53 protein-coding genes, 1 other RNA gene and 2 pseudogenes (2 of these 56 cut by a window edge) are annotated in these 56516 nt (G+C 70.5%); 41 read left to right on the forward strand and 15 right to left on the reverse strand.

The annotated features are described in order from the left end of the window. The 4 genes in view from C470_RS05075 to C470_RS05090 are tightly spaced (each overlapping or abutting the next) and all read left to right on the forward strand, a layout consistent with a single transcriptional unit that may run on beyond the window. Positions 1-523: the 3' portion of a 2,3,4,5-tetrahydropyridine-2,6-dicarboxylate N-succinyltransferase gene (locus tag C470_RS05075; RefSeq protein WP_008365719.1), read on the forward strand. The gene continues 317 nt to the left of window position 1, outside the view; the window shows 523 of its 840 coding nt (coding positions 318-840); its start codon lies off the left edge, out of view; its stop codon occupies positions 521-523. Further along, positions 520-1896 (forward strand): diaminopimelate decarboxylase, encoded by a 1377-nt coding sequence (lysA, locus tag C470_RS05080; protein ID WP_008365721.1) that lies wholly within the window; start codon positions 520-522, stop codon positions 1894-1896. The genes C470_RS05075 and lysA overlap by 4 nt, the downstream gene beginning before the upstream one ends. Beyond that, a complete protein-coding gene (gene dapF, locus C470_RS05085; protein WP_008365723.1) occupies positions 1893-2852 on the forward strand; it encodes a diaminopimelate epimerase in 960 nt (319 codons plus the stop codon). The genes lysA and dapF overlap by 4 nt, the downstream gene beginning before the upstream one ends. After that, complete coding sequence (locus tag C470_RS05090; protein WP_008365724.1) at positions 2849-4117, forward strand: M20/M25/M40 family metallo-hydrolase; 1269 nt, start codon at positions 2849-2851, stop codon at positions 4115-4117. The genes dapF and C470_RS05090 overlap by 4 nt, the downstream gene beginning before the upstream one ends. Before the next feature lie 25 nt (positions 4118-4142). Here C470_RS05090 and C470_RS05095 read toward each other — a convergent pair whose 3' ends face one another. Then, entirely contained in the window at positions 4143-4640 is a 498-nt protein-coding gene (locus tag C470_RS05095) for a LabA-like NYN domain-containing protein (RefSeq protein ID WP_008365727.1), read from the reverse strand. A 127-nt stretch (positions 4641-4767) separates the two neighbouring features. Here C470_RS05095 and C470_RS05100 point away from each other — a divergent pair, with 127 nt between their 5' ends. From C470_RS05100 to C470_RS05120, 5 genes are all read left to right on the forward strand, one after another. Next, positions 4768-5871 carry an AI-2E family transporter gene (locus C470_RS05100; RefSeq protein WP_004598418.1) on the forward strand — a complete coding sequence of 368 codons (1104 nt, stop codon included), beginning with the start codon at positions 4768-4770 and terminating at the stop codon, positions 5869-5871. A 163-nt stretch (positions 5872-6034) separates the two neighbouring features. After that, positions 6035-7240, forward strand: coding sequence for a cell division protein FtsZ (locus C470_RS05105; protein WP_008365730.1), 1206 nt, complete (start codon positions 6035-6037; stop codon positions 7238-7240). An 84-nt stretch (positions 7241-7324) separates the two neighbouring features. Then, positions 7325-8059 (forward strand): hypothetical protein, encoded by a 735-nt coding sequence (locus C470_RS05110; RefSeq protein WP_007346126.1) that lies wholly within the window; start codon positions 7325-7327, stop codon positions 8057-8059. Positions 8060-8158: 99 nt separating this feature from the next. Further along, a complete protein-coding gene (gene purK / locus C470_RS05115; RefSeq protein ID WP_008365732.1) occupies positions 8159-9340 on the forward strand; it encodes a 5-(carboxyamino)imidazole ribonucleotide synthase in 1182 nt (393 codons plus the stop codon). Between the two features lie 10 nt (positions 9341-9350). Further along, positions 9351-9869, forward strand: a complete 519-nt coding sequence (locus C470_RS05120) for an NUDIX hydrolase (RefSeq protein ID WP_008365734.1) — start codon at positions 9351-9353, stop codon at positions 9867-9869. Here C470_RS05120 and C470_RS05125 read toward each other — a convergent pair. Continuing rightward, positions 9852-11075 carry a PQQ-binding-like beta-propeller repeat protein gene (locus C470_RS05125; protein ID WP_008365736.1) on the reverse strand — a complete coding sequence of 408 codons (1224 nt, stop codon included), beginning with the start codon at positions 11073-11075 and terminating at the stop codon, positions 9852-9854. The two genes, C470_RS05120 and C470_RS05125, sit on opposite strands and share 18 nt — an antisense overlap. A gap of 123 nt (positions 11076-11198) precedes the next feature. On the opposite strand from C470_RS05125, the gene purE reads away from it, so the two are divergent. The 13 genes from purE (at position 11199) to C470_RS05190 (ending at position 23390) form a co-directional block, all read left to right on the forward strand. Then, the gene (purE, locus tag C470_RS05130) at positions 11199-11807 is read left to right on the forward strand and encodes a 5-(carboxyamino)imidazole ribonucleotide mutase (protein ID WP_008365738.1); all 609 of its coding nucleotides are present in this window, start codon (positions 11199-11201) and stop codon (positions 11805-11807) included. Positions 11808-12572: 765 nt separating this feature from the next. Beyond that, the gene (locus C470_RS05135) at positions 12573-12989 is read left to right on the forward strand and encodes an NADH-quinone oxidoreductase subunit A (protein ID WP_004596397.1); all 417 of its coding nucleotides are present in this window, start codon (positions 12573-12575) and stop codon (positions 12987-12989) included. Then, positions 12989-13687 (forward strand): NADH-quinone oxidoreductase subunit B, encoded by a 699-nt coding sequence (locus C470_RS05140; protein WP_007346121.1) that lies wholly within the window; start codon positions 12989-12991, stop codon positions 13685-13687. Before C470_RS05135 ends, C470_RS05140 begins: the two co-directional genes overlap by 1 nt. Beyond that, positions 13684-15348 (forward strand): NADH-quinone oxidoreductase subunit D, encoded by a 1665-nt coding sequence (locus C470_RS05145; RefSeq protein ID WP_008365741.1) that lies wholly within the window; start codon positions 13684-13686, stop codon positions 15346-15348. Before C470_RS05140 ends, C470_RS05145 begins: the two co-directional genes overlap by 4 nt. Next, a complete protein-coding gene (locus C470_RS05150; RefSeq protein ID WP_004596400.1) occupies positions 15348-16421 on the forward strand; it encodes a complex I subunit 1/NuoH family protein in 1074 nt (357 codons plus the stop codon). Before C470_RS05145 ends, C470_RS05150 begins: the two co-directional genes overlap by 1 nt. Before the next feature lies 1 nt (position 16422). Then, positions 16423-16884 carry a NuoI/complex I 23 kDa subunit family protein gene (locus C470_RS05155; RefSeq protein ID WP_004596401.1) on the forward strand — a complete coding sequence of 154 codons (462 nt, stop codon included), beginning with the start codon at positions 16423-16425 and terminating at the stop codon, positions 16882-16884. A gap of 49 nt (positions 16885-16933) precedes the next feature. Continuing rightward, complete coding sequence (locus tag C470_RS05160) at positions 16934-17200, forward strand: NADH-quinone oxidoreductase subunit J (RefSeq protein WP_004596402.1); 267 nt, start codon at positions 16934-16936, stop codon at positions 17198-17200. After that, positions 17197-17556, forward strand: a complete 360-nt coding sequence (locus tag C470_RS05165; protein ID WP_004596403.1) for a hypothetical protein — start codon at positions 17197-17199, stop codon at positions 17554-17556. The genes C470_RS05160 and C470_RS05165 overlap by 4 nt, the downstream gene beginning before the upstream one ends. Next, positions 17553-17873: an NADH-quinone oxidoreductase subunit NuoK gene (nuoK, locus tag C470_RS05170; protein ID WP_004596404.1), complete on the forward strand. Its 321-nt coding sequence runs from the start codon at positions 17553-17555 to the stop codon at positions 17871-17873. The genes C470_RS05165 and nuoK overlap by 4 nt, the downstream gene beginning before the upstream one ends. Position 17874: 1 nt before the next feature. Continuing rightward, on the forward strand, positions 17875-19923 hold the full coding sequence (gene nuoL / locus C470_RS05175; RefSeq protein ID WP_008365744.1) for an NADH-quinone oxidoreductase subunit L: 2049 nt from the start codon (positions 17875-17877) through the stop codon (positions 19921-19923). Positions 19924-19937: 14 nt separating this feature from the next. After that, positions 19938-21452: a complex I subunit 4 family protein gene (locus C470_RS05180; RefSeq protein WP_008365746.1), complete on the forward strand. Its 1515-nt coding sequence runs from the start codon at positions 19938-19940 to the stop codon at positions 21450-21452. Continuing rightward, positions 21445-22947, forward strand: coding sequence for an NADH-quinone oxidoreductase subunit N (locus C470_RS05185; protein ID WP_049908599.1), 1503 nt, complete (start codon positions 21445-21447; stop codon positions 22945-22947). The genes C470_RS05180 and C470_RS05185 overlap by 8 nt, the downstream gene beginning before the upstream one ends. 146 nt (positions 22948-23093) lie before the next feature. After that, positions 23094-23390 (forward strand): hypothetical protein, encoded by a 297-nt coding sequence (locus tag C470_RS05190; RefSeq protein ID WP_004596408.1) that lies wholly within the window; start codon positions 23094-23096, stop codon positions 23388-23390. Between the two features lie 12 nt (positions 23391-23402). Here C470_RS05190 and C470_RS05195 read toward each other — a convergent pair whose 3' ends face one another. Genes C470_RS05195 through C470_RS05205 form a run of 3 tightly spaced genes read right to left on the reverse strand, consistent with a single transcriptional unit; the run spans position 23403 to position 25849 of the window. Continuing rightward, complete coding sequence (locus C470_RS05195) at positions 23403-23633, reverse strand: H/ACA ribonucleoprotein complex subunit GAR1 (protein ID WP_004596409.1); 231 nt, start codon at positions 23631-23633, stop codon at positions 23403-23405. A gap of 2 nt (positions 23634-23635) precedes the next feature. Beyond that, positions 23636-23914, reverse strand: a complete 279-nt coding sequence (gene srp19 / locus C470_RS05200; protein ID WP_004596410.1) for a signal recognition particle subunit SRP19 — start codon at positions 23912-23914, stop codon at positions 23636-23638. 60 nt (positions 23915-23974) lie between these two features. Beyond that, the gene (locus C470_RS05205; protein ID WP_008365750.1) at positions 23975-25849 is read right to left on the reverse strand and encodes a PAS domain S-box protein; all 1875 of its coding nucleotides are present in this window, start codon (positions 25847-25849) and stop codon (positions 23975-23977) included. Between the two features lie 255 nt (positions 25850-26104). Here C470_RS05205 and alaS point away from each other — a divergent pair, with 255 nt between their 5' ends. The 5 genes from alaS to citZ all read left to right on the forward strand — a co-directional run bounded on the left by alaS (position 26105) and on the right by citZ (position 33833). Next, positions 26105-28885 (forward strand): alanine--tRNA ligase, encoded by a 2781-nt coding sequence (gene alaS, locus C470_RS05210; protein WP_008365751.1) that lies wholly within the window; start codon positions 26105-26107, stop codon positions 28883-28885. Positions 28886-28906: 21 nt separating this feature from the next. Further along, the gene (locus C470_RS05215; protein ID WP_007994420.1) at positions 28907-29710 is read left to right on the forward strand and encodes an alpha/beta fold hydrolase; all 804 of its coding nucleotides are present in this window, start codon (positions 28907-28909) and stop codon (positions 29708-29710) included. A gap of 118 nt (positions 29711-29828) precedes the next feature. After that, a complete protein-coding gene (locus C470_RS05220; RefSeq protein ID WP_004596414.1) occupies positions 29829-30545 on the forward strand; it encodes a type 1 glutamine amidotransferase in 717 nt (238 codons plus the stop codon). A 76-nt stretch (positions 30546-30621) separates the two neighbouring features. Next, the gene (locus C470_RS05225; RefSeq protein ID WP_008365753.1) at positions 30622-32511 is read left to right on the forward strand and encodes a PINc/VapC family ATPase; all 1890 of its coding nucleotides are present in this window, start codon (positions 30622-30624) and stop codon (positions 32509-32511) included. Between the two features lie 179 nt (positions 32512-32690). After that, the gene (citZ, locus tag C470_RS05230) at positions 32691-33833 is read left to right on the forward strand and encodes a citrate synthase (RefSeq protein ID WP_008365755.1); all 1143 of its coding nucleotides are present in this window, start codon (positions 32691-32693) and stop codon (positions 33831-33833) included. A gap of 55 nt (positions 33834-33888) precedes the next feature. On the opposite strand, the pseudogene C470_RS05235 reads toward citZ, so the two are convergent. The 4 genes and pseudogenes from C470_RS05235 to C470_RS05250 all read right to left on the reverse strand — a co-directional run. Beyond that, positions 33889-34017 (reverse strand): annotated as a pseudogene (locus tag C470_RS05235) (acyl-CoA dehydrogenase); the annotation flags it as partial. Between the two features lie 211 nt (positions 34018-34228). Then, a complete protein-coding gene (locus C470_RS05240) occupies positions 34229-35464 on the reverse strand; it encodes a digeranylgeranylglycerophospholipid reductase (RefSeq protein WP_004596418.1) in 1236 nt (411 codons plus the stop codon). A gap of 128 nt (positions 35465-35592) precedes the next feature. After that, entirely contained in the window at positions 35593-36456 is an 864-nt protein-coding gene (locus C470_RS05245; RefSeq protein ID WP_004596419.1) for a 2-oxoacid:ferredoxin oxidoreductase subunit beta, read from the reverse strand. Positions 36457-36459: 3 nt separating this feature from the next. After that, positions 36460-38217: a 2-oxoacid:acceptor oxidoreductase subunit alpha gene (locus tag C470_RS05250; RefSeq protein WP_004596420.1), complete on the reverse strand. Its 1758-nt coding sequence runs from the start codon at positions 38215-38217 to the stop codon at positions 36460-36462. 435 nt (positions 38218-38652) lie between these two features. Between C470_RS05250 and C470_RS05255 the strand changes: the two genes are divergently transcribed. Together C470_RS05255 and C470_RS05260 are read left to right on the forward strand one after the other, a co-directional pair. Further along, complete coding sequence (locus C470_RS05255) at positions 38653-39297, forward strand: FAD-dependent oxidoreductase (protein ID WP_007994429.1); 645 nt, start codon at positions 38653-38655, stop codon at positions 39295-39297. Between the two features lie 85 nt (positions 39298-39382). Next, positions 39383-40408, forward strand: a complete 1026-nt coding sequence (locus tag C470_RS05260) for an aldo/keto reductase (RefSeq protein ID WP_007346112.1) — start codon at positions 39383-39385, stop codon at positions 40406-40408. 28 nt (positions 40409-40436) lie between these two features. On the opposite strand, the gene C470_RS05265 is transcribed toward C470_RS05260, so the two are convergent. Beyond that, positions 40437-40895: a hypothetical protein gene (locus C470_RS05265; protein WP_004596423.1), complete on the reverse strand. Its 459-nt coding sequence runs from the start codon at positions 40893-40895 to the stop codon at positions 40437-40439. Between the two features lie 126 nt (positions 40896-41021). Between C470_RS05265 and C470_RS05270 the strand changes: the two genes are divergently transcribed. Further along, entirely contained in the window at positions 41022-41435 is a 414-nt protein-coding gene (locus C470_RS05270; RefSeq protein ID WP_004596424.1) for a DUF7548 family protein, read from the forward strand. Positions 41436-41483: 48 nt separating this feature from the next. Continuing rightward, an RNA gene (gene ffs / locus C470_RS15245) (signal recognition particle sRNA) lies at positions 41484-41795 on the forward strand. Positions 41796-42284: 489 nt separating this feature from the next. Here the strand turns inward: ffs and C470_RS05275 are convergent. Continuing rightward, positions 42285-42869 (reverse strand): GNAT family N-acetyltransferase, encoded by a 585-nt coding sequence (locus tag C470_RS05275; protein WP_004596425.1) that lies wholly within the window; start codon positions 42867-42869, stop codon positions 42285-42287. 138 nt (positions 42870-43007) lie between these two features. On the opposite strand from C470_RS05275, the gene ligA reads away from it, so the two are divergent. The 7 genes and pseudogenes from ligA (at position 43008) to C470_RS05310 (ending at position 51026) form a co-directional block, all read left to right on the forward strand. Beyond that, positions 43008-44861 (forward strand): ATP-dependent DNA ligase LigA, encoded by a 1854-nt coding sequence (gene ligA, locus C470_RS05280; RefSeq protein ID WP_008365759.1) that lies wholly within the window; start codon positions 43008-43010, stop codon positions 44859-44861. Between the two features lie 48 nt (positions 44862-44909). Continuing rightward, entirely contained in the window at positions 44910-45842 is a 933-nt protein-coding gene (locus C470_RS05285) for a hypothetical protein (protein WP_008365761.1), read from the forward strand. A gap of 35 nt (positions 45843-45877) precedes the next feature. After that, a complete protein-coding gene (locus C470_RS05290; RefSeq protein WP_008365763.1) occupies positions 45878-46612 on the forward strand; it encodes an MBL fold metallo-hydrolase in 735 nt (244 codons plus the stop codon). A 114-nt stretch (positions 46613-46726) separates the two neighbouring features. Then, positions 46727-48343 carry a hypothetical protein gene (locus tag C470_RS05295; protein WP_007994441.1) on the forward strand — a complete coding sequence of 539 codons (1617 nt, stop codon included), beginning with the start codon at positions 46727-46729 and terminating at the stop codon, positions 48341-48343. A gap of 87 nt (positions 48344-48430) precedes the next feature. Then, a pseudogene (gene cdd, locus C470_RS05300) lies at positions 48431-48838 on the forward strand (cytidine deaminase); the annotation flags it as partial. An 84-nt stretch (positions 48839-48922) separates the two neighbouring features. After that, the gene (locus tag C470_RS05305; RefSeq protein WP_004596432.1) at positions 48923-49741 is read left to right on the forward strand and encodes a nucleoside phosphorylase; all 819 of its coding nucleotides are present in this window, start codon (positions 48923-48925) and stop codon (positions 49739-49741) included. A gap of 103 nt (positions 49742-49844) precedes the next feature. Further along, a complete protein-coding gene (locus C470_RS05310) occupies positions 49845-51026 on the forward strand; it encodes an NAD(P)/FAD-dependent oxidoreductase (protein WP_008365766.1) in 1182 nt (393 codons plus the stop codon). A gap of 129 nt (positions 51027-51155) precedes the next feature. On the opposite strand, the gene C470_RS05315 is transcribed toward C470_RS05310, so the two are convergent. Both C470_RS05315 and C470_RS05320 read right to left on the reverse strand, forming a co-directional pair. Further along, positions 51156-51689 (reverse strand): Rrf2 family transcriptional regulator, encoded by a 534-nt coding sequence (locus tag C470_RS05315; protein WP_004596434.1) that lies wholly within the window; start codon positions 51687-51689, stop codon positions 51156-51158. 107 nt (positions 51690-51796) lie between these two features. Next, entirely contained in the window at positions 51797-52015 is a 219-nt protein-coding gene (locus C470_RS05320; protein WP_008365768.1) for a hypothetical protein, read from the reverse strand. 152 nt (positions 52016-52167) lie between these two features. On the opposite strand from C470_RS05320, the gene rocF reads away from it, so the two are divergent. Then, positions 52168-53073: an arginase gene (rocF, locus tag C470_RS05325; protein WP_007346103.1), complete on the forward strand. Its 906-nt coding sequence runs from the start codon at positions 52168-52170 to the stop codon at positions 53071-53073. 166 nt (positions 53074-53239) lie between these two features. On the opposite strand, the gene C470_RS05330 is transcribed toward rocF, so the two are convergent. Next, positions 53240-53539 carry a DUF7565 family protein gene (locus tag C470_RS05330; RefSeq protein ID WP_004596437.1) on the reverse strand — a complete coding sequence of 100 codons (300 nt, stop codon included), beginning with the start codon at positions 53537-53539 and terminating at the stop codon, positions 53240-53242. A gap of 134 nt (positions 53540-53673) precedes the next feature. Here C470_RS05330 and C470_RS05335 point away from each other — a divergent pair, with 134 nt between their 5' ends. Then, complete coding sequence (locus C470_RS05335; protein WP_008365771.1) at positions 53674-54465, forward strand: PHP-associated domain-containing protein; 792 nt, start codon at positions 53674-53676, stop codon at positions 54463-54465. Positions 54466-54558: 93 nt separating this feature from the next. Continuing rightward, on the forward strand, positions 54559-55590 hold the full coding sequence (locus tag C470_RS05340) for a glutathione S-transferase family protein (protein ID WP_008365773.1): 1032 nt from the start codon (positions 54559-54561) through the stop codon (positions 55588-55590). Between the two features lie 285 nt (positions 55591-55875). Here the strand turns inward: C470_RS05340 and C470_RS05345 are convergent, their stop codons facing one another. Next, a protein-coding gene (locus C470_RS05345) for a sugar ABC transporter permease (protein ID WP_008365775.1) crosses the window boundary here: on the reverse strand, positions 55876-56516 show its 3' portion. It continues 463 nt past the right edge of the window; only the last 641 of its 1104 coding nucleotides appear in the window; its start codon lies off the right edge, out of view — the gene reads right to left on this strand; it ends in the stop codon at positions 55876-55878.

Here is a 56516-nt window from a genome sequence, read left to right on the forward strand (position 1 = left end):
CGACGGCACCGCGATCCGCCGCGGCGCCTACCTCGGGAGCGACTGCATCATGATGAGCCCCTCGTTCGTCAACATGGGCGCGTACGTCGGCGACGGCACGCTCGTCGACTCCTGTGACACCGTCGGCTCCTGCGCCCAGCTCGGCGAGAACGTCAAGCTCGGCGCCAACACGCTGATCGGGGGCGTCCTCGAACCCGTGGAGGACGCGCCCGTCATCGTCGAGGACGGCGTCTCGCTGGGCGCGGGCTGCCGGGTCACCTCGGGGTTCCGCGTCGGCGAGAACTCGATCGTCGGCGAGAACACCCTCCTGACGCCGCGGATTCCGGTCTACGATCTCGTCGAGGAGGAAGTCATCTACGGCCACCTCCCGGCCGACCGCCGCGCGTTCACCCGGATGGTGGAGTCGTCCGTCGGCGACCACGAACTGTTCGAGGGCGGCGCGTACAAGCCCGCCGTCGTGGCGACGCACGTCGAGGAGGAGACGCTGGAGGCGACGCGGCGGGAGGACGCGCTCCGGGAATGAGCGACGCAGACGCGGACGCGACGGCCGACGCCGTCGGCGACGGCAACCCGCCGGTCCGCCGCGTGAGCGACTGGGACGCCGAGCGTCTCCGCGGGCTCGCGGGCGAGCACGAGACGCCCCTCTACGTCCAGGACCTCGACCGCGTCCGCGAGAACTGCGAGCGCCTGCTCGCGGCGTTCCCCGACGCCGACGTGCGGTACGCCGTCAAGGCGCACACCGGGCGAGCCGTCCTCGAAGCGGTGCGCGACGCCGGGCTCGACGCCGAGTGCGCCTCGGCGGGCGAGGTCGACCGCGCGCTCGCGGCCGGCTTCGACGGCTCGCGGCTCCACTACACCGCGGTCAACCCGCCCGCCCGCGACCTCGACTACGTCGCCGGCGTCGCCGAGGCGGAGCCGGAGCTCACGGTCACCGTCGGCGCGGTCGACACGCTCGACCGCCTCGCGGAGCGCGGCTACGACGGCCGGGTCTGCGTCCGCGTGAACCCCGGCGTCGGCGCGGGGCACCACGAGAAGGTCACCACCGGCGGCGCCGCGAAGTTCGGGATCCCCTACGACCGGGCCGCAAAGGCGACCCGGGACGCGGCCGGGCGCTTCGACGTGGTCGGACTCCACGCCCACGCCGGGTCCGGTATCGACCCCGACCAGCTGGACAGCCACCGCGAGCTGGTCGCGCGGATGGGCGAGCTGGCGCGCGACCTCTCCGAACCGAGCGACCGGGACGGCGACGACCCCCGCGACGCGGACCCGATCGACCTCGAATACGTCGACGTCGGCGGCGGGTTCGGCGTCCCCTACGAGGAGGACGCCCCGGCCCTCGACCTGCCGGCCGTCGCGGAGGCCACCCGCGAGGCGGTCGCGCCGCTCCCCGCGGGCGTCGACCTCGCGATAGAGCCGGGGCGCTACGTCGTCGCCGACGCGGGCGTCCTCCTCACGCGCGTGAACACCGTGAAGCCGACGCCGGACGAGACGGTCGTCGGCGTCGACGCGGGGATGACGGACCTCCTCCGCCCGGCGATGTACGACGCGTACCACCCGATCCGCAACCTCGGCGGGGCGTCGGGAGAACCACCGGTCGCCGAGCGGGAGGCAACCCCTGTCACGGTCGCCGGACCTATCTGTGAGACCGGTGATACGCTGGGTAGGAACCGAGCGCTCGCCGACCCGAGCCGCGGGGACCTCCTCGCGGTCGGCGTCGCGGGCGCGTACGGATACGAGATGGCGAGCCAATACAACTCACGACCGCGGCCCGCGGAGGTCGCGCTCGACGACGGACGCGCGGCGGTCGCCCGGCGCAGAGAGACGCTCGGCGACCTGACGACGGTCGAGCGCGAGGCCGACCGCGACCGAACCGACCGACCGGAGGGCGACCGATGAGCACCCACGCCGTCCCGGTCGAGAAGTACCACGGCACGGGCAACGACTTCCTCGTCGTCGACGCGGCCGCCGAGAACGTCGGCGACCGCGCGGCGTTCGCGCGCGCCCACTGCGACCGCGAGACGGGCGTCGACGGTCGCGACTTCGGCGCCGAGCGCGGCGCGCCTGCGGACCGGCGCGGCGCCGGCGGGCGGCGCGGCGCCGACGGCGTCCTCTTCCTCAGCGTCGAGGAGCGGTTCGACCCGACGCGCGTCGTGATGACGCTGGTCCAGCCGGACGGCTCGACGGCGACGATGTGCGGTAACGGCGCCCGCGTCGTCGCGCGGTGGGCCCACGACCGGACGGGCGATCACGAGTTCATGATCGACACGCAGGCCGGCACCCGGCGCGCCACCGTGACCGCGGACGCGACCGCGGCCACCATCGAGATGGGCGAGCCGACGTTCGACCCCCGCCGCATTCCGGTCGCCCGCGACGGCGCGCTCGCTGACGAGCCGCTGATCGACGAACCGGTCGAGGGACTGACCGTCACCGCGGTCAACACCGGCGTCCCGCACGCGGTCGCGTTCGTCGACGGCGGGCGCGACGACCCCGACGGCATCGACGCGGTCGACCTCGACGCGGTCGCGCCGCCGGTTCGCTACGCCGACGTCTTCCCCGAGGGCGCGAACGTGAACCTCGCCGCGGTCGTCGACGACGGCGCCGGCGACGGTCCCGCGGTCCTCGACCAGCGCACCTTCGAGCGCGGCGTCGAGGGCGAGACGCGCTCCTGCGGCACCGGCGCGGTCGCGGTCGTCGCGGCCGCCCGCCGACTCGACCTGATCGACGGCGACGCCGCAGTGAGCCGCCCGCCGGGCGGCGAACTGGAGATCGAGGTCCCCGACGCCGGCCACGCCACCCTCACCGGCCCCGTCGCTCACGAGTTCTCGGGGACGCTCCCCGCCGACCCGCGATGAGCCCCGGGAGCGACGCCGACCCGGACCGCAGCGCCGAGTTCGACCCGGTCTCGTTCCTCGAGGACGCGGTCCGGATTCCCTCCCACGAGTCGCCCGACGAGATGCGCGAGTTCGTCGTCGACCTGCTGGGCGACCGGGGGGCCGACCCCGCGGTCGTCGCCGACGGCTGCGTCGTCGCGGAGAAGCGCTCGCCGGCGCCCGACGCCGGTCCGCACCTCGTGTTGAACACCCACCTCGACACGGTGACGCCACACGTCCCGTTTGAGCGGGGCGAGGCGGCAGCGGACGAGCGCGGCGGTTCCGAGTCGGACGCGGCGGCCGACGAAGCGGTGATCCGCGGACGCGGCGCCTGCGACGCGAAGGGGCCGCTCGCGGCGCTTTTACACGCCTTCCTCGCCGCCGACCCCGACCGCGGGCGGCTCACGCTCGCGCTCACGCCCGACGAGGAAGCGCTCTCGCTCGGGGCAGCAGCCCTGACGGGGCGGCTCCCGGGGACGGACGACCGGCTCGACGGCGACCTGTACCTCGTCGGGGAGCCGACCGGCCTCGACGCGTGCACCGCTGCGAAGGGTCGGTTTCAGGCGACCGTCGAACTGTCCGGGACGGCGGCGCACGCCGCGGAGTTCGCCGGGGCGAACGCGGTCGCGGCCGCGGAGGACGCGCTCGCGGCGATCCGGACGTTCGACGACGGGGTCGACGCGCACCCGCAGCTCGGCCCGCCAAAGCTCACTCCGACGGTCATCGAGGGCGGCGCGGCGACGAACCAGGTCCCGGCGGACTGCGCGATCACCGTCGACCGGCGGAGCGTCCCCCCGGAGACGGCCGAGGGGTTCCGGTCGTCGCTCGCGGCCGCAGTGCGGGAGTCGCTGGCGTCCGGCGCGGAGGGTGGCGACGCCGGCGCTCGCGCGACCGACCGCGACGTCGACGCCGCGGTGGCGCTGACCGACCGCGAGTCGCCGTTCCTGGAGGCGTTCGCAACGGATCCCGACCACGAACTCGTTCGAGCGGTCGCGGGAGCGGCGCGCGAGGCGGGCGACGCGGTCGGTCTCCCGAGCGAGCGCGGCGGCGACGCCCGGCCGTTCGGCGCCGCGACGGAGGCCTCCTACTTCGCGCCGGCGCCGACGGTCGTGTTCGGCCCCGGCGACCTCGCCGACGAGGCCGGCGCCGTCGCCCACGCCGAGCGGGAGTACGTTCGGGTTCGCGAGGTCCGGGCGGCCGCGGCGGCGGTCGAGCGAACCGTCGCCTCGCTGCTCGGCGACGTGTAGCGGAACGCCGCAGACGCGCGACCGACTACAGCAGGAAGGTGTCCTCCTTCTCCGCGAGGTCGACGAAGTCGTCGGCGGCCTCGATCAGCTCGTCGGCGGCGGAGTTGCCGAACCCCATCGCCTCGACGCGGACGCCCTCGTGGCGGAGGTGCGAGCAGAGCCGGGCGAAGTCGCCGTCGCCGGTGCAGAGGACCACGGTGTCGACGTGGCTCGCTAAGGAGACGGCGTCGAGGCTCATCCCGAGATCCCAGTCGGCCTTCTTCGAGCCGTCGGCGAACGTCTTGATCTCCTTGATCTTCGTCTCGAAGCCGATGTCGCGGAGCGCCTCGAAGAAGCTCTCCTCCTCGGGCGAGTCGGCGCGGATCACGTACGCGATGGCGCGGACGAGCGACCGGTCCGCGACGGCCTCGTCGAGCAGGCCGGAGTAGTCGATGTTCCGCGAGTAGACGCTCTGTGCGGAGTGATACAGGTTCTGTGAGTCCGCCAGCACGGCGACGCGCTGGTCCGGGTGAATATCGCTCATGCCTCCCCCTTCACAGCCCGCCGTTAGGGGCTTTGGGATCCGCGCGACCGCGATTACGGGGCCCGTCGCGGCCGCGGTAGCCGCAACGACCACCATGGTTTATGTCAAGCGCTGGCCACCGTGGCCCATGGACGAAAAGCGGTTCGTCGTCGCCCTCTTCGGCCTCGCGGTCGCGCTCGTCGCCGGCTACGTGGCCTATCGGTTCGTCGCCCCGCTCACCGTCGCGGTCTTCCTCTACTACTCGACGCGGCGCTTCTACCATCGGCTCGAGCGCTTCCGGCTCCCTTCCCGGGTGCGCGCGGTGGTGTCGCTGTCGGTCATCGGCGTCCCGCTCATCGGCCTGGTGAGCTACACGCTGGTGTTGCTGATCTTAGAGGCGCGCCGGTTCATCGAGACGTACCCGGTGGCCGACACCATCGGCACGGAGAACTCGGTGATCGGCGACCTCGCGGAGCTGTCCAACCCGACGATGGACGAGCTGCTCGCGGCGTACCGCTCCGGCCAGTTCGACCCGCTCATCGACCTCGTCTCCGAGCAGGCGTCGCTGCTGGCGAGCACGCTGTCGGGGCTCGCCCTGAACCTGCTCATCACCGTGATCGTCACGTACTACCTGCTCATCGACGGCTCCAAGCTCCACGACTGGCTGCTCCGCTTCGACGACGACGCGATCGTCCGCGAGTACCTCGAGACCGCCGACGACGAGCTGGAGGCCGTGCTGTACGGGAACCTGCTCAACGTCATCGCCATCTCGATCATCGCGGTCGTCACGTACCTGGCGTACAACGCGGTCGCCCCCGCCGCGGTCGAGATCCCGTACCCGACGCTCGCGGGCGCGCTCACCGGGGTCGCCAGCCTGATCCCCGTGATCGGGATGAAGATCGTCTACATCCCGATCGCGGCCGCGATGTCGATACCGATCGCGCTCGACGGCGACCTCGCGCTGCTCGCCTACGTCGCCGGGTTCCTCGCCGTCGTGGTCGTAGTCGTCGACACCATCCCCGACATCGTCCTCCGGCCGTACTTCAGCGGCGAGACCACCCACGTCGGCCTGCTCATGCTGGCGTACATCTTCGGTCCGGTCGTGTTCGGTTTCCACGGGCTGTTCCTCGCGCCGATCATCCTCGTGGTGGCGCTGACGTTCGCGGACACCGCGCTGTTGCGCCTGCTCGGCGTCGAGCCGGAGCCGGGGCCGGAGATCCCCGCGGATCAGCGCCGGCTCGAGGAGTTCTGAGCCGTCGCGGGCGCCCGGCGGTCCGGTCCTGGCGGCGGCGTTTGATCGCAGCGGGAGCGCCCGACCACGACGGGGGAACCCGACCGGACATGGCGCCCGACCGCTCGGCCGCAATTCGCGCCGAGCCGAAGTCATATATCCCCGGTCGACGACCGCCCCACGTATGCGACTACACGTCATCGGCCTCGGCGGAGCCGGGGGGCGGATCGCCGACCGCCTCGCCGCCGACCACGGCGACGACCCGTTCCTCGCGGGCGTCCACGCCTTCGACACCGACATGGACGCGCTCGGGACGCTCGACGCGCTCGGCGAGGAGCGCCGGTACCGGTTCGGCGACGCCGCGGGCGGGGACGGGCTCGAGGGGGACCTCCACGCCGGGCGCCGCCTCGGCGACGCGCACGCGAGCGAGCTCGGCCGGGCCATGGACGATCAACAGCCGTCCCTCGCGGAGGCGTTCCTGATCGTCGTCGGCCTCGGCGGCGCGGCCGGCGCGGGCGCGGCACCGGCGCTCGCCGCGGAGCTCTCGCGGCTCTACGACGCCCCGGTCTACGCCTTCGGGTTCCTCCCCACCCGCGACGAGACGGAGGAGCCGGACGACGACGGGCCGCGGAGCGCGTCCTCCGGAGGGGCGGGCGGCGCGGCGTCGGGCGCGGGAGCCGGCGGCGCGCCGTCCTCCGGAGACGAGCCGGCGCCGCCGACGACCCACCGCCCGCTGGCCGAGCGGAACGCGGCGCGGACCCTCGACGCGCTCTCGGACGAGTGCGCGGCGGTCTTCCCGTTCGACAACGCGGCGTGGCTCCGCCCGAGCGAGACGCTCGCCGGGGCCCGCGATCGGCTCAACGAGGTCGCCGCCGAGCGGATCGCGGCGCTGTTCGGCGCCGGCGAGACGCCCGAGGGGACGGCGACCCCCCAACAGGTGCTCGACGCGAGCGACGTCGCCCGTGCGGCGGGGGACGACGGCGAGATCGTGGCGATCGGCCACGCGACGCAGACGGTCGAGTCCCCGGAACAGAAATCGCGGTTCGGGCTCGGGCTCTTCGGCTCCTCGGAGCCGGCCGAAGTCGACACGAGCGCGGCCGTGTCGGCGATCGAGACGGTCATCCGGAAGGCGACCCGCGGCAAGAACACCGTCGAGGTCCCCGAGGGGCGCGCCGACCGCACCCTGCTCGTGGTCGGCGGCCCGCCCGCGTGGCTCAACCGGGAGGCGATCGCCGACGGGCGGCGCTGGCTCGCCGAGGAGACCGGCTCGGACGCCATCCTGAGCGGGGACGCGCCGGTCCCCGACGGCGACGCGGTCTCAGCGGTCGTGGTCCGCTCGGGGGTCGACGAGCCGGACCGGATCCGCGAGATCCGCGAGACGATCGAGTGACTTGCGCGTCCCCGCTGCGAACCGGGGATCGAGCGCCGCCGGCCGACCCGAACCGGTTAACCGGATGGCGCGCTCACTGAGACCGTGACGACGCAGGCAGACCTCGGGATCGACCTCGACGTGCGCGACGCCGCGGCCGTCGCGGAGCGCCGCGACGAGCTCGTCGCCGCGGTGCGCGACCACGCGGGGCAGATCGCCTACCAGCTCGCGCGGCTCCAGGGCGGCGACTACGGCCGCGAGACGCTGTCGACGCCGGGCGGCGAGTGGACGGTGAAACACGAGGCGGGCGAGCTGGAGTTCCTGCTGTTCTCGCCGAACTCGGGCTCGGACACGTACGTCATCTCGACGAAGCAGCCGCCGGAGCCGGCTGCGCTCGCGACCGCGCTCGACGACTACGCCGCGTTCGTGGCGGCGTGGAACGACCACGTCGACTCGCTGTCCGGCGTCCTCGACGGCGTGAGCGCCGAGTTCCCCGAGCCGGCGACCACCGAGGGCGTGGTGGCCGAGCGCGACCGCGTCCTCGATCAGATCCGCGACACCTGCGCGGTCATCGCCGGCGAGATCCACCGGTACGAGAGCGACGACTACGGGACGTTCACCGCGCGCGTCGAGGGCGACCGCTGGGAGCTGAAGTACGACGAGGGGGCGGTCTCGTACCTCCGGGTCGGCGGGTCGGGCGGGCTCTACCTCCTCTCGCAGTACGGCGCGCCCTCCGCGGCCGACGTCCGCGAGTACGCCGACCGGTTCCGCGGGTTCGTCGCGGCGTACAACGAGTTCGTCGAGGAGCTGGAGAGCGACCTCGAACGGATCTCGGTCTGACTCGGCGACGCGCTCGCCTGGCATATCGATCCGTATCTGTGCGTATTCGTCGGCTTGTTTGGCAATACTTATTCACTCTTGTCCAGTACCGACTCGCACATGTCGATCACTCTTCCGGGGCCGACGCTCGGCGTCGTCGGCGGCGGACAGCTGGGCCGAATGCTGGCGGAGGCCGCCGCGCCGCTCGGCGTCGACCTCGTCGTGTTGGACCCGACGCCCGACTGCCCGGCGGCGCCCGTCGCGAGCGACCAGATCGTCGGCGGCTTCGACGACGCGGACGCGATAGACGAGCTCGCGGCCCGCGTCGACGCCCTGACCTTCGAGATCGAGCTCGCGGACCCCGAGGTCCTCGCGGCCGCGAGCGAGGAGCACGGCGTGCCGGTCCACCCCGACCCGGGCACGCTGGAGACGATCCAGGACAAGCTGGTCCAGAAGGAGGCGCTCGCGGACGCCGGGATCCCCGTCCCCGAGTTCGTCGCGGTCGCGACCGCCGAGGGGCTCGAACGCGTCGTCGAGGAGTTCGGCGGCGTCATGCTGAAGGCCCGCGAGGGCGGCTACGACGGCCGCGGAAACGTCCCGGTCGAGGCGCCCGCCGAGGCCGCAGACGCGCTCGACGCGGTCGGCGGCGCCGCGATGGCCGAGGAGTTCCTCGACTTCGAGCGCGAGATCGCCGTGATGGGTCTGAAGGGCGCTGACGGCGAGACGCGGACCTACCCCGTCACGGAGACGGTCCACCGGGAGGAGATCCTCCGCGAGAGCGTCAGTCCCGCCCGCGCCGGCGACGCGGTCGTCGCCGAGGCCGAGTCGGTCGCGCGCGACGTGCTCGACGTCCTCGACGGCCGCGGCGTCTACGGGATCGAGCTGTTCGAGACGAAGGAGGGCGAGGTGCTGGTCAACGAGATCGCGCCGCGCCCGCACAATTCGGGCCACTGGACGATCGAGGGGGCGCGCACCTCGCAGTTCGAGAACCACGTCCGCGCCGTCCTCGGCTGGCCGCTCGGTCCGACCGACCTCGTCGCGCCCGCGGTCACCGCGAATATTCTCGGTGACGTGGACGAGCGAGCGGCCGCCACGCTCCGGAACGTCGAGTCGGTCCTCGACGCGCCCGACGCCGACCTCCACTGGTACGGCAAAGACGACGTGTACCCGCTCCGGAAGATGGGGCACCTGACGGTGACGGAGCGGGACGCGGCGCGGGCCGCGGCCGACGAAGTCGACCGCGACGCGCTGCTCTCGCGGGCTCGAGACCTCCGCGACGGGCTGACGTTTCGGGACGCGTAGCCGCGGGCCGATGTCTGACAACGCTCCCCGCGGCGTCGCGCCGGGCGCCCTTCGCGAGTCGCAGTCGATCCGGCTCCCGGAAGAGCGGATCGAGGCCCTTCGGGAGTGGGCGGAGGCGGGAACCGGCTTGACCGCCGCCGCCCGCGTCCGCGACCCCGACGGTCGGACCGCGTTCGTGAAGACCTCGTGGTCGGACGGCTGGGTCCTCCCGGGCGGAGCGGTCGAACCGAGCGAGTCGCCGGCGACCGCGGCGGCGCGAGAGGTGCGCGAGGAGACCGGACTGACCGCGCGGGTCGCCGACCCGGTCGTCGTCTTCGAGCAGTCGTACGTCGACGCCGAGCGCGACGCGGTCGCGTTCGAGGCCGAGTACGTCGTCTACGCGGCCCGCGCCGCGGGGCGTATTCCCGACGCCGCCGGTCTCGGAGTCGATCCGGACGAGATCCGCGCCGCGCGGTGGTTCGAGGCGGTTCCGGAGAACCTACACGACGGCGACCTCCTCCGCGCGTACCTCTCAGGAGAGGACCACTAACCGCCCGCTTCCGCTTTCCCCCGCCACCGTCGCGAACAGCGTCCCGTCGGCGGCGGTGACGTAGCTGGCACCGCCGTCGACCCCGTGCTCGAACCGTGTCTCGCCGACGCGGACGGATCGGACCCCGACGCCACCACCGACGTCGACCCCGTGGAGTCGTTCCCCGCCGACGTATATCGTGTCGCCCACGAGCGCCGGCGGCGTCGGTCGAGTGGCGTTTCCGATTCCGGTCCGCCACGCGTGATTTCCGCTCTCGGCATTCAGCGCGTACAGCCCTCCGCCGGAGACCGCGAACACTCCGCCGTGACCGGCCGCTATTCCCCCCTCGACGAACCCGCGAAGACCGGTGCGCCACCGGTGACCCCCGGTCGGGTCGAAACAGCGGACCGACCCGTCCCCATCGCCGACCACCACGTCCCCCGACCCCCGTATCGAATTGCCGTTCGGCCCGCGTGACCCGACGACGGTCGGCGCGGTACGGATCCCGGCGTTGACGGTCCGGTTCCAGCGTACGCGGCCGTCGTGGTCGACCGCGTACAGCTCTCCGCCGGTGGTCGCGGCGTAGACGGTGCCGTACACCGACGCCAGTGCGCGGGCGGCGGGTCCCCGGACGATGCCGTCCAACCGGCGCTCCCACCGCAGTTCCCCCGTCGCGCCGTCGAACGCCCGGAGGTACTCGCCGGCGCCGATCACCACTCGGTGGTCGTCCCCGCGGTCGATCACGAGGGGGGTCGTCTCCCTGAAGACGTACTCGAACCCCCGGCTCCACAGCCGCTCGCCGGTGTCGAGGTCGCGCGCGACCAGCGTGTCCCTCTCCGGGACGTACGCCACGCCGTCCGCGACGGCCGGCGCCCCGGTGTAGCTAAACGCGTCGTTGTCGTCGGGAGCGACGGACCAGCGCCGGCTCAGGTCCTCTCGATCGAACGCGATCACGTCCACGCCGGTGTTCAGGAGAACCGTCCCGGCCGTCACCACCGGATCGCCGGCGGGGATCCCGTCGAACTCGTGCGTGCGATCGACGGTCGGGTCGTCGCGCGGCGCAGTCCCGTTCGGAACCGCTCGCGAGTTCCAGTCGTTGCCGCCACCGCTCGGCCAGCCGTACGTCTCGTCGCTGCCGGGATCGGCGTCGAATCCGGCGAGACAGCCGGCGGTAGCCGTCAGTCCGGCCGCTCCGAGGCCGGAGAGAAACGCGCGTCTGGAGGGCATGTTCGTTCCACGGTTCCGCGGCCGAACCTTTCGGCCTTGCGGTCGTCGGGGCGTCTACCGTCGGCGTGCCGATCGGTCGCCGTACCGGCACGATTTACAACCCGCCTCGCGTCACCCACACCTATGACCGCGGTGGACGACCTGATCGACCGGCTGGAATCGGAGGCGGCGACCGACGCGGACCCGGCGACAACCCCCGACGTGGGGATCATCATGGGGTCGGACTCGGACCTCCCCGTCATGGCGGACGCCTACGAGGCGCTCGACGACCTCGGCTTCGCGGAGCAGACTGACTTTCACGACGCGCCGGACGCGCGGTTCACCTACGAGAGCTACGTCGTCTCCGCGCACCGCACCCCCGAGCTCATGTACGCGTACGGGGAGACGGCGACGGAGCGCGGGCTCGACGTCATCATCGCCGGCGCGGGCGGAAAGTCCGCGGACCTCCCGAACATGACCGCCTCGATCGCCTACCCGGTGCCCGTGATCGGCGTGCCGGTTCAGGAGAAGTCGGTCGACTCCGTCATCGGGATGCCGACCGGGGCGCCGATCGTCGCCGTCGACGCGGGGAAGTCGTACAACGCGGCGCTGTCGGCGGCGCAGGTGCTCGCACGCGAACACGACGAGATCGAGGAGCGCCTGGTCGACCTCCACGACGAGCAGAAGGCGGGCGTCGCGGACGTCTCCGCCGCCCTCCACGACCTTGGGATCGACGGGTTCCGAGATCGGTGAGGAGTGACCGGCGTGGTGGCCGCGCCCGAATACCCGCCCGTTTGTTTATAAATAGTGCCGCGGGGATTCGGCAGACTCGTATAAACCCTCAGTCGCTCAGCGCTACGCCGGTGACGGCAGATCGGTCAAGAACCTCTCCAAGGCCTCTGGCGTTTATTTATAAATGGTAAACCGGAGGTCAACGGCGAACACCGCTAAAGCCCCAGTCGCGAGGCGGACGCACGCTCGCTGCGCTCTTCAGTCGCTCGCGTTGCTCGCTCCTTCCAGTGCTTACTTCGCCTGCGTCCGCCTCGCGACTGCCCCGTTGAGTCCCGCCCCGCACCGCACAGCACCACCGGAAGACGGTCCTGCTCGCTCGCTCCGCTCGCTGCGCGGGCTGCGACTTCCGTGCTCCCGCTCGCTCCCTCCGGTCGCTCGCGGGACCGCAGCCTCACGCCTCCCCAGCCTCGTCGGGCGCGTCCTGCGGGCTCCCTCCGGTCGCCCTCGGAGCGCCCGACTCCCTCGCGCGTGCGACATCGCGCCCTGCGGGCGCTCGTCGGCACGCGCCGACCGCACCGGCGCTCATTTATAAATGAACATCGTTCCGCGCGCCCCAAAATCGGTGCGCTTCCGTCGACTCGCCCTCCGATCCGGATCGAGTGTTCTCACTCACTTCGCCGGCGCTTCGACCGCGAACGGGCAATACCGGCCCGCACGCACGCGGACGCACAAGACTCAACGCTTATGAGGGGGCGGTCCAAACGCCAGCACGTTACGGAGACCTATATGAGCGATTGGATAGCGATTGGCGCCTTGGCGGTCGTCGGCCTGCTCATCCCGATAGCGATGATGACAGTGTCGGCGTTGCTCCGTCCGAGCGTGCCTGAGACCGGTAAAAGTACCACCTACGAGTCCGGCGAGACCCCGACGGGCGGGACGCGGATCCGGTTCAACATCCAGTACTACATGGTCGCGTTGTTGTTCGTCGTGTTCGACATCGAGACCGTGTTGCTGTTCCCGTGGGCGGTCATCTATCGCCCGGCCGTTCAGGCCGGCGTGCCGATGGCCGACCTGCTGTGGCCGATGTTGGCGTTCGTCGGAATCCTCGCGGTCGGACTCGTCTGGGCGTGGCGGTCGGGGGCGATCAGCTGGGCTCGCAGCCCCCGCGCGACCAGCAGAAAGACGACGGAGGACATCAACTAATGAGCAGCGATCAACCGTTTATCACCGACGATTCGCAAGTCGTAACCGAGACTCGAGACGCCCGGATGACCGGGCAGGGGGACCGGTTCAACTCCCGCCTGCGTGAGGCGTTCGGCTCCTCGCCGTTCATCCTCACCAAGTTCGACAAGTTCCTGAACTGGTGTCGGGGCTCCTCGATGTTCATGCTGCAGTTCGGCATCGCCTGCTGCAGCATCGAGATGATGCACACCTACGCGGTGAAACACGACCTCGACCGCTTCGGGTCGGGCGTCCCCCGCGCCTCGCCGCGGCAGGCCGACGTGATGATCGTCCCCGGGACGATCGTCTCGAAGTTCGCCCCGCGGATGAAGCGCGTCTACGACCAGATGCCCGAGCCGAAGTTCGTCGTCGGCATGGGCTCGTGTACCATCTCCGGCGGCCCGTTCCAGGAGGGATACAACGTGATCAAGGGCGCCGAGGAGGTCATCCCGATCGACATCCACGTCCCCGGCTGCCCGCCCCGCCCCGAGGCGCTCGTGTACGGCGTCGTGAAGCTCCAGGAGCGCGTCGCCAACGGCGAGGCCGCGCCCGTCACCGTCAAGCCGTACGAGCTGGAGGAGTTCTCGGACCTCGAACGCGACGAACTCGTCGAGAAGCTGACCGACCAGATCGACGACGACGAGCTCGTCATGCGGTACAACTTCGCTGATTCGCCATGAGCCTCGAACGACCGGACACCGTCGACGACGACGCCGTCGAGCGCACGCCCGACGAGCTGGAGGCGCTGCTCGGCGACCTCGTCGTCGACCGCGACGACCACCTGAACGCGCCCGGCTTCGTCATCCGCCCGGACACCGTTCAGGAGACGCTTCGGACCCTGAAAGAGCAGGCGGGGTACGACCACCTCTCGGTCGTCTCCGCACAGGAGTACGAGAACCGCTACGAGTCGATCTACCACCTGAAGAAGTACGACGATCCGACCCAGGAGGTCAGTATCGTCGTCCCCGCGGACAAGGACGACCCCGTCTCCGAGTCCGCCGAGCCCGTCTTCCGCACGGCCGACTGGCACGAGCGGGAGGCGTACGACCTGATCGGGATCGAGTACGACGACCACCCCGACCTGCGCCGGATCCTGCTGCCGGAGACCTGGCAGGGCCACCCCCTGTCGATGGACTACGACAAGGACCGGCCGCAGATCGCCACGCTGCCGGAGCACGCGAACCCGCTCGAGGACCACCACAAGGACGCCGAGTCCGACACGATGTTCCTCAACATCGGGCCGCACCACCCGGCGACCCACGGCGTCCTCCACCTGAAGACGGTCCTCGACGGCGAACAGGTCGCCGACGTCGAGCCCGACATCGGCTACCTCCACCGCAGCGAGGAGCAGATGGCACAGTCCGGCACGTACCGCCACCAGATCATGCCGTACCCGGACCGCTGGGACTACATCTCGGCGGGGCTGCTCAACGAATGGGCGTACGCCCGCGCGGCGGAGGACCTCGCGGACATCGAGGTGCCCGAATACGCGCAGGTCATCCGGACGATGGGCGCGGAGATGTGCCGGATCGCCGCGCACATGCTCGCGCTCGCCACGTTCGCGCTCGACATCAACGGCGACTTCACGGCGACGTTCATGTACGCCATCAACGACCGCGAGCGCGTCCAGAACCTCCTCGAGGATCTGACGGGCCAGCGGCTGATGTTCAACTACTTCCGGCTCGGCGGGGTCGTTTGGGACCTGCCCGAGCCCCGCGAGGAGTTCTTCTCGGACACCCGCGACTTCCTCGACCAGCTCCCGGAGTCGATCGAGGAGTACCACAACCTGATCACCTCGAACGAGATATTCCAGATGCGGACGATCGACACCGGCATCCTCCCGCCGGAGGTCGCGAAGAACTACGGCGCGACGGGGCCCGTCGCCCGCGGCTCCGGGGTCGACTACGACCTGCGCCGCGACGACCCGTACGGCTACTACGACGAGCTCGATTGGGACGTCGTCACCGAGGACGGCTGCGACAACTTCAGCCGCCTTCTCGTCCGGATGCGCGAGGTCGAGGAGTCCGCGAAGATCATCGAGCAGTGCGTCGACCTGCTCGAAGACTGGCCCGAAGACGAGCGGAACATCCAGGCGAACGTGCCGCGCACGCTCCGCCCGGACGACGACACGGAGATCTACCGCGCCGTCGAGGGCGCCAAGGGCGAACTCGGCATCTACATCCGCGCGGACGGGACGGACAAGCCGGCCCGGTTCAAGATCCGATCGCCGTGCTTCTCGAACCTCCAGACGCTGCCGGAGATGGCGAACGGGGAGTACATTCCCGACGTCATCGCCGCGCTCGGTAGCCTCGACGTCGTTCTCGGGGAGGTGGACCGCTGATGGGCACGGCGCCCGCGCAGCTGTTCCCCGAGTTCATCGTCGATACCCTCGGGCTCGACAGCGTCATCGGCGAGGTCGCGGCATCGCTCGTCGCCGCGTTCGTCGTCGGGAACATCATCCTCGCGTTCACGGGCGTCGCTGGCCCGTGGGCGAAACGGAAGATCACGGCCGCGTTCACCGACCGGATCGCGGTCGACCGGATCGGCCCCTACGGACTGTTAATCATCCCGGCGGCCGCGGTCCAGCTCCTCGCGAAGGAGCTCATCATCCCCGAGGGCGTCGACCGCCCATCGTGGGACATCGCGCCGATCCTCCTGCCGGCGTCGGCGCTGCTCGGCTTCTCCGTCATCCCGATGGGGCAGCTCGGGCCGATCAACCTCCAGCTCGCGGACCCCGAGGTCGGGTTCGCGTTGGTGTTCGCGTTCGCGTCGATCGCGTCCGTCTCGCTGGTGATGGCCGGCTACGCGTCGAACAACAAGTACTCGCTGCTCGGCGGGCTCCGCGCGGTCGCGCAGAACCTCGCGTACGAGATCCCGCTCATCGTCACGGCGATGTCGGTCGTGATCTTCGCCGGCACCCTCCAGATGAGCGGCATCGTCGGCGCGCAGACGGAGACGCTGGTGGCGGTCGCCGGGGTCTCGATCCCGTCGTGGTACGCGTTCGTGAACCCGTTCGCGTTCGTGCTGTTCCTCACGGCGAACATGGCCGAGATCGGGCGGAACCCGTTCGACATCCCCGAGGCGCCGACGGAGATCGTCGGCGGGTACCAGACGGAGTACTCCTCGGCGTACTTCGTCCTCTTCTACCTCGGGGAGTTCGTCCACATCTTCCTCGGCGGGGCGATCCTCGCCGTGACGTTCCTCGGCGGCGCCTCCGGGCCCGGCCCGGAGAGCATCGGCTTCATCTGGTTCGTGGTGAAGATCTGGGGCTTCTTCCTGTTCACGCAGTGGGCCCGCGCGGCGCTGCCCCGCGTCCGTATCGACCAGCTGATCGAGATCGGCTGGAAGGGAATGCTGGTGCTGTCGTTCGCGAACCTGGTGCTCACGGCCGTAATCGTGGGGGTGATCGCGTAACATGATCGGACTCATGAAATCCATGGCGACGACGATGAAACACGCGCTGGACGGGTCGACGTTCACGGTGGAATACCCGGAGGACGCGCCCGAGGTGAGCCCGCGGTTCCGCGGGGTCCACAAGTTCAGCCAAGAGCGGTGTATCTGGTGCCGCCAGTGCGAGAACGTCTGTCCGAACGACACGATCCAGATCGTTCAGGACGACCAGCGAAACGGCGAGCAGTACAACCTCCACATCGGGCAGTGCATCTACTGCCGGCTCTGCGAGGAGGTCTGCCCCGTCGACGCCATCCTGCTGACGCAGAACTTCGAGTTCACCGCCGACACGAAGGACGACTTCGTGTTCAACAAAGAACAGCTCAAGAACGTCCCGTGGTACAAGGGAATCGACCCGCTGGAGTCCCGCAACCCCGATCGCGGCGCGTGGATCGGGGAGGGCGACGGCGAGGTCGACTACCAGTAGCGGGCACGTCTCGAAATCTTCAAAGGGGTTCTCATAGGAGACAAACACAATGGTTTATCCTACCATCGCGTTCGGGCTGTTCGCCGCGGTCACGCTGGCGTTCGCCCTCGGGGTCGTCCTGGCGCGCGACGTGTTCCACGCCGCGCTGCTTCTGGGCGGAGCCCTCACGAGCGTCGCGGTGCACTACGTGATGCTGCGGGCGGAGTTCATTGCCGCCATGCAGATCCTCGTCTACGTGGGCGGGGTCCTCATCCTAGTCACGTTCGCCGTGATGCTCACGCGATCGGACACAGAAACGGAGGTGAGTAGCGCGTGAGCAACGACGAGAGCCGCGGCTCCCGGATCGCACCCGCGATCGCCGTGGGCGGGCTGTTCGCGGTGTTGGCCGCGACGGTCAACGGGGCGACGTTCGGCTTCGGGGAGGTCGGCTTCCCGGCGGACGCGTCGGTCGTCCACAACATCGGGTACGCCCTCTTCAACCTCGCCGAGTACGAGCTCGGCGCGGTGCCGTCCGAGGGGTTCCTCGCGGCCTTCCTGATCGCCGCGGTCGCGCTCGACGTCGCGGTCGACGGCGCCGTCTACCTGGCGAAGCGCGAGGAGGACGACACGGTCGTCTCCGCGCTCGGGCAGGCGTTGACCGACGGCGGACGCGACGGGGGTGACCGCCGGTGACCGCCGTCGCCGCCTCGATCCCGCCGTCGTGGTACCTGCTGCTGGCGTCGGCCGTGTTCTGTATCGGACTGTTCGGCGTCCTGACGCGGCGGAGCGCGCTCTACTTCCTCATGAGCGTCGAGCTCATGATGAACGCGGCCAACATCAACTTCGTCGCGTTCGCGCTGTACTACGGCGACCTCACGGGGCAGGTGTTCGCGCTGTTCGTCATCGCGCTCGCCGCCGCGGAGGTCGCCATCGGCATCGGCATCATACTCGTGTTATACCGCAACTTCGGCACGACAGACGTGACTGTTCCCGCGGAGATGAGGTGGTAAGATGGTGAACGCATTCGCATACGTTCCGGCGATCGTACTCTTACCGTTCTTCTCGTTCCTGGTCGCGCTCGGCGCGGGCAGGTACCTCCCGAAGGGGGGCGCCTTCGGCGGCATCGCGGCGACGGCCGGCTCGTTCCTGCTATCGATCTGGGTCGCCGCGACCGTCGCGGGCGGGCGGGCGTACAACGAGACGCTGTACTACTGGGCGAGCGAGGGCGGCGCCGGGATCGGCCCGACCGACATCGAGCTCACGTTCGGCGTCCTGATCGACCCGCTGTCGGCGCTCATGCTCGTCATCGTGACGCTCGTCGCCTTGCTCGTCCACGTGTTCTCGCTCGGCTACATGAACGACGAGGGCGAGACAGGCCTGCCGCGCTACTACGCCGGGCTCGGCCTGTTCACGGCGTCGATGCTCGGCTTCGTCGTCGCCGATAACCTGCTCATGGCGTTCATGTTCTTCGAGCTGGTCGGGCTCTGCTCGTACCTGCTCATCGGCTTCCACTTCCGGGAGCCGGGCCCGCCGTCGGCCGCGAAGAAGGCGTTCCTCGTCACCCGCTTCGGGGACTACTTCTTCCTCGTCGGCGTCGTCGCGGTGTTCGCCACCTTCGGCACGGCGCAGTTCGCCGGCCCCGAGTCGTTCCCGGCGCTCGCTGAGGCGGCGCTCGACGGCTCCGGCTCCGTCGCGTGGACGCCCGGCGGCCTCGACCTCGGGACGTGGCTGACGGTCGTCGGCCTGCTCGTCCTGGGCGGCGTCGTCGGCAAGTCCGCGCAGTTCCCGCTTCACACGTGGCTCCCCGACGCGATGGAGGGCCCGACGCCCGTCTCCGCGCTCATCCACGCCGCGACGATGGTCGCGGCCGGCGTCTACCTCGTCGCGCGGATGTACGGCTTCTACGTGCTGACGCCGACGACGATGGCGGTCATCGCCTTCGTCGGCGGCTTCACGGCCCTCTTCGCGGCGACGATGGGCGTGGTGAAAGACGAGCTGAAGCAGGTGCTCGCGTACTCCACCATCTCGCAGTACGGCTACATGATGCTCGCGCTCGGCGCGGGCGGATACGTGGCCGCGGTCTTCCACCTCACAACCCACGCGTTCTTCAAGGCGCTGCTGTTCCTCGGCGCCGGGTCGGTCATCATCGCGATGCACCACAACGAGGACATGTGGGACATGGGCGGGCTCAAGTCGCGGATGCCCGTCACCTACTACACCTTCCTCGCCGGCTCGCTGGCGCTCGCGGGCGTCTTCCCGTTCGCCGGCTTCTGGTCGAAAGACGAGATCCTCTACGAGGCGCTCGTCCACGGCCTCAACGACCCGCTGCTGCTCGGCGGCTACCTGATGGGGCTGCTCGCGGTGCCGGTCACCGCGTTCTACACCTTCCGGATGGTGTTCCTGACCTTCCACGGCGAGCCACGGAGCGACACCGCCCGCGACCCCGAACCCGTCGGCTGGAACGTGAAGGGTCCGCTGACGGTCCTCGGTTCGCTGGCCGTCGTCACCGGGCTCATCAACATGGTTCCGGTCAAGAAGGTACTCGGGATCAAGGGGATCGACGTGCTACACCGCTGGCTCGACAACGAGTGGGGCGGCATCGAGGGGCTCTCCTCGCACCACTACGCGGACATCGGTCCGTACAGCAGCGCGTACCTCGTCGGCGGTGAGGTCGGAACCGTCCTCGTCGGCGCGGCCGTCTCGCTCGGCCTCGCGCTGCTCGGACTCGGACTCGCCTGGCGGCTCTACGACGTGGCGTCGCCGACGGAACACACCGCCAAACTCGGCGGGGTCAAAGACGTGCTGTACAACAACTACTACCTCGACGAACTGCAGGTCTGGCTCGCGTATCGAACGGAAGACGTCGCGGGCGGCGCGAACACCTTCGACCAGGGGATCATCGACGGCGTCGTGAACGGCGTCTCGTCGGTGAGCCTGACCGGCGGCGGCCGGATCCGGAAGCTCCAGTCGGGGGTCGTCTCCCAGTACGCCGCGCTGCTGACCTTCGGACTGGTCGCGCTGTTGCTCGTGCTCGGCGCGACCGGGGGGTGGTTCCTGTGATACTCGAAGCGCTCATGGCGGCCGCGTTCGTTGGCGCGCTGACGGTGTTCCTCGCGCCCGACGAGTGGGCCGGCCGGCTGGCGTTCGCGATCAGCCTGATTCCGTTCGTCGGCAGCCTCTACCTCTGGTCCGGCTTCGAGGCCGGCGGCAACGCGCTGCTCGGCGGCGAGATCGCGTACGCGACGCAGATAGAGTGGCTCGAAGTGGGCGGCCGCAGCGTCTCGTGGTTCGTCGGGCTCGACGGCATCAGCCTCCCGCTGTTCGTGCTCACGACGTTCCTCGTGCCGCTGGCGATCCTCAGCGCGTGGACGCCCGTCGACACGCGACAGAGCCAGTTCTACGGGCTCATGCTGTTCATGGAGGCGAACCTGCTCGGCGTGTTCGCCGCGCTCGACTTCTTCCTCTGGTTCGTCTTCTGGGAGGCCGTGCTGGTCCCGATGTACTTCCTCATCGGGATCTGGGGCGGTCCGCGCCGCAAGTACGCCGCGATCAAGTTCTTCGTCTACACGAACGCGGCGTCGCTGCTGATGTTCATCGGGTTCATGAGCCTCGTGTTCGCGCTCGGCGGCTCGGTGTCGTCGTTCGCGCTGCCCGAGATCGCACAGGCGATCGCCGCCGGCGGCCTGGGGACGTGGTTCGGCATCCCGCCGGACCGGATCGCGATGGTGGCGTTCCTCGCGATGTTCCTCGGGTTCGCGGTGAAGGTCCCGATCGTGCCGTTCCACACGTGGCTCCCGGACGCCCACGTTCAGGCGCCGACGCCCGCGTCGGTGCTCCTGGCCGGCGTCCTCCTGAAGATGGGGACGTACGCGCTGCTGCGGTTCAACTTCACGATGCTGCCCGAACAGGCGTCGATGCTCGCGGTCCCGATCGCCGCCATCGCCGTCATCAGCGTCATCTACGGCGCGATGTTGGCGCTGGCACAGAAGGACCTCAAGCGGATCGTCGCCTACTCCTCCGTCTCGTCGATGGGATACGTCATCCTCGGGCTGGTCGTCTTCACCGAGTACGGGATCGGCGGCGCGACGTTCCAGATGGTCGCGCACGGCCTCATCTCGGGGCTGATGTTCATGGCGGTCGGCGTCATCTACAACGCGACCCACACCCGGATGGTCGGCGACATGGCCGGGATGGCCGACCGGATGCCGGTCACCGTCGGCATCCTCGTCGCCGGCGCCTTCGGCTACATGGGGCTGCCCCTGATGGCCGGCTTCGCCGGCGAGTTCTTCATCTTCGTCGGCTCGCTGTCCGCGCCGGCGCTCCCGTACGCCCCGGTGTTCACGGCGCTCGCGATGTTCGGTATCGTCATCGTCGCCGGCTACCTGCTGTCGGCGATGCAGAGCACGCTGTTCGGGCCGTTCGAACTGGAAACCGACTACGAGGTCGGCCCCGCGGCGTTCCACGACGTCGCCCCGCTCGCGGTGCTGCTCGTGGCGATCATCGTGCTGGGCGTCGCGCCCGACATCTTCTTCGAGATGATCCGTGACGCTGCCCTGCCGGTCGTCGAGGGGGTGACCGTCGATGGTTAACGGACTTCCCGCCGTGACGGCGCTGCTGCCGGCGCTGCTCCTGGCGTTCACCGGCCTCGCGCTGCTGTTGGTCGACACGATCCGTCCGGACGCGCGGTCGAACACGTCGATGGCTGTCGTCGGCACGCTCGGCTCGCTCGCCGCGCTGGCGGCCACCGTCTGGCTCACCGCGAGCGGCGGGGTGAGCCCGGACGGCGGCGCGGTGCTCCTGTTCGCCGACGCGATCAAGGTGGACACATTGGCGTTATTCTTCACCGCCATCTTCGCGTCGGTGACCGCGCTGGTGCTGGTCGCGGCGCACGACTACTTCCACGACCACGCCAACCCGGCGGCGTTCTACTCGCTCGTGACGTTCGCCGCGACCGGGATGGCGCTGCTCGCGGCCGCGAACTCGCTCGCGGTCGTGTTCGTCGCCCTGGAGATGGTGTCGCTGCCGTCGTACGTGCTCGTCGCGTACCTCAAGCAGAACCGCGGGAGCGTCGAGGCGGGGCTGAAGTACTTCCTCGTCGGCGCGCTCTCGTCCGCCATCTTCCTGTTCGGCATCTCGCTCGTGTACGCCGCGACCGGCTCGCTCATCCTCGCCGACATCGCGTCGGCGTCGGTCGAGGGGGTCACCGGCGTCCTCGGCGTCGGCGTCGTGATGATGATCGGCGGCGTGGCGTTCAAGACGGCCTCCGTCCCGTTCCACTTCTGGGCGCCGGAGGCGTACGAGGGCGCGCCCGCACCGGTGAGCGCCTTCCTCTCGTCGGCCTCGAAGGCCGCCGGGTTCGTCGTCGCGTTCCGCGTGTTCACCGAGGCGTTCCCGCTGGAGCTGGCGGTCTCGGCGAACGTCGACTGGATGCTCGCGTTCGCGGTCCTCGCGGCCGTCACGATGACGCTCGGTAACTTCGCGGCCGCGGTCCAAGAGGAGGTCAAGCGGATGCTCGCGTACTCCTCCATCGGGCACGCCGGGTACGCGCTCATCGGCGTCGCCGCGCTCACGGTCGACGGGCCCGCGAACGGCACCGTCATGGGCGCCGCGATGGCGCACCTGCTCGTCTACGGGTTCATGAACACCGGCGCGTTCCTCTTCGTCGCGATGGCGGAGCGGTGGGGCGTCGGCCGGACCTTCGCGGACTACGCGGGGCTCTGGCGGCGCGCGCCGGTCGCCTCCGTCGCGATGGCCGTGTTCATGTTCTCGCTCGCGGGGCTCCCGCCGTTCGCCGGGTTCTTCTCGAAGTACTTCCTGTTCCAGGCGGCCATCGACAACGGCTTCCTGTGGCTCGCCGGCCTCGGCGCGATAAACAGCGTCGTCTCGCTGTACTACTACAGCCGGGTCGTGAAGGCGCTGTTCTTGGACGACCCCGAGTCGCCGAGCGCGCTCGACGCGATCGACGTGCGGCCGACGGCGCTGTACGCCGCGGTCGTCTTCGCGGCGGTCGCGACGGTGCTGCTCTTGCCCGGCTTCGGTCCCGTCATCGAGACGGCCGAGGCGGCGGCGTCCGCGCTGTTCTGAGCGTCCGGTCTTTCTTTCTCTTTCGGCGCGTTCGACGCCTACAGCGGCGACTCCCGGCGTGACGGCTCTCGACGCGACGGGGTTCGCTCGGCGAGCCGCGCGCCGCCGACCACAGATACTCATGCGTTCGGCCCCTCCGTGTACTCGTGTCTCGGACCCACACCTATCGGTGTCTGAGCTGTCTCGACGAGGTCGTCACGCGATCGTTCGACACGTCGCACCTCTCGCGGACCTGCCCGAACTGCGGCTCGTTCGAGCGGTTCGCCAACCAGTCGGTCGTCGACCGGTTCGAGTCGTTGGAGGCGTCGCCGCCGGCCGAACTCGACTGGGAGCGGCTGGAGCGACGGGAGAAGCTGGTCGTCGCCGAGCGGCTCGCGCGCACGGAGAGGACGCTCGACGACTTCGACGTGACCGACGCCACCGACGCGGTCGCGGCGGAGTGACCGAGGAGAGCGTTACCGCGCGTACAGCTTGCCGCCGACGAGGTCGGCGAGTCCGACGCCGTCGCCGGGCGTGACGGCCACGTACGGCTGGTCGACCGGCCCGAACACGTCGACGACGCGCCCGACCGTCGAGAGCGACTCGTCGACGACGCTCGCGCCGATCCGGGGGGGCTCGGCGTCGGGGTCGCCGCGGGCGATCGCGAGCCCCCCGGCGGTCCGGACGACAGTGCCGACGCGCCGCACGGTTACTCCCGGAGCACGCCGAGGTACGCGGCGATCGCCTGAACGAGGTCGTTCTTCGCGGTGTCCTCGGTGCCCTTGACCACGACGGATCCGCGGGGTTCGAACTCCCGGGAGTACGTCGCGTCGCGCTCGACGACCGCGTCGTAGCCGACCTGCTGGACGGCCTTCGCGATCTCGTCGACGGTCGGCGCTTCGACCGCCAGGTCCGTCGGGACGCGGCGGCCCTCCGAGCGCGACAGCTCTGCGTCGAAGTAGGCGGGGTAGACGACGTTCTCGACCATACCTGATACCTTCGCGCGCGGCGTAAGGTCGTTTCGGACCGGCGCGCGTCCGACGGCCGCTCAGCCGGTTCGGAACTCGAAGCGGGCCCCGCCGTCCGCGCCGGCGAGCGCGTGGGCGGTCCACCCGTGCGCCTCGGCGATGCGCTCGCTGATGGCGAGCCCGAGCCCCGTGCCCGACTCCTCGGTCGTGAACCCGCTGTCGAACACTCGGTCCGCGTCGTCGGGGAGTCCGGTCCCGTCGTCTTCGACGTAGAACCCCGGGACTTCCTCGCCGTCCTCGTCGCAGAGCGTCCCCGCCCCGACGCGGACCGAGAGCGGGTCCTCGGGGGAGTCGCGGCCGTGTTCGGCGCTGTTGCGGAAGACGTTCTCGAGGAGTTCGCGCAGCCGCGTCCGGTTCGCTTCCAGCGTTCCGTCGGCCTCGACGGTCAGCGTCGCCCCGCCCGTGTCGACGCTGCTCCACGCCTCGCGCGCGACCGCCGCCAGCGAGACGGGGTCCGTCTCGCCCACCGACCGCCCTTCCCTGGCCAGCGACAGAAGATCCTCGACCAGCTCGTCCATCCGGTCGATGGCGTCGGCCGCCCTGTCGAGGTGGTCCACGTCGCCCGTCTCGCGCGCGAGGTCGACGTATCCCTCCGCGACCGACAGCGGGTTCCGGAGGTCGTGGGAGACGATGGAGGCGAACTCGTCGAGCCGCTCGTTCTGCCGCCGGAGCGTCTCCTCGCGCTCGCGTCGGTCGGTGACGTCGGTGTAGATGGCGTAGCCCGCCGCGTTCGCGGCGTCGAGGTGGATCGGGATGACGTGAAGGATGAAGTGACGCGGCCCGTCGGCGGTAATCCGCGTCACCTCCCTGCGGACGTTCTCGCCGCGCTGGAGCTGCTCGTTGAGGTCGTTGGCCTCCGATTCGGCGTCCGGAGGGACGATGTAGTCGTCGACGGACTCGCCGATGACCGCCTCCGGCTCGTACCCGAACGTCGCCTCGAACGCGTCGTTCACCTGGCGGACGATCGGGTCGCCGTCGACGTAGTCGTAGGCGATGGCGGGGTCGGGAACGTTCGTGAACAGCGCGAGCAGCCGGTCCCGTTCGGCCCTGAGCGTCTCGGTGACGTCGATCCGGTCGAGGGTCTCCTCGAGATGGGAGGCGAGCAGCTCCGCCAACCGGCGGTCGGCGTCGTCGAACTCGGCGCCGCTGCCGGTGTCGTCGCTCGCGAGCTGGAAGACGACGTCGTCGCCCACGGGAACGGTGAGCACCGTGTCGAACCGGCTCTCCGGGTTCGGGTTCGGCGCGATCGAGGCGTCGCCGGTCTGAACGGCCCTGCCGGCCACGCCGCTCCCGACGCGGACCCGGTTACAGTCCTCGACGGGCGTCCCGCTGGAGGCGACCACGGGTTCGACCCACTCGCCGTCGCGGACCGCAACCACTCCCTGATATCCGGGAAACACCTGCTCGGCGACCGCGATGGTCGCCCGGTACGCCTCGTCGACCGACCTGACGGCGGCGAGCTCGGTCATCCCGGCGTTGAGCTGTTCGATCCGAGAGGGGGTCCGCGTCGGCGCCGACCGCACGACGGAGCGCCGGTCCCGTGCGAGCAGCCACGACGCCGTCTCTGAAAGCGCCTCGCGCGACCCGGCGACCGCGTCCACGAGCGGGTCGGTCGCGACGCGGCCCGTCGGGTCGTCGACGTACGCGACCACGGCGCCGACGCGGTCGACCGGCCGGACCCGTTCGAGCCCCGCCTCGTCGACGACGACCGTCACGTCGGCCCCGGCGAGGCGGTCGTCGTCGACGCCGTCAGGGGCGGCGGCGAACGTCTCGACCGCACCGCCGTCGTCGGAGTCGCGGCGCTCGGCGCCGAGGTGGGACCCGAGCTCCTCGGCGAGTTCGGGGTCGTCGTTGAGCACGAGGACCGACGCGTGCTCGCCCAACGCGGAGGTCACAATTGTACGTGATAGGCGCCGCGGAGCGTATAAATCCTCGTACCGGTCGGCGAAGCCCGGTGCCGTCGTCCGGTTCCGATCGATCGCGACGTTCGTCGTGTGCCGCGTTCCTGTTTCCCAGGTCCCCCGGCGACCGGTCGCCGTCGCTCCGCCCGAGAATCCCCGTCGAGCCCGTCTCGCGGTGGCGAGCGGCGCCGTCGCGGGCGACGAGCGACCCCGGAACCCTTTTGGAGCAACACGGGCCACGTTCGTGTAATGAGCGATCTCGAAGCGGAGTACCGTCTCGACTACTTCGAGGAGGAGGGGTTCGAGCGCAAGGAGTGCACCTCCTGTGGCGCGCACTTCTGGACCCGCGACGCGGACCGAGAGCTGTGCGGCGAGCCGCCCTGCGAGGACTACAGCTTCATCGACGACCCCGGGTTCCCGGAGGCCCGCTCGCTGTCGGAGATGCGCGAGGCGTTCCTCTCCTTCTTCGAGGAGCACGGCCACGAGCGGATCGACCCGTACCCGGTCGCCGCGAACCGCTGGCGCGACGACGTCCTCCTGACGCAGGCGTCCATCTACGACTTCCAGCCGCTCGTCACGTCGGGGCAGACGCCGCCGCCCGCGAACCCGCTGACCATCTCACAGCCCTGTATTCGGATGCAGGACATCGACAACGTCGGCAAGACGGGTCGCCACACGATGGCGTTCGAGATGATGGCCCACCACGCGTTCAACACGCGCGAGGAGGTCGAGGAGGACGAGTACGCCTACCACGGCGAGGTGTACTGGAAAGACGAGACGGTCCGGTACTGCGACGAGCTGTTCGAGAGCCTCGGGGCGGACCTCGAGGAGATAACCTACATCGAGGACCCGTGGGTCGGCGGCGGCAACGCCGGCCCGGCCATCGAGGTCATTTATAAAGGCGCCGAGCTGGCGACGCTCGTCTTCATGTGTATGGAGCAGGACCCGGACGGCGACTACGAGATGAAGGACGGGAACACGTACTCGTTCATGGACACGTACATCGTCGACACCGGGTACGGGCTCGAACGGTGGACGTGGATGAGCCAGGGGACCGCGACGGTGTACGAGGCCGTCTACCCCGACGCGATCGACTTCCTGAAGGACAACGCCGGGATCGAACACACCGAGGCGGAACGCGAGATCGTCCACCGCGCCGCGAAGCTCTCCGGGCGGCTCGACATCGACGACGTCGACGACGTGGAGGCCGCCCGCGGCGAGATCGCCGACCGGCTCGACGTCGACGTCGACCGGCTGCGCGAGCTGGTCGAACCCTTGGAGTCTATCTACGCGATCGCCGACCACTCGCGGACGCTCGCGTACATGTTCGGCGACGAGATCGTCCCGTCGAACGTCGGCACGGGCTACCTCGCCCGGATGGTGTTACGGCGGATGAAGCGGCTCGTCGACGAGGTCGGCGTCGACGCCCCCCTCGACGAGCTCGTCGACATGCAGGCCGATCGGCTCGGCTACGAGAACCGCGACACGATCCGCGAGATCGTCCGCAGCGAAGAGCGGAAGTACGAGCGGACGCTGGAGCGGGGCGCCCGCAAGGTCGAACAGCTCGCCGACGAGTACGCCGGTACCGGCGAACCGATCCCGACCGAAGAGCTGCTGGAGCTGTACGACTCCCACGGGATCCAGCCCGATATGGTCGCCGACATCGCCGACGACCGCGGCGCGAGCGTCGACGTGCCCGACGACTTCTACGCGCTCGTCGCCGACCGCCACGAGGAGGGCGACGCCGTGGCGGCGGCCGACGAGCGCGACGAGCGGCTCGCCGACCTCCCCGAGACGGAGAAGCTGTTCTACGACGACCAGGGGCGCACGGAGTTCGAGGCGGTCGTCCTCGACGTGGTCGACGCCGAGGAGGGGTACGACGTCGTGTTGGACCAGACCATGTTCTACCCCGAAGGCGGCGGCCAACCGGCCGACAGGGGCCAGCTCACGGTCGGCGAGACCACCGTCGACGTCACCGACGTTCAGGAGGCAGACGGCGTCGTCCTCCACCGCACGGACGCGGACCCCGGGAAAGGCGAGTTCGTCCGCGGGCAGGTCGACGGCGACCGCCGCGAGCGGCTCCGCGCGCACCACACCGCGACCCACCTGATCGGTCACGCCGCCCGCGAGGTCCTCGGCGACCACGTCCGGCAGGCGGGTGCCCAGAAGGGGACCGACTCCGCGCGGCTCGACGTGCGTCACTTCGAGCGCATCACCCGCGAGGACGTGAAGACGATCGAGCGCGTCGCCAACGAGTTGGTCCGCGACGACGTGCCGGTGCGTCAGGAGTGGCCCGACCGCAACGAGGCGGAGGCGGAACACGGCTTCGACCTGTATCAGGGCGGCGTCCCGCCGGGAACGAACGTCCGGCTGATCCACGTCGGCGACGCGGACGTCCAGGCCTGCGCGGGCACCCACGTCGACCGGACCGGCGAGATCGGCGCCGTGAAGGTGCTGAAGACGGAGCCGGTTCAGGACGGGGTCGAGCGGATCGTATTCGCCGCGGGCGCCGCGGCGGTCGAGTCGACCCAGCGCACCGAGGACGCGTTATACGACGCCGCCGACGTGTTGGACGTCGACCCGCTCGACGTGCCCGAGACGGCGGAGCGCTTCTTCGAGGAGTGGAAGGCGCGGGGCAAGGAGATCGAGTCGCTCAAGGAGGAGCTCGCGACCGCGCGCGCCTCCGGCGGCGCCGACGCGGAAGAGGTCGAGGTCGCCGGAACCGCCGCGGTGATCCAGCGGCTCGACGGGGACGCCGACGAGCTCCGCGCGACCGCGAACGCCCACGTCGACGACGGGAAGGTCGCCGTGATCGGCAGCGGCGCCGACGGCTCCGCGAGCTTCGTCGTCGGCGTCCCCGACGGCGTCGACGTGAACGCCGGGCAGGTCGTCTCGGAGCTCGCCGGGCGCGTCGGCGGCGGCGGCGGCGGCCCGCCGGACTTCGCGCAGGGAGGCGGCCCGGACGCGGACGCGCTCGACGACGCGCTCGCGGCGGCGCCGGACGTCCTTCGCAGCCTCCAGGAGGCATAGTCCCTTCCCCGCGAGCTCGAGATGCCCTACGCGACCAACGCCGGCACCGAGATCCGGTACGAGGTGGACGCCCCCGACGCGGGCGACCCCGACGAGGCGGTCGTCTTCTGCGGCGACGTCGGGCTCGGCGCCTGGCAGTTCGGCTGGCAGCACGCCGCGCTTGCGGGGCCGCACACGGTGATCACGCCCGAGACGCGCGGCGTCGGCCGGTCGGACGCCCCGCCCGGTCCCTACCGGATCGAGTCGCTCGCCGCCGACCTCGACGCGGTCTGCGCGGCCGAGGGGATCCGGAACGCCCACCTCGTCGGCTACGGCCTCGGCGGGATGGTCGCCCTCACCGCCGCGCGGACCGCCTCCCGGCCGGCGAGCGTCGCCGTGGTGGGAACGCCCCCCGCGGGCGACGCGTTCAACCCCGACGGCGTCTGGGCCGACCCGGCCGACCCGGCCGCGGTCGAGGGGTCGCTCTCCGGGCTGCTCTCGCCCGACTTCCGCGAGGCGCATCCGGACGCGCTCTCGCGGATCGCGGAGTGGCGCCTCGCGGAGGACGCCGACCGCGAGGCGTACGAGGCGCATCGCGCCGCGGTCGAGGGGTTCGACCTGACCGACGGGCTGTTCGAGGTCACCACGCCGACCCTCGTCGTCCACGGGAGCGACGACACGGTCTGTCCGGTCACGGCCGGCGAGACGCTCGCCGAGGGGCTCCCGCGCGGCGAGTTCCACGCGGTCGAGGGCGCCCGGCACCTCGTCGGCGTCGAGGCGTCGGCGGCGGTCAACGACCTGCTCTCGGGCTGGCTCGCCGAGCACGCGGCCGACCGGTTCGAGTAGCGCCGGCGTACCCCGGCGGGCGGACGCCGCGGTTCGAGCGGCGCCCACGCGTCCGCGTCGTCGGCCGGCACGTCCGACGCCGCAACCGTTTTGTGACTCTCGCGTCTCCGTTCGGTCGATGACTCGCCTCCGGTTCGCACTCTTGAACGCCGCCCACGACGGCGCGAACACCCGTCGGAACTTCCGCCGGGAGCTCGACGCCGACCTCGTCGAGTTCGACGCGGTCGACGGCGACCTCCCCGACCACACCGAGTTCGACGGCGTCGTGGTGACGGGGTCTCGCTCCTCTGTCTACTGGGACGAGGCGTGGATCCCGCCGCTCGTCGACTACGTCGCCGAGGCCGCCGACGCCGGCGTTCCGGTCCTCGGCGTCTGTTACGGCCACCAGGTGCTCGCGGAGGCGCTCGGCGGCCGCGTCGCGGGGATGGACGGGTTCGAGATCGGCTACAACGAGATCCGCCGCGTCCGCGACGACCCGCTGTTCGAGGGGATCGGCGAGTCGTTCACCGCCTTCACGACCCACGGCGACGCGGTCGTCGAGCTCCCGCCGTCCGCGACGCTGCTCGCCGAGAACGACCGCGGCGTCCACGCGTTCCGCGACGGCCACTGCTGGGGCGTCCAGTTCCACCCCGAGTACGACGCCGAGACCGCCCGCGAGGTGACGGACGGCAAGCGAGACCAGATCGGCGACGCCCGCGTGGACGGCGTCCTCGAATCGATCACCCCGGAGGCGTACGACGCCGCCTGCGAGGCGAAGGCGCTGTTCGAGAACTTCACCGCCTACGCCGAGCGGCTGGCGGCCGAGCGGGCGGAGCGGGCGGCCGCGGACGACTGAGCGGTTTCTCTCGCTGTAGACGACCAGAGCGCCCCCGGTCGAACACCCTTATACGGTTCCCGGACCGAACTTCGGTATGAACGTAGTACCGGACACGAGCGCGGTCGTCGACGGCCGCGTGTCCGAACGCGTCGCGGACGGGACCTACGAGTCGGTCACCGTGTTCGTCCCCGAGGCGGTCGTGGGCGAGCTGGAGTCGCAGGCGAACGACGGGCTCGAATCGGGCTGGGACGGGCTGAGCGAGCTGAAGCGGCTCGCGGACTACGCCGACGACGGGGAAATCGAGCTGCGGTACGTCGGCGAGCGCGCCAGCGGCGACGCCCGCTCGAACGCCCACGAGGGCGACGTGGACGCGCTGATCCGCGACCTGGCCGCCGACCACGACGCGACGCTCCTGTCGAGCGACGTGGTCCAGGCAGAGGTCGCCCGCGCGAAGGGGCTGGACGTCGAGTACGTCGAGCCCGTCGCCCGCGGCGTCGTCGACGACCTTCCGATTCAGCAGTTCTTCACCGAGGAGACGATGTCCGTCCACCTCAAGACGGGGACCGTCCCGAAGGCGAAGCGCGGGACGCTGGGCGAGATGCGGTACGTCGAGATCGACGACGAGCCGACCGAAGAGGGCCAGATGCGCGAGTGGGCCAACTCGATCGTCGACCTGGCCCGCCAGTCGAGCGACGGGTTCATCGAGCTCTCCGACGACGGGATGGACATCGTCCAGTTCCGCGACTACCGGATCGCGGTCGCGCGGCCGCCCTTCGCGGACGGGATCGAGATCACCGCGGTCAGACCGATCGCGAAGACGACGCTCGACGACTACGAGTTCGCCGACGAGCTGCGCGACCGGTTCACGGAGCGCAAGCGCGGCGTGCTCATCTCGGGGTCGCCCGGCGCCGGGAAGTCGACGTTCGCGCAGGCGGTCGCTGAGTTCTTAAACGACAGCGACTACGCGGTGAAGACGATGGAGAAGCCGCGCGACCTCCAGGTCGGTCCGGAGATCACCCAGTACGGCGCGCTCGGCGGCGAGATGGAGAACACCGCCGACTCCCTCCTCCTCGTCCGGCCGGACTACACCATCTACGACGAGGTCCGGAAGACGAACGACTTCGAGGTGTTCTCCGACATGCGGATGGCCGGCGTCGGGATGGTCGGCGTCGTCCACGCCTCCCGCGCGATCGACGCGCTCCAGCGGCTCGTCGGCCGCGTCGAGCTCGGCATGATCCCGCAGATCGTCGACACCGTCGTCTACATCGAGGCCGGCGAGGTCCACACGGTCTACGACGTGACCACCGAGGTGAAGGTGCCCGCCGGGCTCACCGCCGAGGACCTCGCCCGTCCGGTCATCCAGGTGTCGAACTTCGAGACCGGCCGGCCGGAGTACGAGATCTACACGTTCAACCGGCAGGTCGTCACGGTGCCGCTCGACGAGAACGGCGGCGAGGCCGAAAGCGAGTCCGGCGTCGGCCGCATCGCGAAAAAGGAGATCGAACGCGAGATCAAGTCCGTCGCGCACGGCCGCGTCGACGTGACGCTCAACGGCGACGACGAGGCCGTCGTCTACGTCACCGAGGGCGACATCGGCACGGTGATCGGGAAGGGCGGCGGCCGTATCGCCGACATCGAGAACCGGCTCGGGATCGACATCGACGTCCGCACGCACGACGAGAAGCCGGGCGGGTCGGGGTCGGATGCCTCGGGCGCCGCCGCCGAGAACGGCCGCGGCGACGGGCAGGTCGGCGCCGAGCGCGGCACGGTGGTCGCCCCGGAGATCACCTCGCGGCACGTCGTCATCGACGTCGACGACGGCGTCGGCGAGACGGTCGAGGTGCGCGCAGACGGCGAGTACCTCTTCACCGCTACGGTCGGTCGCGGCGGCGAAGTCCAGGTCTCTCGCGGCTCCGCCATCGCCGAGGAGCTGGAGGACGCGATCGACCGGAACCGGACGGTGACGGTCGTCCCGGCGCGCTGAGGCGGGAGGCGCCCGGCGGCGGCGCGCCGAGCCCACGGCCGTCCGGTCCGCCCGCGACCGGACGCGGACGTTTCCGAACCCTGTCACGTCGTCGTCCGACGCGGTGGCGTACCACGATCGACGTATCGTATTCCTCCTGAAAGATAACGCTTTTTTGCCGTTGGTCGGAACGACGTGGTATGGCCGATGAGTTAAAACGCGGGCTCGAGGGCGTCCTCGTCGCGGAGTCGGATCTGAGCTACGTCGACGGCGAGGTCGGGAAGCTCGTGTATCGCGGGTACGACATCGAGGACCTCGCGCGGGGTGCGAGCTACGAGGAGGTGCTGTACCTGCTGTGGCACGGTTCCCTGCCCACCGCCGCGGAGCTCGACTCGTTCGCCGCCGACCTCGCGGCGGAGCGCGAGGTGAACGACGACGTCATCGAGACGGTCCGCGCGCTCGCGGACGCCGACGAGCGGCCGATGGCCGCGCTCCGGACCGCGACGTCGATGCTGTCCGCGTACGATCCCGACGGCGAGAGCGACGACGGCGAGTCAGCCCTCCGCCAGGGCCGACGGATCACGGCGAAGATCCCGACGGTCCTCGCCGCGTTCGAGCGCGTCCGGCAGGGCGAAGAGCCGGTCGCCCCCGACCCGGACCTGTCGCACGCCGGGAACTTCCTCTACATGCTAACCGGGACCGAGCCGGACGCCGTGAGCGAGGAGACGTTCGACATGGCGCTCACGCTCCACGCCGACCACGGACTCAACGCCTCCACGTTCACCGCGATGGTGATCGGTTCGACGATGGCCGACGTCTACTCCGGCGTCACGGGCGGTATCGGCGCGCTCTCGGGGCCGCTCCACGGCGGCGCCAATCAGGACGTGATGGAGGTGCTCCACGAGATCGACGCCTCCTCGAAGGACCCGGTCCAGTGGGTGAAAGACGTCCGCGCCGACGGCGGACGCATCCCCGGGTTCGGCCACCGCGTCTACAAGGTGAAAGACCCCCGCGCGAAGATCCTCGAAGAGAAGCTCCGCGACCTCTCGGAGTCGTCCGGCGACACGAAGTGGCTCGACTACACCACTGCGATCGAGGAGTACCTCACCGACCAGGGGCTCGTCGAGAAGGGGATCGCCCCGAACGTCGACTTCTACTCCGGCTCCGTCTACGACTCGCTCGGCATCCCGGTCGACATGTACACGCCCATCTTCGCGATGAGCCGCGTCGGCGGGTGGATCGCCCACGTCGCCGAGTACCAAGAAGACAACCGCCTCATCCGCCCGCGCGCCCGGTACACCGGTCCCGAGGACGTCGAGTTCATCCCCCTCGACGAGCGGTAGCGGACGTCGCGTCCCTCGACGCGTTCCGCTTTCCCTCCCGTCCTCGTCTCCTTCCTCACTCGAACGCGGCGACCGCCGTCAGGTCCTCGCCGGGCACCAGTGTGTGGATGTCGGTGCCATCGTAGGTGTAGACGGGTTCGAAGCTCGCCATGTGGCGCATCGGCGAGTAGTCGGCCGTAATCCCGTAGCGGGCCTGCGAGACACCACAGCGGGGCTCTTCATACCTCTCACGCCGGGAAGGACGTTCTCCCCGGGAACGAGACGTTCCGGAGGCTGATCTCGCCGGCGATCGACGCCCGCAGCGAGAGGATCGTTCGTGCGCGTCGCGTCGGCGAAGGGGTTCCCTCGACGTCGCCGCGACCGGAATCTGCGCCCGGCGTTGTCCGTCCCCCCTCTCAGGCCCCGAACCACTCGCTGGCGAACTTCGCGAGCAGCGGGGCGTCGTCGAGGTGGAGAAGCTTCGCCATCGCGCTCTTGTCGCCCTGGTTCGCCTTTTCGAGGGTGTTGTCGTCGGTTCGACGGAGGTCGCGCATGAACCGGTCGTACCGCTCGTTGGGCGCGAGGTACAACAGCCGCGTGAGCATCAGCCGCGCCTTCATCCGCGGGGCCACGTCCCGGTGCCAGAGCCGCTCGTACACCTCGAGGCTCTCCGCGTCGAGGCGACGCTTCGAATCGGTGAGACACCGGTCGACGGTGGCGGCCGCGGCGCGGGCCGACTTCATCCCCTTGTGGATCCCCTCGCCCCACAGCGGGTCGATGGAGGGAACCGTGTCGCCGATCGCGAGGAAGCGGTCGGTGTGCATCTCGTCGGGCATCTGGATGTGCGCGGAGCCGCGGTGGACCTTCCCGTCGATCTTCTCGGCGTCGGCGAAGCGGGGGTCGCGGCTCACCCAGTCGTCGAGGTAGCCGTCGACGGTCTTCCCCGCCTCGGCGAACTCGCGGTGGCGGTCGTTCTGGATGTAACAGATCCCGACCTTGGCGGTGTCCTCGCCGGTCGCGAAGATCCACGAGTAGCCGCCGGGCGCGATGTCGTGGTCCAAGCGCAGCATCATCGCGCGCCGGAGGTCCGCGTACTCGGGGTGGTTCATCTCGACGCCCTCCATCTCGTACTCGATCCCGATCGCCTGGTTCTCGCGTTCGAGGTCGACGACGTCGAGCGCGCTCGCGAGCGGCGCGGCCGGGCCGGTCGCGTCGATCACGACGTCGGCGTACACCTCCTCGTCGCCGTTGTACCGGACGCCCTCGATGACGCCGTCGTCGTCGAGGATCGGCCGCGAGACGCGCGCGTCGAAGCGGTACTCCGCGCCGTTGTCGCGGCCGTCCTCGACGAGGAACCGCTTGAACTCCGCGAACTCCAACACCGCCCCCGGCTGGTAGCTCTCGTAGTACTCGTTGGGCGACTCCAACACGACGTCGTCGGTGTACGACATCACGACGTCGTCGGGGATGCCGAACGAGGACATCATCGACGGGAAGGTGCCCGCCGTCGACTTGTTGCTCTGTCGCGGGAACTCGTCTTCAGACTCCGTCTCCAAGACGACGACGTCGTAGTCGCGCGTCGCCAGGTCGCGGGCGCACTGGGCGCCCGCCGGCCCCGCACCGGCGACAGCGACGTCGTAGCGATCAACCATACACGGGAGTTACGGACCCTCCTAATTAGGCTTGCTGAAACTTGCCGAAAAATCCGCTCGAACCCGCCCGTTCGGCCGGTTTTGCCCGTCGAGAGAGGTCGGAATCCCCCCGGCCACGTCCGGCGGTCTCAGTAGAACTCGCGGACGAGGTCGGTCGCGCCCTCGGGGGCGCCGTCCGGGATGACGGACATGTCCTCGTCGACGCCGTGCTGCTCGTGGTACGGCACCGACGACTCGTCTTTGTAGATGACGCCCTGGTGTTCCTTCTCGTTGTCGAGGATGACGTCCTTCGCGTCCTCGCGGGAGGTCGGGTCGTGGTCCGCCTCCTTCAGGTCGACGAGCGAGTCGCGGAAGTAGTCGTACGTGTCGACGTCGTTGAAGGTGACGCAGGGGGAGTAGACGTTGACGAAGCCGAACCCGTCGTGCTCGATGGCCTCCTGGATAATCTCCTGATGGCGGAGCGCGTCCGAGGAGAACGACTGCGCGATGAACGTCGCTCCCGAGGCGAGCGCCAGCGCGTGCGGGTTCACCGGGGGCTGTTTCGGGCCCTCGGGGCTCGTCGAGGTCTCGAAGTCCTCGCGGGAGGTCGGGGAGGCCTGCCCCTTCGTCAGCCCGTAGATGCGGTTGTCCATCACGACGTACGTCATGTCGACGTTGCGCCGGACGGCGTGGACGAAGTGGCCCGCGCCGATGGAGTAGCCGTCGCCGTCGCCGCCGGCGACCATCACTTCGATGTCGGGCCGCGCCATCTTGACGCCGGTCCCGACGGGGAGCGCGCGCCCGTGAACGCCGTGGAGCGCGTAGCTGTGCATGTACGTGCCGATCTTCCCGGAGCAGCCGATACCGGCGACGACGAAGGTGTTGTCGGGGTCGTTCCCCGTCTCCGCGAGCGCCTTCATCATCCCGTTCATCGTCCCGAAGTCGCCGCATCCCGGGCACCACGTCGGCTGCTTGTCGGACTTGAAGTCGGTGAATCGAATGTCTGAGCTCATTGGTTACGCCTCCGCCCCCGCTTCGAGGGTCGACTTGATCTCCGCTGCGAGTTCGTCGGCCTTGTACCGCACGCCGTTGTACTTGTTCACGCGATCGACCCGTTCGAGCACGTCGTGCTCGACGAGGTCCGCGAACTGCCCCTGCTCGTTACACTCGACGACGACCGTCGTCTCGGCCGCCTCGACGTCCGCCGAGAGGTCCGGTCGCGGGAAGATGTACGGGACCGAGAGGACCCGCACGTCCTGTCCCTCGTCGTCGAGGATGTCGACCGCCTCGGCGAGCGCGCCCTCGTTCGACCCCCACGTGATGACGAGGTCGTCGGCGTCCTCGTCGCCGAACTCGCGCGGGCTCCAGTCCTCGCGCTCGCGGGCCGTCTCCACCTTCCGGTTGCGCTTGTCGACCTGCGCGACGCGCATCTCCGTGTCCTCCGTCCGGCGGCCCTGCTCGTCGTGTTCGAGGCCGGTGGACATGTGCGCGCCGTCGGCCGTGCCGGGGAACGCGCGGGGCGAGATCCCGTCGTCGGTGATCTCGTGGGGCTGGAAGCCGCCCGACTCGCTCATGTGGTCGTCGATCGTCGCCTCGTCGACGACGTTGCCGCGGTCGACCTCCACCTCGTCCATGTCGAAGGTCTCCGGGGAGAACGTCTGCTCCGTGACCGCCATCGAGAGGTCGGCGGTGAGGTAGACCGGGAGCTGGTACTTCTCGGCGAGGTTGAACGCCTCGACCGTCTTCCAGAAGCACTCGTCGATGGTGGTCGGCGCGAGGACGAAGCGCGGCACCTCGCCGTGGCCGCCGTACAGCATCTGGTTTAAGTCGCCCTGCTCCTGTTTCGTCGGCATCCCCGTCGAGGGGCCCGAGCGCATCACGTTACAGATGACGAGCGGCGTCTCCGAGGTGGCGATGAGCCCGAACGTCTCGGTCATCAGGTCGATCCCCGGCCCGGAGGTCGCCGTCATCGCGCGGGCGCCGCCGCGGGCCGCGCCGAGCGCCATGTTGATCGCGGAGAGCTCGTCTTCCGCCTGGACGACGTGGCCGCCGTACCGCTCGATGCGGCCGGTGAGGTACGTCATCACGTCGGTCGCGGGCGTGATCGGGTAGCCGGCGTAGAAGCGGCAGCCGGCCGCGATGGCGCCCATGCCGATCGCCTCGTCGCCGTTGAGGAGGACGTAGTCCTCGTCGGTGGTCTCGAGGTCGTAGTCGAACTCGTGGTCGTACTCGTCGGCGACGTACGACTGACCGGCGCGCGCGGCCTCCTTGTTGTTGTCGACGAGCTTCTGCCCCTTGTCCTTGAACCGCTTTTCGAGGGCGGAGTCGAGGTTCTCGATGGGGAACTCGGCGACCTCGCAGGCGGCGCCGAGCGCGACGACGTTCCGCATGATGGCCCCCCCGGCCTCCTCGGCCAGGCTCTTGAGCGGCACGTCGAGCCCGATCATCCCCTCCGGGATCTCGACGTCCTGCATCGTGGTCCGCTCGCCGTCGTAGATGATCACCGACCCCTCGTGGAGCTCGTCGAGGTTCTCCTCGATCGTCCGGGGAGTCAACGCGATGAGCACGTCGAGTCGGTCAACGACGCTCTGTACCTTGTCGACGGAGGTCCGCACCTTGTAGGCGGTGTACCCGCCTCGGATCCGCGATGCGAAGTCCTTCGACGTGAACACGTGTCGACCCGCGCGGGAAAGCGCCTGTGCGAAGATCTTCCCCGTCGAGTCGATGCCGTCGCCGGCCTCTCCGCCGACAGCCCAGTTGAAATCCGCGGCCATGTGCTATGGGCAAGGTTCCGGCGGACTCATCAAAAGGCTTCTGGAAGGAGCCACCGAAGCGTTTCTGGACGAACGTATTCGCTCTCGCGAATATTGTCGCCTCTGGGTGCTGTATCAGACCGTAATAGGAGCATAATTGAACATACATCCACCAGATTCATCACGATCGACCCCTCGCGTCGGACCCGTTTTCGACGATCATCGAATATTCTCGGCCGGGAACGGCCCTCCAAGACGCGTCGGCGAGGGCGGGCGTGTGACGAGGGTGCGTGCGTCTCCGAGAGCGCGCGTCGGCGAGAGTCGAGCGTGTGACGACGAGGCGCGCATCGACCAGAGCGTGCGTTCAGAGTCGGGGCGCGCCGCGGGACCGGTTTCGACACGGGCAGGACCGACGCCGACGGGAAGGGGTTTGTGTCTCCCCCGCCGATCCGACGTATGGACACAACAGCGACGGTCGAGGCGGTCGAGGCGGTCGGCCCCGACACGTACGCCCTCCGCTTCCGCGCGCCCGACGGGTTCGCGGCCGAACCCGGACAGTTCGTGAAGCTCGGCACCGAGATCGACGGCGAGTCGGTCGCGCGCTTCTACACCCTCTCGTCGCCCCGCGTCGGCGAGACGTTCGAGGTCACGGTCGGCATCGACCCCGACGAGGGCGGCGACTTCTCGGCGTTCCTCTCGGACGCCGAGGCCGGCACCGAAATGACCCTCTCCGGCCCGTTCGGCGACCAGCACTACGACGGCGAGCCCCGCGCGGTCGTGATCGCGGGCGGTCCCGGGGTCGGCCCCGCGGTCGCCATCGCGGAGCGCGCGCTCGACGAGGGCGCCGAGGCCGCGGTCGTCTACCGCGACGGCGACGTCGCCCACGCCGACCGGATCGATACCCTCCGCGAGCGCGGCGCCGCCGTCCGACTGCTCGACGCGGACGAGCCCCTCACTGACGCCGTCACTGAGGTCCTCACCGGCGCGGACGGCGAGACCGTGTTCGTCTACGGGTTCGCCGACCTCGTCGCCGACGCCGAGACCGCCGTGGAGGCGGCCGGCGGCGACGCGGACGCCGCGAAGGTCGAGAACTTCGGATAGGCTCGCTCGCCGAGAGTCCCGCTCTCCCGCCGGCCTCGCCCGCCGGTGCCGCCACGCTTTACGTACTCCCCCGAGAGGTGTGGATATGGACTACCGGCGACTGGGAGACACGGGGCTCAGCGTCTCGGAGCTCTGCTTCGGGACGTGGCGGTTCGGGCGCGAGACGAACGGCGTCGTGGAGACGGGCCGCGAGGAGGCACACGAGCTCCTCGACGCGGCCGCGGACCGCGGGATCAACTTCATCGACACGGCCAACGTGTACGGGTCGCCGCACGGGACGAGCGAGGAGTACATCGGCGAGTGGCTCGCCGACCGCGACCGCGAGGACTACGTGATCGCCTCGAAGGTGTACTTCCCGTTCGACGGGCGCGGCGAGCCGGGGCCGAACGACTCCGGGCTCGGCCGGAAACACATCCGCGCGCAGGTCGAGGGCACGCTCGACCGGCTCGACACGGACTACCTCGACGTCTACTACATCCACCGCTGGGACGAGGAGACGCCGATCGAGGAGACGATGCGCGCGCTCGACGAGCTCGTCGCCGAGGGGAAAGTGCACCACCTCGGCGCGTCGACGATGGCGGCCTGGCAGCTGACGAAGGCGCAATGGACCGCCGACGTCAACGACTACGCGTCCTTCGACGTGGTCCAGCCGCTCCACCACGCTGGCTACTACGAGGACGTGAGCGAGTACCTCGACGTCTGTATCGACCAGGACCTCGCGGTCTGTCCGTACTCCCCGCTCGCGGGCGGGTTCCTCACCGGGAAGTACGAGCGCGCCGACCCGGACGACCCGGAGCAGGTGATCGCGCCGGACGGCTCGCGCGCGAGCTTCGACGACCGGTTCGAGCGCTTCTACCTCTCCGAGCGCGGGTGGAAGGTGCTCGACGCGGTCCGCGACGTGGCGGACGAGCTCAACGCGACGCCCGCGCAGGTCGCGCTCGCGTGGCTCACCGAGTGGGACGAGTTCACCTGTGTCCCCATCGTGGGCGCGCGCACGGTCGACCAGCTCGACGAGAACGTCGCGGCCGCCGACCTGGACCTCTCCGACGAGCAGTGGGACCGGATCATGGACGCGCGCTACGACCCGGACGGGAACCGCTGGGGCCACTGAGCCGTCGCCTTCCGTCCACAAGCGGCCGCTACTCGTCGAAGTCCGGCAGGTCGTCCGGCGCCTCGAAGTCGGCCTCCCAGTCGATGTACTCCTCCTTGAGCGTCTCGCAGACGATCTGTCCGAGTTCGGTCAGGCCGGCGTTGATCGCGGAGACGGTCCCCCACGAGTCGAGGTCCGGGTGGAGGTCGCGCTCCTTCCAGTCCTCGGGGAGCCCGGGGGCGTGGTAGCCGACGCGGTCGGCGAAGTCGTCCCAGAAGAAGTCGAACCGGGAGACGAGGCCCAGGTCGACCGCGATGGCCCAGTCGGACTCGTCCATGTCGGTGGCGTCGGCCCACTCCGAGAACGCGTCCTCCCACGCCCCCTCGCGGAGGAGCGCCTCCAGGTCGTCACGGCGGTACTCGCCGCCGGCGACCTCGGCGTCCTCGTACTCGTTGGGGTCGACCGCGGCGAGTTCGGGGGGCTCCGGCGTCTCGACGTCGAGTGACATACGACGGGATGGGCGCCGACGGGGCAAAACCCTACGGAAACGGCTCGTTCCGACGGCGTCGTCTCACGTCCGGCGGGGCCGCGCCCGATCCGGTCCTTTTACCGCGCCGCCGTCCCGAGGGCGGGTATGGACCTCCGCGCCGTCTCGCGTCGCGTCGGGATCGCCGCCGCCGTCGTCACCGTCGTCGCGCTCGTCGCGCCGTACGCGGTCATCACGGGGCCGGAGTACGCGAGCCAGCTGGCGACCTACTACGCCTCCGGTGTCGTCGGCTGGACCGGGATCGCGCTGTTCGCGCTGCTCTCCGCGGTCGTCATCGCATCGGTCGAGCGGGGGAACGTCGACCCCGGGACGCTCGCGGGAACAGCGGTCGTCCTCGGCGTCGCGACGACCGCGAGCGCGGCGACGTGGGCGCTGGCGGTCGAGCCGAGCCCGGTGTTCCGCGACCACCTCTGGCTGGTGTGGCACGCGCGCGTCGTCGTCGCGCTCTCCGTCCCCGTGCCGCTCGCCGCCGGGGTGTACGCTCGGGAGTTGTTGACGTAGGGGCCGACCGCCGAACGAAAGGCCCTTATGCCGCACCCGAATATCGTCGAACGGACTAGGTCGGGCGGTTAGGCCCCGCTCGTAACCCGTGAGGCAGTCTTTAGCGGGGACCGAACAGCGGGCACGTCCGGTCAGACCGGCGCGGGCCCCGAGAGCCAACGTGGAAGCCTCGTCCGCCGGGGACAGCGGTCCGCGGCGCCCGCTCGCAGGAGCGGTCCGTCGCGGTTCGTCGGCGACACTGGGTCAGGCGCGGAAGCGAGCAGCCCACCGCCGGACGCCCGTCGCTCGTCGGGTCGCGGGGTGGAGGAGGCAATCGGGATACCCCGTGCCGGAACGCCGGGCTACCCCGCCTGTCCGCCATTCATACCGATTCTCGTTCGCTGAGTGGTGACAATACGATGTTGTCGTCGCCGGCGTCAGCGTCGAAATTGCGAGCGTTTATTTATAAGTGGATGCTGCCTGCTCTGAGCTCTATTTATAAGTAACCGACACCGTCGCCGCGAACACCGCCGCAGCCCCAGCCGCCCGCTGATAAACACCTGCTGGCAGATCAGCGACGAACACCGCCGCAGCCCCAGCCGCGAGGACAGCGCACGCTCGCTGTGCTCCTCACTCGGTCGCTCACTCCGTTCGCTCCCTCGTTCCGGTGCTTACGTCGCTTGCGCTGTCCTCGCGGCTGCCCCTTCGAGTCCCGCCCCGCACCGCACGGCACCGCAGCCTCACGCCTCCCCAGCCTCGCCGCTCGCTTCGCTCGCGGCGTCCCTCGCGCGTGCTCCTCGCGGCCGCCCCCGGCGGCCGCTCGCAGGCACGCGCCGACCGCAACCGCGGAAAACAGGGGGTTGTCGCGACTCAGCGACCGGTGTCGTACTTGTAGGTCGCCGAGTCCGGGTCGATTCCGAAGTCCTCGGCGGACTCCTCCGGCTCGTCGTCGCCGGTCGGCTCGGCGTCTTTGAACGCCGTCCGGAGGCTGCTCGGCATCTCGAACGCGTCGACCGCGAGTTCGAGGCCGACGACCCCGCCGCCGAGGAACTCGCGCTTCTCGGTGAGGCGGTCCGAGAGCGCGGGCGGGAGGTCGTCGGTGTCGACGCGCTCGAAGCCGAACTGCGCGAGGTACTCGGGCTGGTCGGTGAGCACGTACACCGTCTCGAACCCGTCCGCGGCCGCGGTGTCGACGAGGCGCTCGACGACGTGCGCCCCGACTCCCCGGTGCCGCCACTCGGGGAGCACCCCGATCCCGGTGAGCTCGATCCGGTTCTCCTCGTCCCCGTCGCCGCGGTGGAGGCGGAGCCGGCCGAACCCCGCCCGGTCGCCCGACTCCTCGTCGACCGCGATCACGTAGTCCCGTGACCGGAAGGCGACGTCGTCGAGCCCGAGCTGCTCGATCGCGTCCAACAACCACGCCTCGTCACGGTTTTTGGCGTCGCGGACGTACATAGAGAGCCGTACGAGACCGGAGGTGAAAAGCGGTTCCCCGGCGACCCCTCCCGCGTCCCTCGACTGCGACGCCGGCTCGGACCGGCTCGCGCAGCCGAGGCGGGCCGCTTTTGACGGCCGCCCCCCGACCGGACGCGTATGGAGTTCGCCGCGCTGGCGGAACGGGCGGAACGGGTGGCCGCGAACGACGGCGACATCGAGACGACGCTCGCGGTCGCCGCTCTGCTCGCGGACGCCGGCGCCGCCGACGGCGGCGAGGACGACGGCGCCGAGCGCGACGGTTCCACCGACGATCTCCCCGTCGTCGTCCGGTTCCTCCTCGGCCGCGTCTTCCCCGCCCACGACACCCGGACCCTCGACGTCGGCCCCGCACTGTGTCGCGAGGCCATCGCCCGCGCCGCGGGTCAGAACGTCTCCGCGGCGGACGTCGAGGACCGCCTCGCCGAGCGCGGCGAGATCGGCGCCGTCGCGGCCGACTACGACTTCGGCGGCCAGCGGGGGCTCGCCGCGTTCGGGAGCGGCCGCGACGCGCTCACGGTGGCCGCGCTCGACGAGGAGCTGCGCGACCTCGCGGCCGAGAGCGGTGACGGGAGCGAGTCGCGCAAGCGGGACGCGCTGTTCGGGCTGTTCACGCGCTGCTCGCCGAGCGAGGCGGCGTTCCTCGCCAGGCTGGTCCTCGGCGAGATGCGGCTCGGCGTCGGCGAGGGGACCGTCCGGGACGCGATCGCGGAGGCGTTCCTCGCGCCGGACGAGACGCCCGACCCCGGCGACGACTCCGGCGGGGCGTCCGAGTCGGACGCCCCGGAGCTCGTTGCCTCCGAAGACGCCGTCGCGGCCGTCGAGCGCGCGCTCCAGGTGACCAACGACTACGGACGAGTCGCGGTCCGCGCCCGCGACGAGGGGATCGCGGGGCTCCGCGAGGAGTCCCTGCGCGTCGGCCGCCCGGTTCAGGCGATGCTGGCGCAGGCGGGCACCGCGACCGACGCGGTCGACGCCTTCGGCGAGGTCGCCGTCGAGACGAAGTTCGACGGGGCCCGCGTCCAGGTCCACTACGCGCCGGCCGACGCCGGGCCGGGAGGAACCGAAGCGCTCGGCCCGCGGCTCTACTCGCGGAACATGGACGACGTGACCGAGGCGCTCCCGGAGATCGTCGAGCACGTCGCCGAGCGCGTCGACGCCCCGGTCATCCTCGACGGCGAGGTCGTCGCGGTCGACGACGACGGCGACCCGCTCCCGTTCCAAGAGGTGCTGCGGCGGTTCCGTCGGAAGCACGACGTCGAGCGCATGCGCGAGGCCGTCTCGCTGCGGCTCCACGCCTTCGACTGCCTCCACGCCGACGGCGACGACCTGCTCGACGAGCCCCTCCGCGACCGCCACGACCGGCTCCGGGAGGTCCTCCCGGACGCGGCCGCCGACCTTACGCTCGCCGACGACGCGGAGGCGATCGCGGCCGCGGAGCGGGCGGCGCTCGACGCGGGCCACGAGGGCGTCATGCTGAAGAACCCCGCGGCGGCGTACACGCCCGGCGACCGCGGGCGCGACTGGCTGAAGCGCAAGCCGGACGTGGAGACGCTCGACGCCGTCGTCGTCGGCGCCGAGTGGGGCGAGGGGCGCCGCGCCGAGCTGTTCGGGACGTTCCTGCTCGCGGTTCGCGCGGAGAACGAGGCGAACGGTTCCCCCGACCGCGACGTCGACGGCCCCGCGCCCGCGGGGTACGCCACGGTCGGGAAGGTGGCCACGGGGATCACCGACGAGGCGCTCGCGGACCTCACTGAGCGGCTGGAGCCGCACGTCGTCGACGAGACGGGGACGACGGTCGCGTTCGATCCCGAACTGGTGGTCGAGGTCGGCTACGAGGAGATCCAGACCTCGCCGACGTACTCGGCCGGCTACGCGCTCCGGTTCCCCCGTTTCGTCGGCGTCCGCGAGGACAAGGGCGTCGACGACGCCGACTCGCTCGCCCGCGTCCGTCGGCTCGCCGGCGACGACTGACGTGCCGCCACGCGAAGCCCCTTGACCCTCGGGCCCGTGGGATCGAGTATGCCAGGTCCGCTCGGCGACGCGACGCGGCGCGACCTCACCGACGCGGCGGCCGTCCAACTCGCGGCCGAGGGGTTCGAGGTCACTCGCCCGGAGAGCGGCGCCGAGCCGCCGGCGGTCGCGGCCCGCGGNCGCCCGGGGGGCGGGGCCGAGCCGCCGGCGGTCGCGGCCCGCGGCGACGACCGGGTCGCGGTCGAGCCGCTCGCGGCAGACGACGCGACGCCGACCGTGATCGTCTCGCGGCTGGGCCACGCGCTCGACCGCGACCGCCGGGTCCTGTTCGTCGCCCGCGACGCCGACACCGCGGCGGCCGTGCGCGACCTCCTCGCCGACCCGCCGCTGCTCGCCGCGCGGCGCGACGGCCGGCGGACGTTCCACCTCGGTCCGGACCGGATCCCCGTCTCCGGAGGCGGCTACGCCTGCGTCCGCGCCGAGGGGCTCGGCGCCCCGACGTTCGCGTGGCGCGAGACGGACACCCCAGTCGGCCCCGTCCCGGCCCATCCCGACGTCGACGCCGCCGCGGTCGACGACGACGGTCGGCCCGCGGTCCCGCGGCTCGTCTGCGAGGTCGACGGAGAGCCGGTCACCGTCCTCGCCGGCGTCGATAGCCTCCAGACCCCGCCGGACGAGGCGTTCCCGTTCGCGTACCGCCGCGATCCGGACGACAAGCGGTTCCGCGTCCGGCGAGGGGAGGACGGGGCCGTCGTCGAGACGGTCGGGGGGTTCGCCGCGCTGCGCGAGGCCGGGTACGTCCCGGTTCCGATGCCGCTCGTCCCGGAGCACGCGCTGGGGCGGTCGATCGGCGACGACGCGCTCGCGGCGGCGTGGAACCTGCTCGTGATCGGTGAGGGCGAATCGGTCGACGACGGCTCGGTCGACGACGGGGCGACCGGCGACACGGCCCTCGACGCCGAGCGCGACCGCGACCGATAGCCACCCTCAAGGCGCCCGCGGCCGCAGTCGCCGACATGACGGTCCGCTACGAGGAGCTCGCGGTGGAGTGGCTCGGCTACGCGACGGCGCGGCTGGAGACGGACGCGGGGCCGGTCGCCTACACCGACCCCGGCCGGTACGGCGTCCTCGACGACTACTGGGCGCGCGACGGCGACCTCGTCGTCGTCACGCACGACCACCACTACGACAGCGACGGGATCCGGTCGGTCGCGAGCGATGACGCGACGCTCGTGATCTACGAGGCGGTCGACCCCGCCGGCATCGACCGCGACGTGGAGCCGATCGACGCGCTCGCGGCCGACTACGACGTGGTCCGCGTCGGCGAGGAGGAGCGCGTCGACGTCGAGACGCCCGCCGGCGAGGTACGGGTGTGGTCGGTCCCGGCCCACAACGACCCCGAGGGACCGAACGCGGACGCCGACGGCTCGGTGGCGCATCCGCCCGGCTTCGGCTGCGGCTTCCTGTTGTCGCTCGGCGGCCGCACCGTCTTCTGGCCCGGCGACGCCGACGCGCTCGACGGGTTCGCGGAGCTCGACGTCTCCGTCTTCCTCGCGAACATCGGCGGGGGCGGCATCGTCGCCGACCAGCGCGAGGCGGCCGACCTGGCCGAGGCGATGGCCCCCGACCTCGTCGTCCCGATCCACTACGACACCTTCGACCTGCTCGAAGCGGACGGCGAGGCGTTCGCCGGCGACGTCGCGAGCCGGTCGATCCCCGTCGCGCTCGACGCGCGCTCGGCGAACCAGTAGGGCGAGGACCCGGCGAGCCGGGGGAGAGAGCCCCTCGGAGACGTCGTGGGAACCCGCCCCGAACGCTCTCGCGGCCGGTGACCTTTTTAATCCGCCGCGTCCTTGCTCGGTCGCATGACCACCGAGTCCGCGCTCGCCGACGGGGTCCGGGAGGCGCTTTCGGTCGACGCCGAGGCGTTCGCCGAGCGCGCGGCCGAGGAGGCCGAGATCGTCAAACAGGAGCTGCGCGACGGCTCCTTCGACAACCACCAGTCGATCGTCGGCTTCGAGTACGAGTTCTACGCGGTCGGCGACGGGCGGTGGAGCGAGGAGTCGCGGGCTGGCGAGTACGCGCTGATGCGCGTCCCCCGCCGGATGCTGGAGCTGATGGGGTTCGAGAAGGAGTTGGGCCTCCACAACGCCGAGATGTGTACGAGCCCGCAGCCGCTCTCCGACCACGGGCTCCGCGCGCAGCTCGCCGAGGTCCGCGCGCGGTTGGAGGCCGCCGAGAACACCGCGGGCGTCGAGGGGATGCGCCTGGTCTCCGACGGACTCTGGACGATCCCGCCGGCGGGCGAGACCGCCCGCGAGTACCTCACCGACAGCGTCGAGGTCGACGGGGTAACCGTGGCGGTCAACATGAGCGACTCCGTCCGGTACCACGCGATGGCGAACGCGGCCGGCGGCGAGGGAGCCGACGGCGCGGAGCCGGACGGCGGGGACGGGACTCCGGCCGAGCCGTCCGGGGGCGCCGAGGTCGAGCTCTCCGCCCCGGGCGTGTCGCTGGCGGCGGACACGGTGATGCCCGAGAGCCTCATCACCTCGATCCAGCCGCACTACCAGGTCGCGCACGCCGAGACGCTGCCGCGGCACTTCCGGTACGCGCTCCGGATCGCCGGGCCGCTGCTGGCGCTCGGCGTCAACTCTCCCTTTTTCCCGCCGGACCTGTACGACGACGGCTGGGACGGCGAGCGGGTTCTCGCCGAGGGGGCGACCGAGAACCGCGTCCACGTGTTCGAGTCCGTCCTCAACGCGCGGACCGACGCGGACAAGGTGCGGTTCCCGCGCGACTTCCGCGACGTCGAGACCGCGGTCGACCGCGTCGCGGGCGACGAGACCCTGATCCCGATGCCAGACCCGGGCGGCAGCGACCGCTTCGACGACGACTTCGCGACCTTCCGGACGAAACACGGCAGCTACTGGCGGTGGGTCCGCCCCGTCTTCGAGGGGGCGAGCCGCTCGGCCGCCAACGCCCGGATCGAGTTCCGCCCGATCCCCGGCCAGCCCACGGTCCGCGACTCCATCGCGTTCCAGGCGGCGTTCGCGGGGCTGATGCAGGCGCTCGCCCAGCGGGAACACCCCGTCATCGGGCTCGACTGGGAGACCGCCCGCGACAACTTCTACGCCGCCGTCGCGGACGGGCTCGACGCCGACATGGAGTGGATCGGCCGCGACGGGGAGCGGACGACGGACGCGGACGCGCTGTACGACGACCTCCTCGACCACGCCGAGGCGGGGCTCCGGACCGCCGGCTGCGCCGACGACGAGGCCGCCAAGTGGGTGGCCCCGCTCCGCTGGCGCGTCGCGAACCGCACGACGCCGGCGAGCTGGAAGCGCGACCGCGTCCGCGCCCGCCTCGACGACGGCGACGACTTCGAGACCGCGGTCCACGACACCCAGCGCGAGTACATCCGCCAGCAGGCCGACACGCTCATCGACGGCGGCTTCTCGGCGTGGACGGACGACGCCTGACACCGGAGCCCCCACCGCTGTCACCCCGGACGCGGCCGCCCCGCGACCGCGACACAGTACAGTTATCGGCGCGCCGCGTCACCCAACCGTATGGACGAGCTGATCGCCGCGGCGCGCGAGGCCTTGGAGGCCGCCCACGTCCCGTACTCCGAGTACCGCGTCGGCGCCGCGCTCCGGACCGCCGACGGCACCGTCTACACCGGCTGTAACATCGAGAACGCGAACTACTCCAACAGCCTCCACGCCGAGGAGGTCGCGCTCGCGGAGGCGGTGAAGAACGGCCACCGCGAGTTCGACCGGATCGCGGTCTCGTCGGGCGTCCGAGACGGCGTCACCCCCTGCGGGATGTGCCGGCAGACGCTCGCGGAGTTCGCGGCCGACGACCTCGTCGTCGCCTGCGACGAGGGCGGCGACGCCGTGACGGAGTACACGCTCGGCGAACTCCTCCCGAACACCATCAACGAGGGGACCCTCGACGACGCCAGGGAGGACTGACGGCACGGCGGTCCGGAGGCGGCGCGGCGTCCCCGAGCGACCGAGACGGAACTACTTTTAAACGGCTCGCCGAAGGGCGGAGACATGACCGACGACAGCGAGGACCCCAACGACGAGGCGGGGTACCACGTCGAGGCCGCGCCCGAGGACGTCGCGGACGCGGTCCTCCTCCCGGGCAACCCCGAGCGGGTCGACAAGATCACGGCGCTGTGGGACGACCACGAGGAGGTCGCGCGCCACCGCGAGTACCGCACCGCGACCGGCACGTACGACGGCGCACCGATCTCGGTGACGTCGACCGGGATCGGCTCTCCCTCGGCCGCCATCGCCGTCGAGGAACTCGCGCGCGTGGGCGTCGACACGTTCATCCGGGTCGGCTCCTGCGGCGCGATCCAGCCCGAGATGGAGGTGGGCGACCTGGTGATCACGACCGGTGCCGTCCGCCAGGAGGGGACGAGCGACGAGTACGTCCGCGAGGACTACCCCGCGGCCGCGGACGGCGAGGTGGTCTCCGCGCTGGTCGCCGCCGCCGAGCGGCTGGGCCACGACTACCACACCGGCGTCACGATGAGCGCCGACTCATTCTACGCGGGCCAGGGCCGCCCCGGCTTCGAGGGGTTCGAGGCCGCGGGCTCCGACGAGCTCGTCCGGGAACTTCAGGACGCGAACGTGAAGAACATCGAGATGGAGGCGTCGTCGATCCTCACGATCGCGAGCGTGTACGGGCTCCGCGCGGGCGCGGTCTGTTCGGTGTACGCCAACCGCGTGACCGGCGAGTTCCGGACGGAGGGCGAGTCGCGCGCGGCCGAGACCGCGAGCCTCGCGGTGAAGCTGCTCGCGCGGATGGACGAGGTCAAGCGGGAGGCGGGCGCCGACCGCTGGCACGCCGGGCTCTCGCTGTAGCGGCCGCGCGGTCCCGTCGCGGCGGACCGCGCCCGCCGCGTCGGCGATTCTCGCCTGCGAGCGTTCCAAAGCGACTTTATCTGCGCACCGTGGAGGTACTGGCATGAGTACACAGGTCGTCGTCGTCGGTTCCGGGTACGCCGGCGCAGGGGCGGTGAAGGCGTTCGAAGACGAGGTCGGCGAGGGCGAGGCCGAGCTCACGTGGATCTCGGAGCACGACTACCACCTCGTCTTACACGAGGTCCACCGCGCGATCCGCAACCCCGCCGTCGAGGACAAGATCACGATCCCCGTCGACGAGATCAAGTCGCCCGAGTCCGACTTCGTCCAGGGCCGGGTCGTCGACGTCGACACCGACGAGCGCGTCGTCGAGACCGACGACGGGACGACCGTCGACTACGACTACCTCCTCCTCGGCATCGGCTCCACGACCGCCTTCTTCGGCATCGAGGGGCTGAAGGAGCACGCCCACCAGCTGAAGGGGCTCGACGACGCGAAGGCGATCCACGAGGACGTGCGCGAGGCGGCCGCGGACGCGACCCGCTCGGACCCCGCGCAGGTGATCGTCGGCGGCGCCGGCCTCTCCGGCATCCAGACGGCCGGCGAGATCGCCGAGTACCGCGACAAACACCGCGCGCCGCTCGACATCAAGCTGGTCGAGGGGCTCGACGAGGTGTTCCCCGGCAACGACCCGCAGATCCAGGGCGCGCTCCGCCAGCGGCTGGAGGACGCCGACGTCGAGATCCTCACCGGCGACTTCATCTCGGAGGCCGACGAGGACGCCGTCTACCTCGGCGGCGGCGAGGACGAAGAGCCCGAGGAGCTCGGCTACGACGTGCTGATCTGGACCGGCGGCATCACGGGTCAGCCCGAGCTCGAGGACGTCGAGGTCGAGAAGGACGACCGCTCGAACCGCGTCCACGCCGGCTCCGACTTCGCCACCAGCGACGACCGCGTGTTCGCCATCGGCGACACCGCGCTCGTCGAGCAGGGCGACGACGACGTCGCGCCGCCGACCGCGCAGGCCGCCTGGCAGGCCGCCGAGGTCGCGGGCGCGAACCTCGCGCGGGCCGCCCGCGGCGCGCCGCTCCGCTCGTGGACCCACGAGGACAAGGGAACGGTCATCTCCGTCGGCGAGGAGGCGGTCGCCCACGACGTGATGGGCATGCCGATCAAGACGTTCGGCGGCAAGCCCGCGAAGCTGCTGAAGAAGGCCATCGCCACGCGCTGGATCGCCAAGGTCTCCTCCGCGAGCCGCGGCGTCAGCGCGTTCGGCGACATGTGAGCGCGGGCGACCCACGGCGAGGACGACGCCGTTCGCGGCTCCGGAGTTCCGACTCTTCTCAGTGACGAACCGGTCCGTTATCTCCGGCAGAAAAGCTCTCGAAGCGGTCGGAGAATCCCCCTCTCGCAGTCAGTGCTCGGCCGGCTCGTCGGGCGCCCGCATGTCGTCGATCCGCAGGATGAGAATGTTGGCGGTGTCGTCTTTCCCGTCGACGGTGCCGTCGATGACGAGCTTCGAAAGCGGCGTCGGCCCGACGGTGACGCTGTCGCCCTCGTGGAAGTCGCGGACCGAGCCCTGAACGTGGATCTCGGCGCGGCACAGCTCGGGGTGGTGGACGCTGGAGAGGTCGATCCCGTCGACGTTGATCCCCTCTACCTGCCCGCCCTCGTGGTAGATCGGGACGTCGGCCGGCTCGTCCATGCGCTGGATGTCGAGCGCCTCGTAGGCGTTCGAGGTGGGCTTGTAGCCGCCCTTCGGACCGGGTACCCCCTCGACCAGCTGGAGGGCCTTGAGGCTCTGCATCTGGTTGCGGATCGTCCCGGGGTTGCGGTCGACTTCCTCGGCGATCGCCTCGCCTTTCACGGCGTCCTCCTGTTCCCCGTAGAGGTTGATGAGGGCCGTGAGGATGCTCTTCTGGCTCGACGTGAGCTCGATCGATGACATGGTGCCAAATACAGAGCGCCCCCGCTTAAATGCGATGGAATTCACTTATAAATGATCGTGTGGGATCCGGTCGACGAGCGCGCTCCGGCGGCGCTGCGCGCGCCGGTCTACTCGCCGCGCAGCCGCTTCATCCGGACGTACGCGAGCGGGCTCGACAGCGCCACCACGACGCCGACGCCGACCAGCGCGACCCCGAAGTCGACGGCGACGAACGAGACCGCGGCGCCGACCAGGCCGATCGCCGCGCCGGTGAACGCGACCGCGATGGTCGCGCCGATCGGCTCGATGTCGGCGGGGTCGACCGAGTAGGGATCGGAGCTGTCCATGGTCTCCCGTGGCGGGCCGGGCGCAAAACGATGTCCGATCCGGCGAGGCGAGAGCGGGGGACCAGCGGCGTTCGAGCGCGGCGCGAGCGCGTCGACCCGCGGCGGGCGCGTCGATCCCCACCATTGAAGCGCCGGCGCGCCGCGTTGCCGATATGAACACGGTCAGGATCATCGGCGCGCCGACCGACTACGGGGCGAACCGACGCGGGGTCGACATGGGACCGTCGGCGATCCGGTACGGCGGGCTCGCCGACCAGCTCGCCGGCGCGGGCGTCGAGACCGTCGACGCGGGCGACCTCCTCGTCCCCCGGGCGGAGGAGCGCGACCCCGACGCGGACGCGCCCAGCGAGGGGAAAGCGAAGTTCCTCCGCGAGACGGCCGACGTCTGCCGGCGGCTCGGCGACGAGGTCGCCGCGACGCTCGATGCCGGCGAGGTGCCGCTGGCGCTCGGCGGCGACCACTCTATCGCCATCGGGAGCCTCTCCGGATCGGCACGCGACGCGGAGATCGGCGCCGTCTGGTTCGACGCGCACGCCGACCTCAACACCCCCGCGACGACGCCGTCCGGCAACGTCCACGGGATGCCGCTGGCTGCCGCGCTCGGGATCGACGAGTTCGCGGACACCGAGTGGGCGAACGCGGCGGGGCTCTCGCCGGAGAACGTCGCCCTCGTCGGGCTCCGGTCGGTCGACGGGGCGGAGGCGGAGCTAATCCGAGAGCGCGGCTTCGCCGCGTACACGATGTCCGACATCGACGAGCGGGGGATCACGGAGGTCACGGAGGAGGCGCTCGAAGTCGCCGCGGACGGCGTCGACGGGATCCACGTCAGCCTCGACCTGGACTTCCTCGACCCGAACGCCGCGCCCGGCGTCGGGACGCCGGTCCGCGGCGGCGCCACCTACCGCGAGGCGCACAGCGCGATGGAGATCGTCGACGAGACGGACGCGCTCCGCTCGATGGAGATCGTCGAGGTGAACCCGACGCTGGACCAGCACAACGAGACGGCCGAGCTGGCGACGGAGCTGGCGGCGAGCGCGTTCGGGAAGCGGGTCTTGTGAATCGCGGTCGGGGAGTCGAGGAGAGGTCGCGTTCGGGAGGTCGGGCTCGGGAGGTGGCTCAGAAGGTTGGGCTCAGGAGGTCAGGCTCGGGAGGTCGGGCTCGGGAGGTGGCTCAGAAGGTTGGGCTCAGGAGGTCAGGCTCGGGAGGTCGGGCTCGGGAGCTATGTCAGACGCCCCGGTCGAGCTCCTCGACGACCCGTTGGAGGTCGGCCGCCGACTCGATCTCGCCTTTGATCTCCTCGCGGCGGCGGACCGCCGCCGAGTCGGCGTCGTACGCGCGGACGAACTCCGCCCGGGTGTGCTCGTCGAACGCGTGGCGGATCGCGAAGTAGCCGTCCGGGACGATCGTGCCGCAGACCTTGCATTCGTGGCGCTGATGCTCGTTCGTCTGGTGGACGATCGCCGCCTCCACGTCGTCGAAGGCGGCGTCGCAGTCGCCGATGCCGCACGTCCAGCGAGGAGCCATACCCCAAACTCTCGCCCGAGGGGGATTAACGGTTTCCCAAGCCGTCGAGAGCTCCTCCCGGCGTCGGCCGGTGTTCGCCGCCGTGACCGTCCCCGCCCGCGGTCGCGGCACCGTCGTCGTCGAACGATACGTCTTTGCGCCGCCGCGACGACCGTCCGACCGTGACCCGACCGCAAACGCGCGTCGACGCCCACGTCAAGGTGCTCGACGACGAGGTCGTCGCCCGCGCGAAAGATCGCGGGATCGACGCGCTCGTGTACGCGCCCCACTTCACGCGCCTCCCGACGATCCGCGAGCGCGCGGCGCGGTACACCGACGACGAGCTGACCGTCGTCCCCGCCCGCGAGGTGTTCACCGGCGACTGGGGGAACCGGCGCCACCTCCTCGTGCTCGGGCTCTCCGACCCGGTCCCAGACTACATCACCTTCGAGGGCGCGATGGCCGAGTTCGAGCGGCAGGACGCGGCGGTCCTCGTCCCGCATCCCGGCTTCGCCACCATCTCGCTCACGCGCCCCGAGGTCGACGCGCACGCCGCACGGCTCGACGCGATCGAGACGTACAACACGAAGCTGCTCCCTCATCAGAACTCCCGGGCGCGCCGGACCGCGGAAGAGACCGGCTGCGCCGGGTTCGGCTCGTCGTACGCCCACCTCACGGGCACGGTCGGCGAGGCGTGGACCGCCTTCGAGGGCGACCTCGACGACGCCGAGGCGGTCGCGCGGGCGTTCCGCGAACGGCGTCCCCGGACGGTGATCCACCGCGGCGGCGCCGGCCACCAGCTCCGCGGGTTCGTGGAGTTCGCGCACCTCGCTTACGAGAACACGTGGGCGAAGCTCGACCGGATGTTCCTCTCGGGCAACGAGCCGACGCTCCCGTCGAACGTCGCCTACGAAGGGCGGTTCGACGACGTGAGCGTCTACGAGTAGGCGGGGATCGGAATCCGGCGGTTCGCTCCCCGGTCGACGGGTGACACGCGTGTCCCCGCCCACGTTATACGGACGGAGGCCCACGTGAGAGACATGAATCAGCTCGTGAACGGCGAGTGGCGGACGGACACCTACGAGGCGACCGACGAGGACGGCTCGTTCCAGCGCGGCGAGACGACCTTCCGGAACTGGATCGCGGGCAGCGACGTGCCCGGCCACGTCGACGCGGAGCCCGACGAGCGCTTCCAGCCGGAGGCCGGCCGGTACCACCTGTACGTCTCGTACGCCTGCCCGTGGGCGCACCGCACGCTGCTCGCGCGGTCCCTCTTGGGCCTCGAGGACGCGATCAGCGTCTCGGTCGTCGACCCCTACCGCGGCGAGGACGGCTGGCAGTTCACTCCCGAGAAGGACGGCTGTACGCCCGACCACCTCCACGACAGCGACTACCTCCGGGAGCTGTACGTCGAGGCCGACCCCGACGCCACCTGTCGAGTGACCGTCCCCGTGCTGTGGGACACCGAGGAGGAGACGATCGTCAACAACGAGTCGCGCGAGATCCTCCGCACCCTCTCGACGGCGTTCGCCGACCTCGGGAACGGCGTCTCGCTGCTGCCCGACGCGGACGACGACGCGACCGTCGCGGACGTCGACGAGGTCATCACCGACATCTACGAGCCGATCAACAACGGCGTCTACCGCGCCGGGTTCGCGACCTCGCAGGCGGCCTACGACGAGGCGATCGACGACCTGTTCGGCGCGCTCGACCGCTACGACGAGCGGCTCGCCGACCGGCGGTACCTCGTCGGCGACTCCCTGACGGAGGCGGACATCTGCATGTTCACCACGCTGGTCCGCTTCGATCAGGTGTACCACACCCACTTCATGTGCAACCGGAAGTTCGTCCACCAGTACGACAACCTCTGGCCGTACCTGCGCGATCTCTACCAGACGCCGGGCGTCGCGGAGACAGTAAACATGGCCCACATCAAGGAGCACTACTACACCACGCACCCGGACGTGACTCCCTCGGGCATCATCGCGCGCGGCCCCGACCTCGACTTCGAGGCCGACCACGACCGCGAGCGACTCGGTGGCGAGGCGCCGACGCCGACCGCCGACGACTGAGCGGAGGCGGTTCGGGCCGACTGCGGCTCTTTTCGGACCGGTTTCGCGGTGGCGCGTGCCGACGAGCGCCCACTGGGCGCGAGTCGCACGCGCGAGGGAGCGGTGAGCGCTCGGAGAGCGCGAACCGCGAGGCTGGGGAGGCGTGAGGTGCCGTGCGGAGCGGGACGGTGTCGACGATCGACCGCGGGCCGGATCGATCAGGGGAAAAGACTGCGCGAAAACGAGAACCGCGAAAACGAGAGACGAGAACCGCAGATCGGCCGAAGGCGGACCGCGCTCGGTCCGTTATCCTTCCATCCCGCCGAACGAGAGGCCGTCCTCGACGGAGCGCTGGGCCGCGAAGTAGACGATCGCGACCGGCAGCGCGAACAGGTTCGCGAACGCCGCGAACCGCGTCCACGGCGTCGAGAACCGGCCCTCGGTCGCGATGTTGTACAGCTCCACCGACAGCGGGTAGTTCTCGGGGCGGAGCAGCGTCTGCGCGATGATGAACTCGTTCCAGCCGGCGAGCCAGACGAAGATGAGCACGACGGCGAGCCCCGGCTTCGTCAGCGGGAGGATCACCTCCCGGATCGTGTCGAGGAAGCTCGCGCCGTCGACCATCGCCGCCTCCTCGTAGGAGACGGGGATGTTGTCCATGTACGTCTTCAGCAGCCACGTGTTGAACGGGATCGCCCCCGCGGCGTAGAACAGCCCGAGGACGAACAGGTTGTTCGTGAGCCCGTAGGTGCTGAACAGCGAGTACAGCGCCACGAGCGTCGCGATCGATAGGCCGGCGCCGATCTGGGTGAAGAGGACGTAGCCGTAGAGGATGCGCTTTCGGCCGACGAACTGCCGGCGCGAGAACGCGTACGCCGCCGGGACGATCATCCCGAACCCGGCCGCGAGCGTCACGCTGACGATGTAGAGGCTGTTGAACACGGCCC

The sequence above is a fragment of the Halorubrum distributum JCM 13561 genome, assembly GCF_000337395.1.
GTDB lineage: Archaea > Halobacteriota > Halobacteria > Halobacteriales > Haloferacaceae > Halorubrum > Halorubrum distributum.

Excerpts from the sequence above, each read along its gene's own strand:
- C470_RS05135 (WP_004596397.1), top strand. The coding sequence starts at position 12,573 with ATGAGCGATTGGATAGCGATTGGCGCCTTGGCGGTCGTCGGCCTGCTC.
- ligA (WP_008365759.1), top strand. The coding sequence starts at position 43,008 with ATGGAGTTCGCCGCGCTGGCGGAACGGGCGGAACGGGTGGCCGCGAAC.
- nuoL (WP_008365744.1), top strand. The coding sequence starts at position 17,875 with ATGGTGAACGCATTCGCATACGTTCCGGCGATCGTACTCTTACCGTTC.
- C470_RS05220 (WP_004596414.1), top strand. The coding sequence starts at position 29,829 with ATGACTCGCCTCCGGTTCGCACTCTTGAACGCCGCCCACGACGGCGCG.
- C470_RS05340 (WP_008365773.1), top strand. The coding sequence starts at position 54,559 with ATGAATCAGCTCGTGAACGGCGAGTGGCGGACGGACACCTACGAGGCG.
- C470_RS05125 (WP_008365736.1), bottom strand. The coding sequence starts at position 11,075 with ATGCCCTCCAGACGCGCGTTTCTCTCCGGCCTCGGAGCGGCCGGACTG.
- C470_RS05275 (WP_004596425.1), bottom strand. The coding sequence starts at position 42,869 with ATGTACGTCCGCGACGCCAAAAACCGTGACGAGGCGTGGTTGTTGGAC.
- C470_RS05330 (WP_004596437.1), bottom strand. The coding sequence starts at position 53,539 with ATGGCTCCTCGCTGGACGTGCGGCATCGGCGACTGCGACGCCGCCTTC.
- C470_RS05180 (WP_008365746.1), top strand. The coding sequence starts at position 19,938 with ATGGCGGCCGCGTTCGTTGGCGCGCTGACGGTGTTCCTCGCGCCCGAC.
- srp19 (WP_004596410.1), bottom strand. The coding sequence starts at position 23,914 with ATGGTCGAGAACGTCGTCTACCCCGCCTACTTCGACGCAGAGCTGTCG.
- C470_RS05140 (WP_007346121.1), top strand. The coding sequence starts at position 12,989 with ATGAGCAGCGATCAACCGTTTATCACCGACGATTCGCAAGTCGTAACC.
- C470_RS05295 (WP_007994441.1), top strand. The coding sequence starts at position 46,727 with ATGACCACCGAGTCCGCGCTCGCCGACGGGGTCCGGGAGGCGCTTTCG.
- C470_RS05100 (WP_004598418.1), top strand. The coding sequence starts at position 4,768 with ATGGACGAAAAGCGGTTCGTCGTCGCCCTCTTCGGCCTCGCGGTCGCG.
- lysA (WP_008365721.1), top strand. The coding sequence starts at position 520 with ATGAGCGACGCAGACGCGGACGCGACGGCCGACGCCGTCGGCGACGGC.
- C470_RS05105 (WP_008365730.1), top strand. The coding sequence starts at position 6,035 with ATGCGACTACACGTCATCGGCCTCGGCGGAGCCGGGGGGCGGATCGCC.
- C470_RS05305 (WP_004596432.1), top strand. The coding sequence starts at position 48,923 with ATGACCGACGACAGCGAGGACCCCAACGACGAGGCGGGGTACCACGTC.
- C470_RS05160 (WP_004596402.1), top strand. The coding sequence starts at position 16,934 with ATGGTTTATCCTACCATCGCGTTCGGGCTGTTCGCCGCGGTCACGCTG.
- C470_RS05150 (WP_004596400.1), top strand. The coding sequence starts at position 15,348 with ATGGGCACGGCGCCCGCGCAGCTGTTCCCCGAGTTCATCGTCGATACC.
- C470_RS05215 (WP_007994420.1), top strand. The coding sequence starts at position 28,907 with ATGCCCTACGCGACCAACGCCGGCACCGAGATCCGGTACGAGGTGGAC.
- C470_RS05185 (WP_049908599.1), top strand. The coding sequence starts at position 21,445 with ATGGTTAACGGACTTCCCGCCGTGACGGCGCTGCTGCCGGCGCTGCTC.
- C470_RS05095 (WP_008365727.1), bottom strand. The coding sequence starts at position 4,640 with ATGAGCGATATTCACCCGGACCAGCGCGTCGCCGTGCTGGCGGACTCA.
- C470_RS05310 (WP_008365766.1), top strand. The coding sequence starts at position 49,845 with ATGAGTACACAGGTCGTCGTCGTCGGTTCCGGGTACGCCGGCGCAGGG.
- C470_RS05145 (WP_008365741.1), top strand. The coding sequence starts at position 13,684 with ATGAGCCTCGAACGACCGGACACCGTCGACGACGACGCCGTCGAGCGC.
- purK (WP_008365732.1), top strand. The coding sequence starts at position 8,159 with ATGTCGATCACTCTTCCGGGGCCGACGCTCGGCGTCGTCGGCGGCGGA.
- C470_RS05225 (WP_008365753.1), top strand. The coding sequence starts at position 30,622 with ATGAACGTAGTACCGGACACGAGCGCGGTCGTCGACGGCCGCGTGTCC.
- C470_RS05155 (WP_004596401.1), top strand. The coding sequence starts at position 16,423 with ATGATCGGACTCATGAAATCCATGGCGACGACGATGAAACACGCGCTG.
- purE (WP_008365738.1), top strand. The coding sequence starts at position 11,199 with ATGACCGCGGTGGACGACCTGATCGACCGGCTGGAATCGGAGGCGGCG.
- C470_RS05255 (WP_007994429.1), top strand. The coding sequence starts at position 38,653 with ATGGACACAACAGCGACGGTCGAGGCGGTCGAGGCGGTCGGCCCCGAC.
- C470_RS05090 (WP_008365724.1), top strand. The coding sequence starts at position 2,849 with ATGAGCCCCGGGAGCGACGCCGACCCGGACCGCAGCGCCGAGTTCGAC.
- C470_RS05120 (WP_008365734.1), top strand. The coding sequence starts at position 9,351 with ATGTCTGACAACGCTCCCCGCGGCGTCGCGCCGGGCGCCCTTCGCGAG.
- C470_RS05265 (WP_004596423.1), bottom strand. The coding sequence starts at position 40,895 with ATGTCACTCGACGTCGAGACGCCGGAGCCCCCCGAACTCGCCGCGGTC.
- C470_RS05240 (WP_004596418.1), bottom strand. The coding sequence starts at position 35,464 with ATGGTTGATCGCTACGACGTCGCTGTCGCCGGTGCGGGGCCGGCGGGC.
- C470_RS05290 (WP_008365763.1), top strand. The coding sequence starts at position 45,878 with ATGACGGTCCGCTACGAGGAGCTCGCGGTGGAGTGGCTCGGCTACGCG.
- C470_RS05270 (WP_004596424.1), top strand. The coding sequence starts at position 41,022 with ATGGACCTCCGCGCCGTCTCGCGTCGCGTCGGGATCGCCGCCGCCGTC.
- C470_RS05250 (WP_004596420.1), bottom strand. The coding sequence starts at position 38,217 with ATGGCCGCGGATTTCAACTGGGCTGTCGGCGGAGAGGCCGGCGACGGC.
- C470_RS05245 (WP_004596419.1), bottom strand. The coding sequence starts at position 36,456 with ATGAGCTCAGACATTCGATTCACCGACTTCAAGTCCGACAAGCAGCCG.
- citZ (WP_008365755.1), top strand. The coding sequence starts at position 32,691 with ATGGCCGATGAGTTAAAACGCGGGCTCGAGGGCGTCCTCGTCGCGGAG.
- C470_RS05320 (WP_008365768.1), bottom strand. The coding sequence starts at position 52,015 with ATGGACAGCTCCGATCCCTACTCGGTCGACCCCGCCGACATCGAGCCG.
- C470_RS05315 (WP_004596434.1), bottom strand. The coding sequence starts at position 51,689 with ATGTCATCGATCGAGCTCACGTCGAGCCAGAAGAGCATCCTCACGGCC.
- C470_RS05260 (WP_007346112.1), top strand. The coding sequence starts at position 39,383 with ATGGACTACCGGCGACTGGGAGACACGGGGCTCAGCGTCTCGGAGCTC.
- alaS (WP_008365751.1), top strand. The coding sequence starts at position 26,105 with ATGAGCGATCTCGAAGCGGAGTACCGTCTCGACTACTTCGAGGAGGAG.
- dapF (WP_008365723.1), top strand. The coding sequence starts at position 1,893 with ATGAGCACCCACGCCGTCCCGGTCGAGAAGTACCACGGCACGGGCAAC.
- rocF (WP_007346103.1), top strand. The coding sequence starts at position 52,168 with ATGAACACGGTCAGGATCATCGGCGCGCCGACCGACTACGGGGCGAAC.